The following is a 57,671-nucleotide window of genomic DNA, read 5'->3' as shown; positions in this document are numbered from 1 at the left end:
CTCTGTATATATAAAAAAAACCGGAGAGGTTTCCCCTCTCCGGTTTTTGACTGGGACATATCCGGGCGTCAGTTCCGGGAATCAGAACCTGACGCAGGAGCCTGCAGCGGCTGGTCAGCCGGCACATCCTTCAGAGGAATGCCTTCATACTTGCCGGTCAGCGTCTTGAGGAACGCCACGATATCCGTGACATCCTGATCAGCGATGTCATGATCCGGCGTCTCGTAACGCGCCATCTCACGTACGACCTGCTCCAGCGTGGTGGCCGAACCGTCATGCAGCCAAGGACCCGTCAGTTCGACATTACGCAGGTTTGGAACCTTGAAGCGCTCCAGGTCACTTTCCCTGTGCGTCACGGCCATACGGCCTTCATCAGCAGGCGTCAGCTTCGTATGACGGTTCTCGAAATACGGTCCTTCCAGACCAAGGATCTCGTAAGCATCGCCACCCACGGCAAGACCGCTATGGCAACCCGAGCAACCGATTTCCTTGAAGCGCTCATAACCACGCTTCTCCTGCGTCGTAATCGCCTTCGCATCGCCCTTCAGATACAGGTCAAAGCGGCTGTCCGGCGTAATCAGCGTCTTTTCATATTCCGCAATCGCCCCCGTGATCGTGTCCTTGTCGATCTGGTCGGAGCCGAAAGCCGCATTAAACTGCTCGGCATAACCCGGCGTGCTGCGAACATGCTCGGACACCGTGTTCCAGTCATGCGACCCCATTTCCAGCGGGTTCATGACTGGCCCGGCTGCCTGCTCCGCCAGATCCTTCGCACGGCCGTTCCAGAACTGCGCCATGCTGAACACGGCGTTATAGACGGTCGGCACATTGATCGGCCCCTTCTGGCCGCCAATACCCGTCGCGGTCGTCAGGTTATCCACGCCGCCCTTGTTCAGACCATGGCAGCTTGCGCAGTTGAGCGTGCCGTCACCCGACAGCCCCTTGTCGAAGAACAGCGCCCGCCCCAGCTCGGCCTTCTTCCAGTTCACATCCACGCTTTCAGGGATCGGCTGGATCGGCTCGCCACGGAACTGCGCCGCCACACCCGGCGTCGCATAGTAACGCTCACGCTGCTCACGCACCCATTTCAGGATGTCCGCACGCTGTTTTTCGTCCAGATGCGCATGCGGATGCATCAGCAGATAGGCCGCCGGCGGCATCCGGTTCTGGGTGATGACTTCCTCGATGCGCGAAAGCTGCTCGACCGAAGGCGGCTTGCCCTGCTGCAACGCGGCCAGCACCGGCGCATATTCGAAGTGACGCTGCCCCTGCACCAGATCGCGCTTCATGATCTGGTTGGCCAGCGGCAGCTTGAAATAGAACGGCAGTTCGACATTCCGCGTATGGCAGTAGTCGCAGCGCACTTCCCGAAGGGCCGCAAAAGCCGCCATGGCCGTCGGGTCCTGGCGGGTCGGGCTGCTGGCAGGCAACTGCGGTGCTCCAGCATGATCAAAATGCTCAAGATAAGTGACGGTCCCGCCCCAGGCGACAACGCCCAGCGCCACCAGACCGGCAATTCCCTTTGTAATCGTGCTGGAACGCACCACTTTTCTCCTCATACTCACGGTGTCGTGATAATGCGGAAAAGTGACATACAAAGTCAAAGTGATTGAACCTGTCAGAAAAACAGGTGTCGTCGATTAATCCTCGTCCTCATGATCGATCGCGGCCCGCACCCGTTTGCGCGCCACGTTCACATAGGACGTATCGGTATCGATCCCGATCCCCACACAGCCCATCCGCTCCGCCGCCACCAGCGTCGTGCCCGACCCCATGAACGGATCCAGTAGCACGCCCCCCGGCCGCAACCCGTGCAGCCGGATGCACGCCTCGGGAAGCGCCACCGGGAACGTCCCCGGATGGCTGAACTTCTCCTTGCGACTGCGCACGGTCTCGTAGGGAATGAACCAGGTATCGCCCCGACAGCGCCGGTCGGTGATGTGCTGCCGCCGCACGATATTGCTCTTGTCCGTAAACGGCACACCCGCATCCAGCCGCGACACCGGCACATTCCCCGTCTTGGTCAGATGGAACACATGCTCATGATTGCGATTGACGAAACGCGCCGAATTCAACGGCTTGAAATGCCCATAGGTGATCTCACCCACCGAAATCGACTTGATCCAGGTGATGTGGTTCTGCAACACGAACAGCCTGCGCAGCCGCGTCATCAGTTCAAACGGCATCCAGGGCTGCGAGGACGACCCGGCGATATTCAGAAAAAACGACCCGTCATCCTTCATCACCCGGCACAGACTGGCGCAGACATCCTCCAGCCAGTCCAGATACGCATCCTCCGGCAACCGGTCCTGATACGTCCGGTACGGCACCCCCAGATTATACGGCGGAGACGTCACCACAACGTCCACGCTCTGCGACGGCATCCGCCTGAGAACCGTCGTGCAGTCCCCCCGGATCAGCGTATGGACACCGAGCTTCTCTCGGCGACTGCGGATCATTGCGCCCCGGAACCCGTGGACGAATCCGCAGGAGGCCGCGGCAGGAACAGCACCATCCGACCATGCGCATGCAGGTTCCCCGCCACGGACTGCGCGGTCGCGCCCCATCCCGTGAACAGGTCGGCCCGACCGGCCCCCCTGATGTCCGTCCCGATATCCTGCGCAAACACCAGATGATCCCAGGTCACAGGCTGACCCACTCCATAAGGCAGCTTCGTCTCGATCCACAGCGGCATCGCAAACGGCACCACGGACCGATCAATCGCCACGGAGCGCCCGGCCGTCAACGGCATTCCGAATGCCCCTTTCGGACCCTGCGCCAGACTGCCGTCATCGCGACGGAAAAAGACGTAATTCGGATTACGCTCCATGACGGACATCATCCGGTCCGGATGCGCCTCAAGCCAGTTCCGGATGCTGTCCATGCTGACACCATCCGCGGGCAGTTCACCGTCCTGCACCAGCACACGTCCGAGCGGCACGTAAGCCTGCCCGTTGCGCCCGTCATAACTGACACGCACCTGTCCGCCATCCGGCAGAATCAGCCGCCCCGATCCCTGGATCTGAAGGAAAAACAGATCCACCGGACTTTTCAGCCAGGCAATCTCAAGCCCCTGCCCCGCCAGAGCACCACCATCAATCGCGGCACGGTCATAATACGGCGCGAACTGCCCGTTGACCCAGCGCCCGCTGACCATCTGGCCATTGGTCGCCTTCGCCCGCACCAGATCGCGCGGACGACCATAGACCGGTGTCTGATAAGGCCCGCCCCGCGTCAGGGACGCCGGAATCTGCGGCTCGAAATAGCCGGTATAGAACGCCTCCGTCCCCACCTCGTAAGGCTGGAACCACGTCTCCAGATAGGTTCGCGCATCCGAAGCCGTCGCCAGCGCCGCACAGGCATTGCTCCAGTCGGCAGCATGACGCCCATAGGTGATGGCCTCGCTCCCGCCAAGAAGCGTCTCGGGCGGCAGTTGCGACAGACGATGACACTCATCGCGCAGCAGCGGCATCAGGGACGTGAAATCCTCCTGCTCCCATCCGGCGAGCGAGTCATATCCGACAGGAGAGAGCGAAAGCGACGACGGCGCATTCTGCGGCGTGCATCCGCACAGCGCGCCAAGCGTCAGCAGGGTCAGCAGTTTCTTCATCGGAGAACGCGATCAGGCCGGACGCGATGCCGCCAGACGCCACCGCGCGTCGGACTGCCCCGCCACACGCTCGAACAGCCACAGATCGTGGAACTCGGTCACGGCCTCGGTTCCGACCACCGGCTCACCCTCACGATCCGTGAGGATATTCACCTGACGCGACACGATCTTCACTTCGATTCGGCCGACCCGTGTTCCGTCCTCCGCGGACACAAGCATCGCATCCAGAATGGACAGGCTCTCGATCCCGCGCAGATCGCTCCGCTGCGTCTCACCCGCCTGCACGCGCGCATCAATCGCCGCGGAAAAAGAATCCATGGAAGCCGGCGTCAGCAGCTTTTCCAGCGCCGTACGGTCGCCAACCGCAAAAGCCGGAACCACCTGACGGAACGTCCCTTCGGCCTCCTTCAGGAAACCATCGGGCGAAAACCCCGGGAAAACAGACCTGATCTCACCCAGAACCGTCCCGACCCGTGTGGCAGGCGCGGGAATTTCATACGCCACATCCGGCACCGCCTGATCGAACGCCCCGGAAGCAGCCCCGGGAGCAGCCCCCGGTTTCCCCGCACACTGCCCGGGCAGCGGCGGCGGAACGCTCGGACGTGCGGCATCCGGAGCAGCCCCCTTCTGCGCGCCCGGACCAAACCCGGCCCCCGGACGTTCCTGCCGTACCCCCTGCATCCCGACACGCCGGCCAAGAACACGGTACAGTCTCACCCCCAGCGCCACGGCGAGCACGAACAGGACCACGAGGTCCCAGGGAAAATAATGACCCGCGTGAGCCATGAGGCCGGCGGGGAGATGGATGTCGTCAGAAGACATGAAGGCCTGTGTTTCGCAGTGTTCGGTTAAAGATCCGTTGACCTACAGATAGGGTGCAATCCGTCCGATCTCAACCATCTGTCCGCCAGAACCGTGTCTTGGCGGACAGCGGACATCATGCTACCGCCGAGGGATCGCAATCGTTCCAATCGATGTCCGCCACGGGTCCAGCCCCTGCGGAACCGGAGACTGTATGTCAGAGAACACCACCGACAACGCTGCCCTGGGCCAGGAAAACGTGCCGGCCATGCCGCTGGCCATCAACCTGCAATACACGAAGGACCTGTCCTTCGAAGTACCGGCCGGCGCGTCCATTTTCGCAACACTGCGCTCTGCTCCGCAGATTTCCGTCAATATCGACGTCCAGGCCAACCGTCTGGAAGAAGACCAGGCCGTCTATGAAGTCGCCCTGGCCGTCCGCGCCGAGGCCGCCGAGCCGCCGGCACAGGAAGGTGGCCAGGCCGGTCGCACGGTGTTCATCGCCGAACTGACCTACGCCGCCGTCGTGACGCTGAACAACCCGCCACAGGAACTCGTCGAGCCGATCCTGCTGGTCGAGGTTCCGCGTCTGATCTTCCCGTATGTCCGCTCCATCGTCAGTGATGTCACGCGTGACGGCGGCTTCCCGCCCGTCGTACTCCAGCCGATCGACTTCGTTGCCCTGTGGCAGGCCAAGCGCGCCCAGCAGTTCCCGGAACCCGCCGGCGAAGCCTGATCTCAGGACACTGGCCCGAGCTGCTCCAGCGGATCGGGCCACATCACCGCGCGCCATTCCTTCGGGTCCAGGCGCGCGGCAATGGCCTCTGACAGACAGAGCGCCCGCACGGCAGACAGCGCCATGATTTCTTCGCCCGCCAGCGCTTCCCTGAACGCTTCCGCCGTTTTCCCCGAATACAGCATGACGGAATCGACGCGATTGTCCCGCAGGGCCTCCGCCGCCCAATCCGGCAGAGCCTCGCGCTTGCAGGCCGCATAAACCTCGACCCGCGGCACACCCAGATCCCGTGCCAGCTCCACGCCATAACCCGCACCACTGGCCAGCAGCACATCCGCGCCCATAATGCCGCGCGCCCGGCAGAACGCCGCCAGAGCCCGCGCATCCCCGCCCGCCGCCTCGACATTCACGAACCCGTCCCGACGCGCCCGCGCGGCCGTTCGCGCCCCAACCGCCACGACAGGCCGGTCCCGAGGCCAGTCCCGCAGCGCAGGCAGCGCATTGGCACTCGTCACCAGCGCGGCACGGAATTTACCCGGCGCAACAGGCGCGAATGTCGTGATGTCCAGCATCGGACACGCCACCGCCTCCCAGCCAAGTGCTCGAACCTCCGCCATCGTAGCGGACAGTCCGGGCTCCGGCCGGGTCACCAGAACCACACGACCCGGTTCAGGGCGACAAAGCGTCAGGGACGCCTCATTTCATCAAAGATATGGGCCGGTGTGTCACGGCGAAGCGCGTCCGCAAGCTCCGTGCCCATCCGGGCTGCCTCAAGCGGCGCACCTTCGATCTCACGACGGAGCAGGAACGTCCCGTCCTCGCTCGCAATCATGCCGCTCAGCTTCAGCGCGCCATTCTCGATCCGGGCATAGCCGCCAATCGGCGTGCGGCATGAGCCGTCCAGTTCGGCCAGAAGCGCACGCTCGGCCGTCGAAACCGCCCGCGCTTCCGGATCCTCGATCGCGGACAGCAGTTCGCGCAGTTCCAGATCACTCTCACGCACCGTCACGCCCACGATCCCCTGACCGGACGCGGGAAGCATCTGGTCAGGTTCGAGCACGACATCGACACGGTCTTCCATACCCAGACGGCGCAGACCCGCCAGCGCCAGCAACGTCGCCTCGCAGGCCCCGGCCCGCAGCTTGTCCAGTCGCGTCTGCACATTGCCACGCAGCAGGCAGAACCGCAGATCGGGCCGCACATGCAGCATCTGCGCCTGACGCCGCACGGACGCACACCCGATCAGCGCGCCTTCGGGCAGACAGTCATAGGGACGCTGCGGATCGACCGTCACAGTCCGGTCCCGCAGGATCAGCGCATCGCGCGCATCCTCGCGCTTGAGCGTACAGGCCAGCACCAGGCCCGGCGGCAGATTGGTTTCCAGATCCTTGAGGCTGTGCACCGCGAAATCGATCCGCCCGGCCACCAGCGCCTCATGGATTTCCTTGGCAAAGAGCCCCTTGCCGCCAATCTCCGCCAGACGCTGCGCCTGATTGCGATCGCCCTCGGTGCTGATCTGGTATTCCTGAAACGCGCCCATGTCGCGCAGCACCGGGCAGAACCGCGTCAGACGGGTCAGGAAGTTCCGTGTCTGGACCAGCGCCAGCGGGGACGCGCGTGACCCGACACGCAGAGGGAGCTTGCGGCCGGTAGGTGGCTCAGCGGCATGGGAGCGGCGGACGGCTTCCGCGGCGACTCTCTGGAGCGCCTCGGAAGGCAGGACGGGAGCATTCATGAACGGCAGCTTTAGCCCATTCACACGGGACTGTCATGATATGACAGACTCGGCCATAATAAGGGCATGTCAGCCCCCGCCACTTCTCCATCCGCACCCATGCGCCCCCTTCTGGCGATCGAAACCTCCTGCGACGACACGGCCTGCGCCATCCTCGCTTACGACGGCACGATCCTGGCCGAGGGCGTCCTGTCCCAGACCGACCACGCCATTCTCGGCGGCGTCGTTCCGGAAATCGCAGCCCGCGCCCATCTGGACGCCCTGCCTACACTGGTGGCGGAAGTGCTGAAAAAAGCCTCCCTGACACTGGCCGACATCGACACTTTCGCGGGCACGACCGGCCCCGGCCTGATCGGCGGCCTGATCGTCGGCAGTTCCTACGCCAAGGGACTGGCCATGGCGCTGCACCGCCCCTTCGTGGCCGTCAACCATATCGAGGCCCATATCCTCACCCCGCGCCTCCCTGAACTCGGTGCTGACCTGCATTTCCCCTATCTGACAATGCTGGTCTCGGGCGGCCATTGCCAGTGCGTCTCGGTCGAGGAAACCGGCCGTTATGTCCGCCTTGGCGGTACGATCGACGATGCCGCTGGCGAAGCCTTCGACAAGGTCGCCAAGATGCTCGGCCTCGGCTGGCCCGGCGGCCCGGCGCTGGAAAAACTTGCCACCGAAGGCCGTGACGATGCCTATCCGCTCCCCCGCCCCCTCAAAGGCCGCGAAGGCTGCGATTTCTCATTCTCGGGCCTGAAAACCGCCGTCAGCCGCCTGATCGACACGCAGGACCCGACCGGCAGCCGCGACGCCCTGCCACGACAGTTCGCCGCCGATGTCGCCGCCTCCTTCCAGCGTGCCGTTGCGGATGTGATGGCCGACCGCGCCGAACACGCCCTGGCCCTCAGCCCGAACGCCACGGCCCTGGTCGTCGCAGGCGGTGTGGCCGCCAACAAAACCCTGCGCCACGCCCTCGAACGGGTCGCAGCCAACCACAACATCCCCTTTTTCGCCCCGCCCCTGCGCCTGTGCACGGACAACGCGGTCATGGTCGCCTGGGCCGCGCTCGAACGCCTCCACGCCGGCGAAACCCCCAACGAAATCAATACCGCCGCCCGCCCACGCTGGCCCCTGTCTGAACGCACTCCCGCCACCCCGGAACACGTCTCTTGAACTACCGTCACATCTACCACGCCGGAAACTTCGCCGACTGCATGAAGCACGTTCTGCTTCTCGCACTCATCAAGGCGCTGAAGCGCAAACCCGCAGGCTTCGTCGTCCTCGATACCCATGCCGGATGCGGCCGCTACGATCTGACGTCCGAAGAAGCCGAAAAGACCGGCGAATGGCGCGCCGGCATCGGCCGCCTGCTCGACGGGCCAGCCGCCGCACCGCTTGCGGACTATCTCGACGCCGTCCGCCCCAACGTGCAGGGCCGGCACCGCTACCCCGGCTCTCCGGCCTTCGCCCGCGCCGAACTGCGCCCGCAGGACCAGCTCATCGCCTGTGAACTGCACCCCGAAGACGTCCGCCCCCTGCGCCGCCTCTTCCACGCCGACCCGCAGGCCGCAATCCATCATCGTGACGGCTACGAAGCCCTGCGCGCCCTGCTGCCACCCAAAGACTTCAAGCGCGGCCTCGTCCTCATCGACCCGCCGTTTGAAAAGCCGGACGATTTCGCCCGCTGCGCCGACGCCATCGCGCTGATCCGCACCCGCTTCCGCGCCGGGATCGTCGCCGTCTGGTACCCGATCAAGCACCGCACACCCGTCCGCGCCTTCTATACGGCGCTTCAGGACGCCGGCATCCGGGACATGCTCGCCTGCGAGTTCCTGCTCCGCCCGCCCGTCGATCCCTCCCGGCTGAATGGCTGCGGCCTGCTGGTCGTCAACGCGCCTTTTGGCTTTGAAGACGACGCCCGCAACATTCTGCAAGCCCTCGCCACCGGCCTGCGTTCTCCCGAGGCCGAAGACATCCAGATCAATATCGAACGACTGGCGGAGGAATAACCATGAGCGCATGTCCGCATATCGCCGTCATCGGCGCCGGAGCCTGGGGAACGGCGCTGGCCTGCGCTACAGCAGCGACAGGCGCGGACGTGACACTCTGGATGCGCAACCCGGTCCCACCCGGAACCCGCACCCTCCCGCGCCTGCCGGACATCACCCTGCCCGACAACGTCACCATCACCGGCGATTTCCCCCGCAGCGCAGACGTCGTCCTGCTCGTCACCCCGGTCCAGACCGCCCGCGACGTCTCCACGCGCCTCCAGACCGTCCTCGATCCCGCAGTTCCCGTCGTGACCTGCTGCAAGGGACTGGAACAGGCCACATCCCTCCTGCCGCTCGATGTTCTGGCCCAGACAATGCCCGGCCGCCCGACCGGCGTCCTTTCCGGCCCCAACTTCGCCATCGAAGTCGCAAAAGGCCTCCCCGCCGCCGCAACCCTCGCCTGCGCGGATCTCGCTCTCGCACAGAAACTCACGACACTCCTCAACACCTCCGCCTTCCGCCTCTACGCCAGCGATGACGCCTCAGGCGTCCAACTCGCAGGCGCCGCCAAGAACGTCATCGCCATCGGCGCAGGCATCACAATCGGGGCGGGCCTGGGCGAAAACGCCCGTGCCGCCCTCATCACCCGCGCCGTCGCCGAAATCGGCCGCCTCGCCGAAGCCACGGGCGGCCGCGCCAGCACGCTCGCAGGCCTAGCAGGCATGGGCGACCTCATCCTGACCTGCACCGGGCGCGGTTCACGCAATTACAGTGTCGGACTCGAACTCGGCGAGGGCCGCTCCCTTGAAGACATTCTGGCCTCCCGCACCACGGTTGCCGAAGGCGTCCTGACCGCCCCAGCCATGCGCGCCCTCGCCCGCAAACACCATGTCCGCGCGCCCATCATCGAAACCGTCACCCGTATCCTGGGCGAAGGCTTCACGATTGAGGAAGCCCGACACCTTCTGCTGGACCGCCCTCCCACGCAGGAGTAATCATGACAAAATGTGGATGAGAAACGAGAAGTTGCGCCGCATCATCGGATGCAGCCGCATCGCCCGGGCACTGACCTTCGGGTTGCAGAACGCCCTGCAGATGCGACTGCTCTCCGGCCACAAAGATCCGCGAACCCTCTCCAGCCTTCGACATGCCATCCGCGGCACACGATCGCTCCTCAGCGCGGACGAAGCCTTCATCCTCCACGAAATTGCCTCAGCCCAGACCACCCTGCCAGGCGATTTCGCCGAATTTGGTGTCTATGAAGGCGCCTCGGCAGCCCTGCTCTGCTCGGTAAAAAACGACCGCACCCTGCACCTGTTCGACACGTTCGAGGGCCTTCCCGAAAGTGTGCGCAGTGGCGAAAGCGGCGTCTTCCACAAGGGCCAGTTCATCGGCACCCTGCCGCACGTAAAACGCAAGCTGGCCGGCTGCCGGAACGTCCAGTTCCACCCCGGCCTGTTCCCCGGCAGCACATCCGGTCTCGAAGACCTGCGCTTCTCATTCGTCCATCTGGACGTAGACCTTCATGACGCCACTCTGGCCGGACTGGACTATTTCTATCCCCGTCTGGTCCCCGGCGGCATCATCCTGACCCACGACTTCTCGATCATTCCCGGCGTCGCCCAAGCGTTCCGCACCTTCTTCGCAGACCGCCCCGAACGCATCATCGAGTTCCCGACCACACAGGCCATGATCATCCGTCACCCGGCCTGAACAGCCGGGCCTGCCTCAGTGCAGAACCGCGCAGGCCACGCGATCCCCTGACCCACCAATCGGCTGGCTCTGATAATCATCCGGTTTGGCATGAATGACCACGGATGCCCCATCCGCATCCATCAGCGCCGGACGCTCCCCCTGCCCCTTCAGCGAAACCAGCGTGGAATAAAGCTCCACCGTCGCCGTCCCATCCGCTGCGACATACAGATTGGGCAGATCCCCGGCATCATTCGCATCCGCATTCAGCAGACCATGCACCACCGGCGTTGCCGCATGAACATGCGCGCCCGCACTGGTGAATTTCGGAGCCGCACAGCTCCCCTTTTCATGGAAATGAATCCCGTGCCAGCCCGGCGTCAGCCCCTGCACCTGAAGACGCAGCAGAACACCTTTGGGGGCCTCGGTGACATTCACAATTCCATGCGAAGAGCCATCCGTCCCCTTCAGCTCCCCCGTCACACTGTCGGCAGCACAGGCCAGGGAAGGAACGGCCATCGCAGAGACCAGCAGAAGGGTTAGAAATCCGGAACGACGCATAGAGAAACTCACAGTCCAGCAGGTAAGATGATAACTGTTCTCACCTTACGCCGGGCCTGACACATTTTCGGATCAGAGATTCGTGAGCCGCTCCAAAGTCACACGAACAGCCCCGCAATCACCGCACTCATTGCATTGGACAGCGTCCCCGCCGCCACAGCCCGCACTGCCAGCGATGCCACATCCGTCCGCCGACGCGGCTCCGCACTTCCGAACGCCCCGATCAGAATCCCGATCGTCGAGATATTCGCAAACCCGCACAGCGCAAAGGACAGGATCGTAATCGTCCGCTGCGACAACGCATGCGCATGGATCAGCGGCGACAGGTTCACATAAGCCACGAATTCGTTGAACGCGATCTTCTGCCCCAGCAGCCCGCCCGCCACGACACACTCGCTCCAGGGCACCCCGAGCAGCCAGGCGAACGGCGCAAACACCGTCCCCAGAATGCGCGCCAAAGACAGCCCAACCGCCCCCAGAATCCCGTTCGCCAGCGCAATCAGCCCCACGAACGCAATCAGAACAGACCCCACAGCCACCGCGATCTTCGCGCCATTCATCGCGCCATCCGCAATAGCCTCGAACATGCTGTGATGCCCGTGATCCGCCCCGGCAATCTGCGCATCGGACCTACGCGGCCCCGGAAACAGAATGCGCGAGAACAGCAGCCCCCCGGGAATCGCCATGAAGGACGCCGCCAGCAGGTTCTCCATCGGCACACCGAGTGACGCATATCCCGCCAGCACGGACCCTGCGATCGACGACGTCCCGCTGCACAGAACCGTCGCCAGCTCCCCTTCCGACATTTCCGCCAGACAGGTCTGAAGCGCGATCGGCATCTCGCTCTGCCCCAGAAAAATCGTCAGCACCGCCGAAAACGATTCGAGCCCCGTCGTCCCCAGCACCCGCGACAGCGCCCCGCCAATCAGCTTCGAGAGGAACTGCAACACGCCCCAGTGCTGCAACAGCCCCAGCAGCGCCGCGACATAAACGATCTCCGGCAGGACCTTGAGCGCGAAGACGAAACTGTCATTGCCAAACAGCCCGTTCATCTTCGGCCCGACCAGGCCACCGAAAAGGAACGCACTGCCTACATCCCCGTAAGACAGGACCTTCGTCACCGCATCCGACACCACATGCAGCCCATGCGCACCCGCCGGCACCCACAGCACGACCGCCGCAATCAGCATCTGCAACAGCAGCGCCCGTCCGACGAGCGACCAGTCGATGGCCCGGCGGTTGGTGGACAAAAGCGCACCCAGAATCAGAAGACCGGCCATGCCGACAAGGACGCGCAGGATCACGCAGGCAAACTCCTCACCCAAAAACAGAACGACGCACCCGGAACTGAACCCGAAACGACCTGAACCTGTCCGTCATGTCACGTCCTGTCCACCCCTCCTCTCTCGCCTGCACGTCCCCGAACCGCTAGGATGCCGCCGACTGATAGGGAGAAGCCCCATGACCTGTGCCTATGATTTCAGCCTTCCCGGCCTGTCCGGCGACACGATCGACCTCTCGGCCTATCGCGGACGACCGCTGCTGATCGTCAACACGGCATCCAAATGCGGCTTCACTCCCCAGTACGAAGACCTGCAACACCTCTGGTCCCGTTACGGCCGTGACTATCCCGAAGGCCTGATGATCATCGGCGTGCCGTCGAATGATTTCGGCCAGCAGGAACCCGGCTCCTCCGAAGACATCAGGAACTTCTGCCACCGCAATTACGGCGTGAGCTTCCCCATGACCGCGCGCCAGCACGTGCGCGGCCCCGAAACCACACCGCTGTTTCGCTGGCTGGACAAGCAGGGCGGCTTTCTCGCCCGCCCGCGCTGGAACTTCTACAAATACCTGACCGACCGCGACGGCAATCTGGCCAACTGGTTCACGCCCTTGGCCAAGCCCGCCTCAAACCGCGTCGAGGAAGCTGTCCGGAGGGTCCTGCTGGATCACTGATCCCCGAGCCGCCCCGCAAGCGCGGCTTCGATCAGCGCGATATTTCGCAGATCGGCCTTGAAGACCGTATCAAACAGATCCCCCGCCAGCGGTACGAGGCCCATCACGGCCTCGATCGCCACATTGCCGAGCATCCGCTGCACGGTCTGGCGGTCCACGCCCATCCGCCGTCCTTCCCAGACGATATAAAGCGACAGCGCCGTCCCGATCAGCGCACCGCCTCCGGGCAAAAGCCCCAGCAGCGTATCCAGCCCCGCCCGCAGCCGCAGCCCCGGAATCCGCGCGGCGGAGTTCAGAAGCCAGGCCAGACGCCGGATCCGATCCAGCCTCAGACGAAGCTCGGCGACACTTACCGGCGGGGAAATCACTGGAAAATCAGTCATGGCACCCCCTATCACGCAACAGCGACAGGGAAGTTCGTCTTTTTTCCTTGAACAACCGTATCGAAAGCCGCCACAGTTCAAGTCAGAAATGTGACAGGAGACATTTATGAAGGACTCACCGCTCCGCCCGATCCTGCCCCTTCTGGTCGTCGCCGCCCTCGGCGCACTGACCCCGGCCGTGGCCCATCACGTCACGACCTTCCTCGGCCTGTCCGGCATCTTCTGGGCCAGCGCCATGCTGATGCTTGAAGTAACCCTGCTCTGCATCGGCCTCGCCGCGATCCGCCCCACGATCCAGCAGCCCGCCAGAGCTGAAACGACCCTGCGCAACCGCGAAACGGTTCTGCGCTGAAGCCCACCCGCCACACTGCGCTTTTCCTGTAACGGAGGATATGTCGCGGCGTTGAATGATCGGCTAGGATCAGGAAATGCTTCGCAATTTCCTGACAGTCGGCAGCTGGACCATGCTTTCGCGTGTCCTCGGCCTCGTTCGTGACCAGCTTCTTGCCGCGTTTCTTGGTGCCGGCCCCGTTCAGGATGCCTACCTGATCGCGCTTCGCCTGCCTAACATGTTCCGGCGCCTCTTCGGCGAAGGCGCGTTCAACGCCGCCTTCGTGCCGATGTTCACCGAGCGCTACGAAACAAAGGGCCACCAGTCCGCCCTGCACTTCGCGGGACAGGCCCTGTCAGGACTGATGCTCTGGCTCGCCCTGCTGACCATCCTGGCTGAAATCTTCATGCCGCTGGTCGTGAGTTTCATCGGCTCGGGCCTCACCGGGACCCGCTTCGAAACCGCGGTGCACCTGTCACGAATCACGTTCCCCTACATGCTGCTGATCTGCGGCGCAGCACTCGTCTCCGGCGTGCTGAACGGCCTCGGCAAGTTCACCGCAGCCGCAGCCGCCTATGTCACCTTCAACATCATCGGCATCGCCGCCATCCTCCTCGGCGCACTGGTCTGGCACAACACCGCCGTCGTCAGTGCGTGGGGTGTGACGCTCTCCGGTGTCGTCCAGCTCGGCGCCCTGTACTGGGCCGCCCGACGCGCCGGCATGGCTCCTCACCTGACATGGCCCAGCCTGTCGCCCGACATGCGCGCCCTCCTGCGCCGCATGGGCCCCGGCCTCGTCGGCTCTGGCGTCACCCAGATCAACCTCACCGTCGATACCATCATCGCCACGCACCTGCCCGTCGGCACCCCTTCGATCCTGTATTTCGCCGACCGCATCAACCAGCTCCCCCTCGGCGTGCTGGGCTCGGCAGCGGGCACGGCCCTGCTGCCGCTTCTGACGCGCCACATCGCCAATAACGACCGCGCCGCCGTCCATTCGAGCCTCAACCGCGCCATCGACTACACGCTGCTCCTGACACTCCCCGCCATGATCGGCATGATCGTCCTGGCCTCCCCCATCATGGCCGCCCTGTTCGGCTACGGCCATTTCACCGTCAGCGACGCCATCCTCTCCGGACAGTGTCTTCAGGCCTACGCCCTCGGCCTGCCCGCCTTCGTCCTCATCAAGGTCCTCTCCCCGGCCTTTTTCGCGGAAGGCGACACCGTCACCCCCGTCCGCATCGGCTTCTTCACACTGGCACTGAACCTCGTCCTCAACCTTCTGCTCTACCGTCCGCTGGGCCATATCGGGCCGCCGCTGGCCAGCACGATCGCCGCCTTCGTCAACTGCACGCTGCTCGCCGTCATCCTGCACCGACGTGGCCTCTTCATCGCCGACCCGCTCCTGAAAGGACGCGCCCTGCGCATTACGGGCGCCGCCATCATGATGGCCCTGTGGGTCGCAGCGGCAGAAAAGCTCGCAGCCCCCGGCCTGCCCTCCTGGCATGGTATCTGGCGTCTGGGGATGCTCACGGCGCTGATCGTCTTCGGCATGCTCGTCTATGCCGTGACGCTCGACGCCCTCAAGGTTGTGCAACTGCGTGACCTGAACGTGGCTTTCCAGTCACGCCTGAACCGCCGACGCGCCCGCTGACCCTATCCCGCCGGTTCACACACCGGCGGAGAGACGTTATTTTCTCAACCCCTTCCCGAAGTGACAGCCCGGAGACCGGACCCATCGGCACCTTCATGCCCCTGCCTACCGCCGAAAACGCCAGCCCCGCGATGGCCCAGTGGTTCGACCTCAAACACCGCGAACCCGACGCTCTCCTGTTCTTCCGCATGGGCGATTTCTACGAGCTGTTCTTCTCCGATGCGCAGGCCGCCGCCATGGCGCTCGATATTGCGCTGACCGCCCGTGGCACCCATCAGGGCGAGCCGATCCCCATGTGTGGCGTCCCTGTCGCCGCTGCCCCGGCCTATCTGTCACGCCTGATCCGTCGCGGCTTCCGCGTCGCCGTCGCCGAACAGACACAGGCCCCGCCGAAAAAAGGCGAAAAGCCCCAGAAAGGCCCGCTCGCCCGTGCCATTGTCCGCGTCGTCACCCCCGGCACCCTGACCGAAGACGAACTGCTCGAAGCCGGACGCGCCAACCTGCTCCTCGCCATCGCCCGCAGCCCGGAAAAACGCGCGAAAACGATCGGCGCGGCCTGGATCGACATCTCCACCGGCGCTTTCGAAACCGCCTCAGTCCCCCACGACGCTTTGCCGGAACTGATGGCAAGGCTGGACCCCGCCGAGATCCTCTCCGAACCCGACCTGATCCCCCCCGATTACGCATCCCGACTGGCCCCCGTCGCCGTCCCGCCCACGCTCGACAGCGCCCGCACCCTCGTCGCCCGCGCCTATGGCGTCGCCCAGATCGACGCCCTCGGTGACTTCCCGCCCGAACAGGCCATCGCCTGCGCCCTGGCCCTGAACTACGTCCAGCGCAGTCAGGCCGGAGCGCTCCCACGCCTGTCACGCCCCATCCCGCAGGGCACGGACGGTGTGCTGGGCATCGACCCCGCCACCCGTGCCAGCCTCGACATCCTCCGCACCCGCGACGGGGAGACGAAACACAGCCTCCTCGGCGCCGTCACCCGCACCGCCACGGCCGCAGGCTCCCGCCTCCTCGCCCAGTGGCTCGCCTCTCCCCTGACCGATGCCACCGCGATCACGGACCGCCAGAACGGCTGGCTCTGGCTACAATCCATCCCCGGCCTCTCCGGCGCACTCGGCGACATCCTGCGCCGCACGCCAGACCCCGCCCGTGCCCTGGGCCGCATCTCCGCCGGACGTGGCCAGCCCCGCGACCTCGCTGCCATCCGCGACACGCTGATCGCCGCCAACGACATCACGGCCCTGTTCCAGCCCGCCTGCGACCAGAACACACCCACCCTGATCCGCACTCTCACCGCTGGCCTCTATGGCCGCGCAGACGCCCTGCTGGACCAGCTTCAGGCCGCCGTGGCCGAAACCCTGCCCGCCCGGATTGAGGATGGCGGCTTTATCGCCCCCGGCTACAACGCGGAACTGGACCGTTATCGTGGCCTGCGTGACGAAAGCCGGCGCATCATCGCCGCCATGCAAGGCGAACTGTCCGAAAAATTCGGCGTCTCGAACCTCAAAATCAAACACCACGCGCAGCTCGGCTACGTCATCGAAGTTCCGTCCGCCGCCGGTACGAAACTGCGCGACAACCCCGAACTGTCCTTCCGTCAGGGCACGGCCAGCCTTGCCCGCTTCTCCACGGAAGACCTCGCCGGTCTGGACCGCGCCATCCTCGAAGCCGCCGACAAGGCCGCCACGCTGGAACGCCGCATTTTCGCCGAACTCTGTGCCCGCATCCTGCAAACTTCGGCCCTCGATGAAATCGCGGAGTTTCTGGCCCTCGCCGACGTCCTGCGCTCCTGCGGCCTGCTCGCGGAAGGCGGTTCATGGTGCCGCCCCACCGTCACGGACGGCACCGAGTTCAATCTCGTCGCCTGCCGGCACCCTGTCGTCGAAGCCGCACTGGCCGAGTCGGGAAGTGCTGACGCCCGTTTCATCCCCAATGACTGCGCCCTGCCGCCCGAACACCGCGCCATGCTGCTGACGGGTCCGAACATGGCCGGCAAATCCACCTTCCTGCGCCAGACTGCTCTCGCCGTGATCCTCGCCCAGGCCGGCCTCCCCGTTCCGGCGAAAAAAGCCCAGATCGGCGTCGTGGACCGCCTGTTCTCCCGCGTTGGCGGCGCGGATGACCTCGCCCGGGGCCGCTCGACCTTCATGGTCGAAATGACCGAGACCGCCGCGATTCTCAATCAGGCCGGCCCCAAATCCCTCGTTGTCGTGGACGAGATCGGCCGTGGCACCGCAACCCTCGACGGACTGTCCATCGCATGGGCCACACTCGAAGCCCTGCACACCCAGCTCGGCTCGCGAACAATCTTTGCAACACATTTCCATGAACTCGGCGCCCTGACCGAATTTCTACCCCGCCTCGCCCCCTACACGATGGCCGTGAAAGAATGGCGCGGCGAGGTGATCTTCCAGCACGAGGTCCGCCCCGGTGCCGCCCGCAAGAGCTGGGGCCTGCATGTCGCAAAACTGGCCGGAATCCCTCAATCCGTCGTCAACCGCGCCAGCCGCCTCCTCACCCAGTTCGAGCGCGAACAGGCCGATTCCCGCTCGTCGCTGCCGCTTTTCGAAGCCGTGACGTCCCCAGAAACATCCCTTCAGACCGACACCATAACGCCCCCCGCACCCACCCCGCTGGAAGACGCGCTCCGGGCCCTGAACCCCGATGAAATTTCTCCCCGGGACGCGCTGGATGCGCTATACGAACTGAAACGCCTCGCCCGATGAAACGGCACTTGAAAGAAAGCTCTTTCTGGGGCGAAACTCCCTCCCTTTCCTTCGCTGACGATACGGATAAGCCCCTGTCTGACCGAACCGCCCCCCCCTCGTGCGACCCGGCATCCTCCCTGCAAACCGCTCTCGATGCGGCTGCGGAACAAGGGCAGACGACCCGCGAGAACGTCCTCTCGATCCTGCGGCGGCATCTCGGTAGCGGTAACGCCACTGTCCGTCACGAGTTCGAAAAGCGCAGAATGTCGGGAATCGACGCCGCCCGCGCCCTCGCCCACCAGGCCGACGACATAGTCTGCGCGCTGGCCGAACTCGCCGCACAGAAACACGATGCTCCCGGCGAGACCCTCTGTCTCTGCGCCACCGGCGGGTACGGTGCAGGACTTCTCGCTCCCTTCAGCGATATCGACATCCTCTTCCTGATCCCCGGTGACCCGACCCCGGCCATGACCGCCCGGATCGAGTTCATCCTTTACGCTTTGTGGGATCTCGGCCTGCGCGTCGGCCATGCCACACGCTCCATCGCCGAATGCGTCCGCGACGCCGACAGCGACCTCACCATCCGCACCGCCCTTCTCGATCTGCGCTTCCTGTACGGTGATCGCGGCCTCGCCCGCGATCTGCGCTGCGCCCTGGGCATCGATCTGCAAAACGATCGGCTCTGCGAGTTCGTCATGGGCAAGATCGCCGAACGCGAACAGCGTCACCGCCGATTTGGCGACAATCCTTACATGGTCGAACCTAATATCAAGGAAGGCCGCGGCGGCCTGCGCGACCTGCAAACCCTGAACTGGATGGGCCGTGCCGCCTTGGGTTGCGCCGTCTCCACCCCGGACCGCAATGGCCAGCCCGCCGAAGCCCCACAGACACCGTCCTTCGCCTCCTTCGGCCTGCTGACAGACCGCGAATCTCTGCGCGCCCGCCGCTCATGGGACTTCCTGTGGACGGTCCGCCTGCACCTGCACTACATCACCGGTCGCGCAGAGGAACGACTGACCTTCGACGTCCAACCCGTCATCGGCGGTCGCATGGGCTATGCCACGCACGGCCGCCAGCGCGGCGTCGAGCGATTCATGCGGCACTATTTCCTGACGGCCCGTGATGTCGTGCGCCTCACCAGCGTGCTGCAACCCGTTGTGCTGATGCATCTTCAGGACCAGACCACCGGCGAGCCGCCCAAAATCGTCCCCGGCCCCGAAGAGTTCCAGACCATTGCCGGCCGCATCTCCCCCATCGAGCCCGTGACCTTCGCGTCGCAGCCCCGCGAGATGTTCCGCCTGCTCGACTGCGGCCGCCGCCACGACCTGCCCCTGCATCCCATCGCGATGCAGCAGATTATCCGCAACGAACGCCACGCCGTTGCCCTGCGCGACGATCCCGAAACCGCGAAAATCTTTCTGGATCTGCTCTGCGAACCGAGTGCAGACGAAACCAAAGCTGTTCCGTTCTGGCTCCCGATCCTGAACGAAACCGGCCTTCTCGGCCGTCTCCTACCGGACTGGTCCCGCGTTGTCGGGCAGATGCAGTTCGACAGCTATCATATCTATACGGTTGATGAGCACATCGTCGAAGCCGTGCGCATGATGGGTCAGATCGAAGCCGGACGCATGGCGGACGAGATCCCCCTGGCCTACACACTGGCCAGCGACCTCCGCTCCCGCCGTGCGCTCTACGCCGCCGTTTTGCTGCACGATATCGGCAAGGGACGCGGCGGCGACCATTCCGAAATCGGCGCCGACCTCGCGCTCACGATCTGTCCGCAGCTTGGCCTTGATCCCGAAGAAACCGATACCGTCTCCTGGCTGGTCCTGCATCATCTCCTGCTCTCCCAGACCGCCTTCACCCGCGACATCGACGATCCCCGCACGATCCTCGACCTCGCCGACACCATCCAGTCCCCCGAACGTCTGCGCCTCCTCCTGCTCCTCACCATCGCCGACATACGTGCCGTCAGCCCGAAGGTCTGGAATGCCTGGAAAGCCACCCTCCTGCGCGAGCTTTTCTCCCGTGTCGCCGAGGTGCTGGAAGGCGGACTGGCCGCCACCGAACGCGACAGCCGCGTCAACCACGCCCGCGAACTCGCCCGGGACGGCCTCACCGGCACACTGCCCGAAAGCAGCATCGACCGCTTTCTGGACCTCGGCTACCCCAGCTACTGGCTCGGCTTCGATACCGACACCCAGATGCGCCACGCCCGCATGGTCCACGATTCGGATCGCTACCGCTCACCCGTCACGGTCGAAGCCTACCCGATCCCCGAACGCGGCGTCACCGAACTCACCGTTCTCTGCGCTGACCATCCGGGCCTGTTCTCCCAGATCGCAGGCGCCCTCGCCGTCGCAGGCGCCTCCATCGTGGACGCCCGAATCCACACACTCAGCGACGGCATGGCGCTCGACACCTTCTGGGTGCAGGACGGCGAAGGCTGCTCCTTCGAGGAACCGCACCAGCTCGGCCGCCTCAACCATCTCGTGGAACAGGCGCTTTCGGGCCGTCTCGACATCCGCAAGGGCATCGAGGACGCCAGCCATCACAGCACCTCGCGACGGATGCGCGCGATCCACGTCCCACCCCGCGTCGTCATCGACAACACGGCATCGGACCGTCACACCGTCATCGAAGTCAATGGCCGCGACCGCCCCGGCCTGCTGCACGACGTCACATCCGCCCTCAGCAGCGCGTCACTCCAGATTTCCTCGGCCCATATCACGACCTACGGCATGCGCGCCGTGGACGTGTTCTACGTGCGGGACCTGCTGGGCATGAAGATCACCGATCCGGTCCGCCTCGCCCGCCTGCGCGAAACCCTGCTCGCCTCCCTCACAAGCTCTCCGGTCGCAGCGCCCGCGAACTGAGCGCTCCCACAACGTCCCGCAGTACCGTCTTCCATCCTGCGGCAACCGTCGCGCCAGCGGGTGGCCGGAACTGCCGGACAGTTCCGTACCAGTCCACATCCTTCCACCGCCAGTCTCCACCCTCACGGTTGAGCAGCCATAACGGCCGCCCCAGCGCACCCGCCATATGCGCCACCAGCGTGTCCACGCTAATCACAAGCGCGCACCGCCCCATTTCCCGCGCCAGATCCACAGGCGTTTCAAGCGGAACCCGCTCCATCCAGTCCGGCGCCTCGCCGCGCTGAAGTGCCACAAAGTGCACGCCGTTCACCTGCCGCAACACATCCAGACACTCCACCGGAACCGACCGCCTGCGATCAAACCGATAGGACGGATTCCCCGACCAGCAGACCCCAATCCGCCCCGCCTCCGGCTTTTCCGAAACCGCCAGATACGGCTCCGTTGACGGCACATCATCCATCCCCAGCACAGCCGGCAGACTCAGCAGACTGACCTCAGCCGCCACCGGCCCGTCCGCTAGCAAGATCCTCCCCTGATCCAGCTCCGGCATCAAATCCGCCAGCGCCGCTGCCCGGAATCTCAGCCGCAACGGTCGCCGCTTGGCCGCTTCCGTCAGAAACCGCAGAAACTGCACCTCATCGCCCAGACCCTGCTCGCCCACAACGGCCACAGGCTCATCTCCCGCCGAACCATCCCATTCATCCCATTGCGGCGCATCCGATGCCAGACGCAGCAGCGACCGGCGACTCTCAAAATCCCGCCATCCTTCCGCAAACCGTCCCTGCCCCAGCAGAATGGTCGCCCGGTTGAAGCGCGCCCGCTCCGCCTCCTCTCCACGCTCGCGCAGCACGATTGCCCCGAAAAGCGCCTCGGCCTCTTCCAGACGCCCGATTTCCATCAGCACCGTCCCCAGACTGTTGGCAATCCGCCCATCCGAAGGCCGGAGTTGCAGGGCTTCCCGCAACGTCTCACAGGCCGCGTGAAGATCGCCCAGCGCCATCTCCACCAGCCCCAGACTGTTGAGCGTCTCCGCAGTTCGCACTCCCCGCTCACAGGCCTGCGACAGAACTGTCGCCGCTTCGTCGAACGCATTGCATGCAAATAACGCCGCCCCCAGATTGGCCAGCGCGCGCCCATCCTGCGGCCTGCGATTCACGACTTTCCGGAACTGTCCGATCGCCTGCTCAAACAACCCGTCCTCAAGAAACAGTCCTCCAAGCCGCGTTCTCACGAAACTGTCATCCGCTGAAAGAACCGCCGCTTTTTCCAGCGTCGCACGGGCCTCGTCCCGACGTCCCAGCCTTTCAAAAGCCTCGCCCAGAGCCGCATGCGCACGCGGATCGGAAGGCTGCAGAATCACCGCTACACTCAGGGCCGCGCGCCCCGCTTCAACATGTCCCTGAGCTATAAGCGCAAGCCCCAGCGTGATATGCATCCGGGCCTTCCGATCCGGAGAAACGCCATTTTTCTGCAACGCCCGCCCCACCAGCGCGATAGCTGTAGCATCCTGTCCGCGCGCACGCGCCAGACAGGCCATCCCATGCAGGGCATCGGGCTGCCCTGGCTGCCGGAACAGGATGTTACGAAAATCTTCTTCCGCCCCGGCGAGGTCTCCAGCACGGAAACGGGCAAAGGCGGCTTCGGTCGGATCGACAGAAAACAAAGGCATCATCAACTCTTCGTGCTCCGAAAATGCCACAAAATCCAGATAGACAGGCGTTAACGAAGTTTTCACAGTTATTTGGTCAAAACCGTTAATCTAGGTACCGTGTCAGAGGTTTTCAGACGATGCATCTTGAACAGAGAACAGGTCCGGTTCCCGGTCTGGTGTACGCGACGGTCCGACAGGGAATAACCACCCGGACATTTCCCATCGAAGTGCGGCGGACTGCCTCAGGCCATTACATCTCCCGCATGCCTGACAACCGATGGTCGATCGAGTGCCTGACCGTCGAAGCCGCACTCCTGATGCATGCCGCCGTCCTCTTCCCCGTCGAGCACGAACTCTCGCCCTGGCTGTCCAACCCCAAGCCCTCGCCCCACGTGGTCGACCGTATGTCCAAAACCGTGGAAACCCGCCTTGACCGCGCAAAAGACAAGACCAAAAAAGAATCCCACTCCTGATCTGATGGCCCGTTCAGACCACTTCTGACTTGCCAAACACGGCTGGCAGGGCGATGTCAGAGGCATGAAAACCCGTCTCCTGCACGTCGCCGCCGCTACCGGTCTTGTGGCTCTGGCCGTCATGGCCACCCCCGCCAGAGCGGATCATCCCTGGCAGGACGCCCCCGTTCAGGCGTCCATCACAGCAGACGCAACGCTCCCGGGCCTACAGCCCACAACACTGCTCACCGCCGAAAACGGGACCTATCTGGCCCTCGACGCCAACGGACATCCTGTCCGGATCGACGCCACCAATACGGTTTCTCCTCTTCCCGGCCCCAATCAGCCCACTGACCGTCTGGTCGCACTGACCCGGTCCGGCGCTGATCTCTGGGGTCTGACCGCTGACGCACAGCCCGTCCTCATCCGGATGTCGCAGGACGGATCGGCTCAGTCCCGCATCCCCCTGAGCGGTGCCACGGTGCAGGGCAGCAACCTGATCGCCCTTCAGGTCCACGATACACACGCCTATCTGGCCGATGAAGGCAAACCCGCACTCGTCGTGGCGAACATCCAGACCGGCAAGGCCAGCCGCTTCCTGCCCTACGACATGTCTCTCACCGGCCGCCACCCGCTCCTGCGCAACAACCAGCCCCGCATGGGGACGGATGGACACCCCCTGACCGGTGGCAATGTGCGCTTCCTCATGCTGGATGCGAAAGGCCAGTGGCTCTTCTACCAGCCCGCCTGCGGCCCCATGTCCCGCATCGCAACTGCCCTGCTGACCGACACGACCTTCACCGCCGTCGAACAGCTCGACGGCATCACCGAATGGCGGACAACCCCCAGCCTCGGGGGCGCGACCCTGACCCCGGATGACACCTTCTACCTGTCCGACATCACCGTCGGCAGCATCCTGAAATTCGGCAGCGACCGTATCCCGCTGCGGATCCTCCGTGACCAGCGCCTCTTCGATGCAGGCGCGCCCGCCGTCTCCGACATCCACCAGATGGCCGTTCTGGCCACGGAAGATGGCACAACCCACATTCTTCGCATCGCCTTGCCCTGACAGGACGTGATATAAATTCCCCCATGCGCTACCGATCGACCCGCGGCGAGCTGACCGCCGACGCCCCGAACTTCTCTGACATCCTTCTCGCCGGCCTTGCGGGAGACGGCGGTCTCTACATGCCGGAGAGCTGGCCGAAGATCAGTCCGCAGACCCTGCGCGAGTGGCGCACGCTCTCCTATCCGGACCTCGCCGCAGAAGTCATCGCCCTCTTCACCGAAGGCGCGATCGACGTCGACACCCTCCGCGACATGACCCGGGACGCCTATGCGGATTTCGATCACGCCGCCATCGTCCCGCTGGTCGAGGTCGAACAGGACCTGTACTCCCTCGAACTGTTTCACGGTCCGACGCTCGCCTTCAAGGACATGGCGATGCAGATGCTCGGCCGCCTGTTCGATCACGTCCTGACCCAGCGCAACCGCCACGTCACGATCGTCGGCGCAACCTCCGGCGACACGGGTTCGGCCGCCATCGAGGCCTGCCGTGGCCGCGAGCGCCTGTCCGTCGTCATCCTGCACCCCAGGGGCCGCACCTCGGACGTCCAGCGCCGCCAGATGACGACCGTTCAGGACGACAACATCCTCAACATCGCCGTCGAAGGCGATTTCGATACCTGTCAGGATCTGGTCAAGGCGATGTTCGCCGACCACGCCTTCCGTGACGAGGTCTCGCTTTCGGCCGTCAATTCAATCAACTGGGCCCGCATCGCAGCCCAGATTCCGTATTACGTCCGCGCGGCCCTCGCCCTCGGCGCGCCAGACCGCGAAGTTTCCTTCTCGGTCCCCACCGGCAATTTCGGCAACGTCCTCGCGGCCTGGGCCGCAAAGCAGATGGGCCTGCCCATCAAGAAGCTCTGCATCGGCTCCAACCGCAACGACATCCTCACCCGTTTCGTCATCGACAACGACATGAGCGTGCGAAGGGTCGAACCCAGCCTGTCGCCCTCGATGGACATTCAGGTCTCGTCCAACTTCGAGCGCCTGCTGTTCGAACTGCTGGACCGCAATTCCACCCGCTGCGCCGCCATCATGCGCGAGTTCCGCGAGACCGGCCGCATGGCCGTCCCGCACGATGCCTGGACCCGCATGAAAGAGGTGTTCGAGGGCATGACCCTCACCGACGAACAGACCAGCGAAGCCATGCGCCTGTTCTATAACGAGAGCCTCTATCTCGCGGACCCCCACAGCGCGATCGGCCTCGCCGTCGGCAAGCGTTTCCAGGAACCCGGCATTCCCATGGTCGCGGCCGCCACGGCCCACCCGGCCAAGTTCCCGGACGCCGTGATCGCCGCCACCGGCATCCACCCCAAACTCCCGCCGCACCTGTCCGACCTGTTCGAGCGCACCGAGCGCTACGAGTGCATGGACAGCCAGATTGCCGGCCTTCAGGACGCCGTCCGCGCCCATATCAAGCGCGGCTGATCGTCCAACACAGGCTCCCCAACCGGGGAGCCTGCCTTCCTTCGACAATACGGAACCTCATGCCCGATACGATTGAAGTCACCAGACTCGATAACGGCCTGACCATCATCACCGAACGGATGGACCGCGTCGAAACCGTCTCCTTCGGAGCCTATGTCTCCATCGGCACGCGCGACGAGACCGCCGACAACAACGGCGTCTCCCATTTCCTCGAACATATGGCCTTCAAGGGCACCGAGCGCCGCTCCGCCTCCCGCATCGCCGAGGAGATCGAGAATGTCGGCGGCTACATCAACGCCTACACCGCCCGCGAAACCACAGCCTATTACGTCAAACTGCTGAAGAACGACCTCGCCCTCGGCGTGGACATCATCGGCGACATCCTGACCCACAGCACATTTCTGGACGCCGAAATCGAGCGCGAACGCGGCGTGATCCTTCAGGAAATCGGTCAGGCCAACGACACGCCCGACGACATTATCTTCGACCAGTTCCAGGAACGCGCCTTCCCCGAACAGCCCATGGGCCGCCCCACACTGGGCTCGGAAGAACGCGTCTCGACCATGACACGCGACACGCTCATGTCCTACATGCGCGAGCATTACACGACCCACAACATCACCATCGCCGCCGCCGGAAACCTGCACCACCAGCAGGTCGTCGATCTGGTGAAAGAACACTTCCGCGACCTCCCCACCCATCAGACGCCCCGCCCCCGCGCCGCGTCCTATGAGGGCGGAGAACTCCGCACGACCCGCGAACTGGATCAGGCCCACCTTGTCATGGGCTTCCCCTCGGTCAGCTACATGCACCCCGATCATTACGCGGTCATGATCCTCTCGACGCTTCTCGGCGGCGGCATGTCCTCGCGCCTGTTCCAAGAAATCCGCGAGCGCCGCGGTCTGGTCTACAGCGTCTATTCCTTCGCCTCTCCCTTCAGCGACAGCGGTCTGTTCGGCCTCTATGCCGGCACGGGCGAGGAACAGACCGCCGAGCTCGTCCCCGTCATGATCGACGAACTCAAGCGCCTGCAGGACGGCCTGAGCGCGGAAGAGCTGTCCCGCGCCCGCGCCCAGCTCAAATCCTCGCTCCTGATGTCTCTGGAAAGCACCGGCAGCCGCTGCGAACAGCTCGCCCGCCAGATCCAGGTCCATAACCGCCCTGTCCCCACGGCCGAAACGGTCGGCAAGATCGACGCGGTGACGGAAGAGGACATCCTGCGCGTCGCCCGGACCATCTTCTCCGGTACGCCGACCTTCACCGCCATCGGCCCCATCGACAACATGCCCTCGCTCGAGGACATCACAGCAAGGCTCGCCGCATGACCACAACGCCCGTCGAAGCCCTCCTCGCCGCAGCCCGCCGTCATGGCGCGGACCATGCGGACGCCATTCTCGTTCGCGACGAGTCCGAGTCCGCGCTCGTCCGCAAGGGCGTCCCCGAAGGCATCGAGCGCTCCGAGAGCGTCGCCCTCGGCCTGCGCGTCTTCCGCGGCAAGCGGGCAGCCACGGTTTCGACAAGCGTTCTGAACGAGGTCGAATTCGACCGTCTGGCCGAGCAGGCCTGCGCCATGGCCCTCGTGGTCCCCGAAGACCAGTATGCCGGCCTCGCCGAAGCCGCCCTTCAGGGCCGTTTCGACGCCGCCGGACTGGACCTCGAATGCAGCTCCGCCCCGAGCATGGACGACCTCCTCGCCCGCGCCCGCGAAGCCGAAGACACCGCCCTGTCCTTTGAAGGCATCACCAACACCAACGGTGCCTCCGCCGGACACGGCCGCACTTCCGTGATGCTCGGCACCTCCGCCGGCTTCTTCGGCGCCTACAGCCGCACCGGACATTCCACCAGCGCCAGCGTCCTCGCCGGCGAAGGTGCCACGATGCAGCGCGACTACGCTTATCGCAGCGCCGTGCATCTCGAAGACCTCGAAAGCCCGACCGTCATCGGCCGTGAAGCCGCAGAGCGCGTCCTCGCCCGCGTCAATCCCGGCCGCCCCCGCACCGGCACCTACAGCGTCATCTACGACCCGCGCGTCTCCAGCACCCTGCTCGGCCATCTGGTCGGGGCCATCAATGGTGCCGCCATCGCGCGCGGAACGTCCTTCCTCAAGGACAGCCTCGGCAAACAGATCCTCTCCGCCGGCCTGACCGTCCATGACGATCCGCGCCGCATCCGGGGCGCAGCCTCCCGCCCCTTCGATGCCGAAGGCTGTGCCGCCCTGCCGATGGACCTGATCGCGGACGGCATCCTCCAGACCTGGCTCCTCGACTCCCGCAGCGGCCGCCAGCTCAACATGCCCACCAACGGCCGCGCGAGCCGCGGCGTCGCCTCACCGCCCTCCCCGAGTGTGACAAATCTTCATCTCGCACCCGGACCCCTTTCTTCCGAGGCCCTGCGTTCCGATATCAGTGAAGGGATCCTGATCACCGAACTCATGGGCTCGTCGGTCAACATGCTGACCGGCGATTACAGCCGTGGCGCTTCGGGCTTCATGATCCGCAACGGCGAAATTGCCGAACCCGTCGCCGAACTCACGGTCGCGGGCAACCTGAAAGACATGTTTGCCCGCATGATTCCGGGCAGTGATCTAATGTTCCGGCAGAGCGTTAATGCGCCGAGTATCCGGATCGACGGCATGAACATTGCAGGACTTTGATGCGTAAATTCCGACTTTCTACGACCGCCTTCGCCCTCCTCTGCGCTGTCAGCCTCGGCGCGCTGGGAACAGCGGATGCGCGCCCGGGCGGCGGCAGCTCCATCGGAAGCCGCGGCTCCCACACCTGGAGCGCCCCGCCGCGCACCTCCATCACGCCCGGCTGGGCCCGCCCGATGGACCAGTCCGCAACCCCGCGCCCGTCGCCCGGTTACGGCTCATCGGGCTATGCCTCTCCGGCCCGCCCGATGCCCGGCTTCGGCGCTCCGGCCTACAGACCGTCCTACCCGGTCCGCCATCCGTTCCTGAGCGGCTTTGCAGGCGGCTTCCTGGGCGCAGGCCTGTTCGGTCTGCTGAGCGGACACGGCTTCATGGGCGGCATGACCGGCGGCACGTCGTTCTTCGGCTTCCTGCTACAGGTCCTCATCATCGGCGGGCTGATCGCCTTCGTCCTGCGCATGTTCGGGAACCGTGGCCAGCGCAGCCCGATGGGTATGCCCTCTTCCGCAGGTGCAACCCCCTTCGGCAACGCAGGTGGCAGCACGCCCGTGACGCTGACCAGTGACGACTATCTGAGCTTCCAGCGCCTTCTGCTCGACATCCAGGCGGCCTGGAGCGCACAGAACATGCGCGCCCTCGCCAGCATGGCGACCCCGGAAATGACGGGCTATTTCAACGCCCAGCTTTCCGATCTCGCCAGCCGTGGCGCCCGAAACATCGTCTCCAACGTCCAGTTCCAGCGCGGCGACCTCTCCGAAGCCTGGCGCGAAGGCAACCTGACCTACGCCACGGTCGCCATGCGCTACTCCATGACGGACGTCACCACGGATTCCATGGGTAACGTCATCGACGGCAGTTCCACCGAGCCCGTCACCGTGACCGAACTCTGGACCTTCGTTCGCGCCGATGGCCGCGGCAACTGGATCCTCTCCGCCATCCAGCAGGCCGGCTGACAAACCCCAAAACGGAAAAAGGCCCGGGACAACCCCGGGCCTTTTTTTTATTGCCTGCAATACAAACGAAATCCCGGTCGTTACAGCCGCGTCAGCGTAATCACGTAAAAGATCACCGCCAGCAGCACCACACCGCTCACAATCCCCGTAATCCGGCTCAGCCGCCGCTTGCGGGCAAGATCAATATCAGTGGTCATGTTCATCCGATCAGAACCCGGTCAACCAGCAGCCCACAGAACAGCAGGAACAGATAGGCCAGCGAATAGCGGAACGCGAACCGCGCCGGCTTGTCCTTCGTCAGGCTCCCCCCTTCCGCATCCTGTTTGTCCATCAGCACCCGGAACGCACAGAGAATGAACCCCAGATCCAGCAGACTGGTCACAACCGTATAGGTCAGCCCGACTTCATGCACGAAGCTCGGCACCAGCGAAACGGCCGTAAGGATGAACGTGTAGATCAGGATCTGCCAGCGCGTATGGCGTGCACCCTTCACGACCGGCAGCATCGGTATGCCTGCCTTGCCGTAATCCTTGCACGCATAAAGCGACAGGGACCAGAAATGCGGCGGCGTCCACAGGAACACGATTGCAAACATCGCCACCGGCAGCACAGCCATGGAGTTCATGGTCGCAGCCCAGCCGATCATCGGCGGAAACGCGCCCGCAGCCCCACCAATCACAATGTTCTGCGGCGTGCTCCGCTTGAGCCACATCGTGTAGATGACGCTGTAGAAAAAGATCGAAAACGCCAGAATGCCAGCCGCCAGCGCATTCGTCGCCAGCCACAGCACAACCACCGACAGAACCGACAGCACAACGCCATAAACCAGCGCCGCCTGCTCCGGCATCCGCCCGTCCGGAATGGGCCGCACGACCGTCCGCTTCATGATCGCGTCAATGTCGCGGTCATACCACATGTTGATCGCACCAGCGGCGCCTGCCCCGATACAGATGCACAGAATGGTAATCAGCCCGATGGGAATGGACGGCCAGCGCGGCGCCACAGCCATGCCCGCAGCGCCCGTAAACACCACCAGCGAAATCACGCGCGGCTTGAGGAGCGCCAGCCATTCACGCAGGGACGGATCGCCATCCTTGCCCGGAACGGAAAAAACCCCCGAAGGGACTAAAGGTGTCGCCGTATCGCTCATGCCGAGACCCGGGCACGGCCGGTCTCCCTCAACAGGAACAGCCCGACCAGACCAAAGGCCAGCAGACTGATCCCCATAAGAACTTCACCATAGATCATGACGCCCGGCACGATCGAACAGAACGCCCCGACCAGCATCAGCCCGGCATGCAGCCGGCTCATCATCGCGGGGATCCGGCCGGGGAGAAGCATCTCGACCCAGGCATAGAACCCGCCGCAAAGCGCCATGATGCCACCGAACGCCACAGCCGTATGATCGCCCGAATGTCCCGGCAGCCAGTCAGACAGCCATCCCGCCGTGAAAAGCAGAATGCTGCCAATCGCCCAGAGCGCGGCACCATCCAGATCCCGCTTCTGCCGCCACACATCCCTGCACAGCGCACCAATCAGCACCACCGACGGCAGGATCTGCGTCACAAAAACAAGGCTGGCCGTCACGCCAGCGGGAAGCGAGCCATACAGCCCGTCCATCCAGAGAAGCGGACCACCGATGCCCATGACGCCAAAAACATAAGGCGCCACCGTCCAGGAAGCGCCTCCATTGAACGAACGCGACAGCAGCGCCGACGCCACCAGCCCCAGAGCAGGCGTCAGCATCAGAGCGGTTTCCGGCAAATGCAGCGTCTCGATCAGGGCCGTGGTCGTAATCCCGTCCATCATGCCGCGCGTCACAACCGCCGCCAGAACCGGTGCCACCAGAACAACGCTGCACGCGGTCGCCAGCAGCGACCAGGCCAGCGGCGACATATCACGGAAACGGCAGGTCCGTCCCTCAAGGCAGGTGGTGATCACGTCGATCGCCACAGCCAGGATTCCGACTGACCACAGCAGCAGAGCCACGAACGGCAGAACCGGAAGCAGCACCACACCGGAAGACAGGAACCCGAACCCCGCCATCGTCAGGCCCCGAAGCACCGTCCGATCCGTCCCCAGCGCGGACGGCAGAAGCCACTGGCCGAAACCACCGAGGGCTGCCGGACACATGACGAAGAACGTCATGAGAATACCGTGGCAGAACGCCTGACCACTCGTGGGATGTGTCTGAAGAATTGGCAGAGCCAGCGACCCGCCCAGCAGACCGGCAAAAAGTGCCAGCAGAATGAAAGACGTTCCGACTCGGCGGCTGGAACGGGCCGAGGGAGTATCCGGGGCAGTATCGACGGCCTGATAAGTCATGATCGCGTAGTCGGTCCCTGAACTAGGAATACCGCAGCGAGCGTCGGAATACTCGGCGCCGACACAAGTGCGGAACCAAACGCCGATCAGGCGACCAGGGCTGCTGCGTCGCTTTTACTCTCGCATTGCGGCAATGTCACGAGTGTAAACAGCCCCGCGGGCGGGACCGGCGTCAGCGTGGCACGGCACAGGTCTTCCGGCGGCAGCAGCGATTCAATCGCAAAATCCGGATGCCAGCCCAGCGAACGCGACGCGCGGGCCATGCCCCGCTCGACCGAAAGACGCAGACCACCCGTCGCCAGGAAGTGGTTGACGAACAGGATATGCCCGCCCGGCTTCACAACCCGCTTGAGTTCCGCCAGCAGGCGGTCCGGATGCGGCACGACGGAGGCGACGAACATTGCAACGGCAATATCAAAGCTGTCATCCTCGAACGTCGTGGCTTCCGCATCCATTTCCAGCAGGTCATCCACATTCGTCAGATGATCCTGCAGAACGCGGATGCGCGCACGCTCCAGCATATCTTCGGAAAGATCGATTCCCGTGATCCGCTTGTCTCGGGAATAGGACGGCAGCGCCAGCCCCGTTCCAACGCCGACTTCCAGAACCCTCTCGCCTGGCAGGGCATTGACCGCAGCCACTGCTCTCTTACGTCCGTACCCCGAAATACCGCCAAAAACAGTATCATAAACGCGGGCCCATCGGCGATAAGCCGTCTTGACGGCTTCCGCGTCCAGTGCCGAACGCGGGGAAAGGGTTGAGGACATGATGATATGCGACCTTCTTTGTCCGCCCGGCCCTCAACAGGCCGGAGCTGTCCGGAACATGTTCAATTGGCACCTTCTTGCCCTCCCGGATATGCATCTGGCAAGACACGCAGTGCGCAAGACGTTTCAAAGCGGTGCATCGAACGGCTCCGAGGAGAACAACCGTGCTGATCTATTCCCTCGTAGGGCTCACCTTCATCATCTGGGTCGGAATCTATTTCCTGTATTTCCGCCAGCAGGTTATCGCCTGGTTCAGCAACCGTTTCGGGAAAGACCGCCCCGCCCCCGTCGAGGACAATACGCCCGAAGCCCAGCTTCCGTTCAGCTATACGTCCCCGCCCAAGGACGATAAATCCTGACCGAACCCCTCAGGCCAGAACACGCCGTTCGATCGCATCCCAGATCAGCCCGGCGCTGTTGATCCCGTCAAAACGGTCCAGTTCCTGCAAACCCGTCGGCGACGTGACGTTGATTTCCGTCAGCCAGTTGCCGATCACATCGATCCCCGTGAAAATCAGCCCGTGATCGCGCAGATACGGCCCGATCGACTCACAGATTTCCCTATCCCGTGGCGTCAGTTCCACGCTCATGGCCCGACCGCCCACATGCATGTTCGACCGCGCTTCACCCGTCGCCGGAACGCGGTTGATGGCTCCGATCTCCTCGCCATCCACCAGGATGATGCGCTTGTCGCCCTGACGCACGGCCGGCTCGTAACGCTGGATCATGAGCGGTTCACGCGAGCGTGCGAAATGCATCTCCAGCAGCGCGCCAAGGTTCTCATCATCCGGCTTGATCCGGAAAATCCCCGATCCGCCATTGCCGTAAAGGGGCTTGACGATGATGTCCTGATACTTCTCCCGGAACGCTAGGATCTCGCGCGTGTCCCAGGTCACGAGCGTCGGCGGCATCAGATGCGGAAAATGCGTCACCAGCAGCTTCTCCGGCGCATTGCGCACGGCGACCGGGTCGTTCACCACCAGCGACCGCCCTGCACCCACACCATGTATATGCTCCAGCATGTGCGTCGCGGTGATATAGCCCATGTCGAACGGCGGATCCTGACGCATCAGGATCACATCCGTCTGCCCCAGATCCAGCACCTGCTCCTCGCCGAACGTCGCATGATTGCCGCGCTCGCGCCGCACCTCGACCCGCCGCGCCCGGGCCCGCACACGTCCGCCCTTATCCTCCCCCTCGACAAGGCTCAGTGTCGTCACCGGGTAGACCCACAGTTCATAGCCGCGCGCCTGTGCCTCAAGCATCATCGCAAAGGTGGAGTCACCATCAATATTGACGGTCTCCAGAGGATCCATCTGGACAGCAACGCGAAGAGAACGGGACATCGGAAAACTCCGGCAGGGAGAAAGAGGAGTGGTCCAGTCCTCTGTAACCGCATGACCCGGTTTTTCAAAATCCCTCTTCTACGAAGTTCCCGCCCCTGACCGCCCCAGGTCGCGCCCGGTTCCAACTCCTCATCCGGCTCAGTGATTCCGGAGCCCTGAAACGGGGCTCCAACCGCAGGGCCTTGCGGGAAACAGCCGAACGCCTGCCCTGGGCGCTCAGTTCGCCGCCACCGCCACAGGATAAACAATCTTCAGGATCTCGATCTCGACCGGACCGCGCGGCGTCTGCAACATCGCCACGTCCCCGACGCGCGTCCGCATCAGCGCCCGCGCCACCGGTGAGACCAGACTGACCTCCCCCCGCGCCAGATCGGACTCGTCCACGCCGAGGATCGTCACGGTATGCTCGACGTCATCCTCGTCCACATACGTCACGGTCGCTCCGAAAAACACACGGTCCCGCGTCGTCTGCCCGGCAGGATCGACGATCACCGCGTTTTCCAGACGCTTGCCCAGAAACCGCATCCGCCGGTCAATCTCCCGCAACCGGCGCTTGCCGTACTGATAGTCCGCGTTCTCCGAACGATCGCCATTTCCCGCCGCCCAGGACACGATCTCCACAATGCGCGGCCGTTCCTTCTGCGCCAGCTCCTTCAGCTCGGCGCGCATGACGGCAGCCCCCTTCGGCGACAGATAATGCGACAGCGGCGTTTTCTCAGCCATGTCAGCGCCCCCGGCCACGCTTCTTCTTCGCCGGATCGTAGCCGCCCCCGCCCGGCCCCAGCGGCACAGGCGTTTTCGGAGCCTTCCGCGCGCCCGGTCGCCCGGCCGTCGAGTTCGCAATCGGCGGCGGCTCAAGCCCCATATCGATCGCTTCCAGACGCTTGACCTCGTCACGCAGCCGCGCTGCCTGCTCGAAGTCCAGATTGGCCGCGGCCTCCCGCATCCGCTTTTCCAGATCCTGAATCGTGGCGGGCAGCGATTTGCCGACGAACTGTTCCGTATCGCCAGATCCATCCGGCGCCACGGTCACATAATCCTGCTCAAACACCGAAGACAGCGCATCGCCAATCTTCGAACGCACCGTCATCGGCGTAATCCCGTGCGCCTCGTTCCATTCCGTCTGCTTGGCCCGACGTCGCGCCGTCTCCTCGATCGCGTATTTCAGACTGTCCGTCATCTTGTCCGCATAGAGCAGCACGCGCCCGTCAACATTACGCGCCGCACGTCCGATCGTCTGGATCAGCGACGTCCTGGAACGCAGGAACCCTTCCTTGTCCGCATCGAGAATGGCCACGACCGAACATTCCGGAATATCCAGCCCCTCACGCAGCAGGTTGATCCCCACCAGCACATCAAACGCCCCAAGCCGCAGATCACGGATGATCTCGATCCGCTCCAGCGTATCCACATCCGAATGCAGGTATCGGACCTTGACGCCCGCCTCCCCGAGATAATCCGTCAGATCCTCGGCCATCCGCTTGGTCAGTGTCGTGACCAGAACACGGCCGCCCTTGCTGATCGCCTCGCGGCATTCATGCAGCAGATCATCAACCTGCCCCTCGACAGGCCGCACATCCGTCACCGGATCGATCAGCCCCGTCGGACGGATGATTTGCTCGGCAAACACACCGCCCGTCTGTTCCATTTCCCACGGCCCCGGCGTCGCGGAGACGAAGATCGACTGCGGCCGGAACGCATTCCACTCCCCGAAGGCCAGCGGACGGTTGTCGATGCAGGACGGCAGCCGGAACCCGTAATCCGACAGCACGCTTTTCCGCGCCCTGTCTCCGCGCTCCATCCCGCCAATCTGCGGCACCGTGACGTGACTTTCATCCACGATCAGCAGTGCATCTTCCGGCAGATATTCAAACAAAGTCGGCGGCGGATCACCCGGCCCACGCCCGGACAGATAGCGCGAGTAATTCTCGATCCCCTTGCACGCGCCCGTCGTCTCGATCATTTCCAGATCAAACGTGGTCCGCTGCGACAGACGTTCCGCCTCCAGCAGCTTGCCGTCTTCGGTAAACTGCGTCAGACGCTGCCGAAGCTCATTCTTAATACCGATCATCGCCTGATTGAGCGTCGGACGCGGCGTCACGTAATGCGAATTCGCATAGACGCTGATTTCCGCCAGATCCGCCGTTTTGTTCCCAGTCAGCGGATCGAACTCCACGATCTGATCGATCTCGTCGCCAAACAGCGACACCCGCCAGGCCCGGTCCTCGTTCTGCACCGGGAAAATATCGATCTGCTCGCCCCGAACCCGAAACGTCCCGCGCTCGAAACCCGCATCATTGCGCCGGTACTGCAACTCCACCAGCGCCTTGATCAGCCGGTCGCGGTCAATGGACCCGCCGACCTCAAGCCGCACCACCATTTTCGAATACGTCTCAACCGACCCGATACCGTAAATGCACGACACGGACGCCACGATGATGACGTCATTACGCTCCAGCAGCGCCTGCGTGGCGGCATGGCGCATCCGGTCGATCTGTTCGTTGATCTGGCTGTCCTTCTCGATATACGTGTCCGACCGCGGCACATACGCCTCCGGCTGGTAGTAATCGTAGTACGACACGAAATACTCGACCGCATTGTCCGGGAAGAACTGCTTCATCTCCCCGTAAAGCTGCGCCGCCAGCGTCTTGTTCGGCGCAAGAATGAGCGTCGGCTTCTGCGTCGCCTCGATGACTTTCGCCATGCTGAATGTCTTGCCCGAACCCGTGACGCCCAGCAGGACCTGGTCCCGCTCCCCGCCTTCGACGCCCTGCACAAGCTCCGCAATCGCCGTCGGCTGATCGCCCGCCGGCTCGTAATCCGATTTGACAATGAATTTGCGGGTCTTCGCCTTCGCGGGCTGCCGCTCCGGCAGGAACTGGGTCAACGGCATTGCGGTCGCATTACGGACGGACGAGGATTCTTTTATGGCCATCATGCCAAGATGGGAAAGCGCATCCCGGACAGCAAGAGCCCTCCCCTCCCTCTTCCCTAAAGACAGCATTCCACCTGCGTATCTTTATGACATTTTATTGCTGAAAGGGATGGAGAGACTCGCGACCTGGCGGTATCAACATTCCCGTATCTTTGAAGGAAGAACGGTCATGGACGTCCAGACGATCGAGCAGACCTACAACCAGCTCCAGCAGCAGGCCCAGCAGTCCGCACAGGCCCTTCAGGCTCTCGGCTCCAAGATGCAGGCCGCCGCCCAGACGGGCGACATGCAGGCCCGCGAATGGTCCCTCGACCTGCGCGAACTCGCCCTCGCCTTCCAGGCCGAACAGCAGCAGGTCACGAACCTCCTGCAACAACTCCACGCGGCCCTCGCCAACGCCCAGCAGGATTACGGCAGCCAGACCACCTATCAGGCCCCGACCCAGCAGGCCCCCGTCCAGCCGGTACCGGACAACAATTTCGTCTCGAACATCCTCAATTCCGGCTTCGCCCGTTCCGTTGAAGCCGGCGCCGGTTTCAGCATCGGCAATGACCTCATCAAGGAAATCTTCTGATTTTTCAGGATATTTTATCCTTTACGCTCTTCGGTACCCCCGCCTGGTAAAGCCTGCACCCCCTCTTCGGACCCGGCTTCCGGCCGGGCCAAGTCCTCTTCGCGTTCCGTCTCTCACATGACAAAAAGCCATGACGAACCGAACCGTCGCTTCGAAGAGGATTCAAGAAATCATATACAAAATACAACGATTTCGGAAAAAAGTTACTTCTGGCATCGCAGAATAAATTAAAATTATTTCAAGAAATCCGAATAAATAATCTCACAGCAAAAATCTCTCTCATCGAATACAGATTATATATTTTCATAAATACGGCATAATCATCCCTTTATTGCTTAAAGAACGATGCAATGAGGTGATGTAATAATGAAACAGAACGACAAAAATACACGCACCCTCCAACAAAATGTTGTTTTGTTTCATTTTTATGACGTAGCGTGAGCTACAGGATTTACATCGCCATGAATTAGGACCAGCCCGTGCAGTCAGACCTGGGACGATATCTGTTATCCGGCGTTGCGTTGATCGGCCTTCTGATCAGCTCTGCGCATGCCGAAACCACCGACCATAACGGCCACAAAACGCATCCGCATCGTTCGACTCACGCGAATCACACCCGCACCACCACTCCAACGCGCCGCGCGCCAGCCCCCCGCAAGCACACGGAAGTCAAATCCGGCTCCGAATCCATGACCGTCCATGTGCGCCGCAGAGGCTCCCACAGCGCGGTGGAAGTCGTATCGCGCGAGACGATGGATCACTTCGTCGCCGGCACGAGCCCGATGCAGATTCTCGCCCTGACGACACCGGGCGCGAACTTCGCATCCGATGATGCTTTCGGTCTCGATACGGTCGCCAACACCCTGTATGTCCGCGGCTTCAACCAGACCCAGCTCGGCGTCTCGCTCGACGGCATCCCGATGGGCGGCCAGGGTTTCCATAACTGGAACGGCCTTGGCGTCGACCAGATGGAAATCCAGGAAAACATCACCAGCCTGACCATGTCCCAGGGCGCGGGCGCACTGGATACCCCCTCGGCCCAGACGCTCGGTGGCGCCATCACCTTCACCTCCTCGGACCCGTCCGACAAGGCAGGTGGCCAGATCAGCCAGCTCTTCGGCAGCTATAACGGTTTCAGAACCTATGGCCGGGTAGACAGCGGCAAGCTGAACTCCAGTGGCACGAAGTTCTACGCTGCCTATGCCCGCACCGATCAGGATCTGTGGAAGGGCTATGGCGATCAGCAGGAACAGCAGGCCAATTTCAAACTGGTCCAGCCGGTCGGTGACCGCGGCAAAATTACGGCCGTCTTCGACTACTCGAACTTCGCACAGTACAACTATCTCGGCCTGACCAAGAACATGTGGCGCAAGATGGGACGCAACACGACCTATCTGAAACCCAATTACGAACTCGCCAAACAGTACGCCTATTACGCCCAGAACGGCGGCGTCCCCGCAGGGCTCGAAAGCGTGCTTTCCAATGACGAAATCGGCGATTATGCCTATGACGGCACCCAGACCCAGAGAAATTATCTTTCGGCCATCACGGGTGAATTCCGTCTTTTCCCGAACGTCACCTCGAAGACAATCGCCTACGCACACGTCTCGAATGGCGATTACAGCGCAACCAACCCGTTCCTGACCTCTCCGACCTCACAGGTCCCGATGGCGATGGAGACCGGCCATCCCGACGTCCGTCGTCTGGGTTTCGTCCAGAACTTCGATATCCACGCCGGCCATAACAACGACATCAAGACCGGCATCTGGTATGAGAACGACCGCTTCAACTACCCGATGATGATGTATGAGGATGGCGTCAACACGCCGCATTCCTCCATCGCCGACTTCAAGAACGGCACCACCTGGTGGTCTGATTCCTTCAACACCAACACGTTCCAGTTCTACCTGCAGGACACCTACCAGATCATTCCAGGAATGACCGTCGAAGCCGGTTTCCGGTCCCTGCTGCAGACAACCCATGGCGGCACCAGCGTCGACAACACCAGCTCGCTGTCCGAATGGGGCGTCTATTACAGCCACCCTGCCTCCGGGAACCTGACGGCTGCCAACGCCTTCCTCCCGCATTTCAACTTCGACTACCACTTCCTCAACCAGCACGAAGTCTATTTCGACATTGCTGAAAACATGCGCGCCTATGACTATTCGGCCCAGAGCTCCAGCGGCTCCCCGTGGTCAGGTCTCGGAAGTGCCTCTAACCCCGCACAGACCGTCTTTGACGAGAACAAGAAGTCCCTGCGCCCCGAGCGGACCTGGAACTACGTCGTCGGCTACCGCTTCAACTCCCACTTCTTCTCCGGAAGCGCGGATTTCTACCACACCGACTATTACAACCGCCTCGCAGCCATCACGAGCGGCTCAACGGGCAACACCTACAGCTCGTTCATGAATGTGGGTCGTGAGACCATGAACGGCGCAGACGTCGCCGGCACGCTCCGCCCCCTGCCCGGTCTGGCCATCACCAACAGCTTCAGCTGGAACGATGCCACCTATGAAGACTCGCACCTGCCCTATAACGGCGGTTATGTGAGCATCAAGGGCAAGCGTCAGGTCTACTACCCGAAGTTCATGTACAAGGCTGACGTGAGCTACACTTGGCACCACGCAACCTTCAACTTCAACACGACGTACACAAGCGCACGTCAGATGACCTACACCAATGATGAGCAGATCCCGGCCTACTGGACGTCCAATCTCAACGTTGCCTACGATTTCGGCACGTTAGGCTTTGCCAAGAATCTCAAAACCTCTTTCGGCATCTCCAACCTCTACAACCAGAACTATATTGGTGGCGTCTATGGCGCAGCCTCGGTGTCTGGTGACGACAATGCAAATCTGTTCGTCGCAGCTCCGCGCGAGTTCTTTGGAACGGTCGCAGCCCAGTTCTGATCCAATCTCCGCGATCCGGCATTCCTCAGGGGCGCCGGCTTCGGTCATACCCTTAATATAACGGCGAACAGATCATATATCCTTTATGATACTAAACTTTCCGTTTCGTTATTTAAGATCGGACTTTTCGGCCCCCTTCCTGATCTTTGAAAATAGTAACGATCAGATCATCGCCTACACCCTGCCCACCAAAGGAATAAAAGCGCAGAACAAAAAAAGAGGCGCTTTCCGCAAAGGAAGCGCCTCTTTTTTCATGACCTTAAACCTTCAAAGCGAAGACAGCGCCGGCGGCACCTTCGCCTTCGCCAGAGCCTCCTGCTGACGCTGCGCCAGCACGTCCACGTCGAAGCCCTCGATCAGTTCCTCGAACATCCTGTGCCAGTTCAGTCGCGCCTCCAGACGCAGGAACGCACTCCCCAGCCCGATCGCCGAACGGTCCATCAGCACGAACTCACGCGGCAGCTTCACACCGCCCGTCCGCTTCAGCCCGTCATAGACCTTCTCCAGAACCTGACGCGCTTCGGCCGGATCATTGCTCTCCTGCATGGAGCACACCCGATCCGTCATCAGCGGCCGGTAGAAGAACCGCGCCCATTCATTCAGGATGCTGGCCGTCTCGCGCGAAATCCCGACAAAGCCCCATTTGCTGTACGCATGGAACGCCAGTTCCTCGTTATTCTCCCGCAGCGCCGTGAACAGGTCGATAACCCCTTCCACAAAGCGTGGCGAAAAGATCCGAACAGCCCCGAAATCCAGCAGATTCAGGCCATAATCGTCCCGCACGGTGAAATTGCCCATATGCGGGTCACCGTGAATGACACCATAGCGATAGACCGGTGTATACCAGGCTTTGAACAGCGCCGTCGCCATCGCGTTCCGGTATTCCTGCGGCAGGTTCTCGCCCAGGACAGTCCGCATACTGCGCCCGCTTACCCAGTCCATGGTCAGCAACCGCCCGGTGGAAAGCGCCTCAACCGGCACTGGTACCGTTACCTCGGGCGTATTCGCGAGCATGTCCCGATACAGCCGCAGATGGCTCGCCTCACGCCGGTAATCCAGCTCCTCGCGCAGCCGGTCCGCCAGCTCGGTATAGACCTCGTCCTGACGGATCGCGGTCTCGAACTTCCGGTAAATGACCAGCGCCGCGCGGAACTGCCGCAGATCCGAATCCACGGCTGCCTGCATGTCCGGATACTGCAACTTGCATGCCACTTCGCGCCCATCGACCAAACGCGCCCGATGCACCTGCCCGAGCGACGCCGCCGCCACGGCCTCGTGGCTGAAAGATCGGAAATGCTTTTCCCATCCCGCCCCAAGCTCCGCCTGCATGCGACGGCGCACGAAGCTCCAGCCCATCGGCGGCGCGTTGGACTGCAAATGCGCCAGTTCGTCCGCATATTCTTCGGGCAATGCGCCGGGAATGGTCGAGAGAAGCTGGGCCGCCTTCATCAACGGCCCCTTGAGGTTTCCCAACGCGGATTTCAGGCCCTCTGCATGAACGCCTTTATCCGTCTTGAAGCCCAGACGGCTGCCCGCCATCCGCGCCGCAATGCCGCCGACCGCGCCGGAGGTCCGCGCCATGCGACGCAGCTCCCCCATGAGGCCGGTGTTGTCGAGATCCCTCGCCATGATGCTCCTCAGTCCTCCTGCTCGAGCTGATCAATCAGTCCCGAGATCACATCCAGTCCTTTACGCCAGAAACCCGGATCTGTCGCATCAAGTCCGAAGGGAGCGAGCAGTTCCTTGTGACGCAGCGTTCCGCCTGCTTCGAGCATGGTGCGGTATTTCGCAGCAAAACCCTCAGGCTTTTCCTGATAAACGCCATAAAGCGCATTCACCAGACAGTCTCCGAAAGCATACGCATAAACATAGAACGGCGAATGCACGAAATGCGGAATATACGACCAGTAGAGGTCATAATCCGGTGTGAAATGGAAGGCCGGCCCCAGACTCCGGACCTGAACCTCACGCCAGATTTCCCCCAGACGCTCCGGCGAAAGCTCACCCTTCGCCCGCTCGTCATGGACCTTCACTTCAAACTGGTAGAACGCGATCTGCCGGACCACCGTATTCAGCATGTCCTCGACCTTCGCCGCCAGCATGTGACGACGGCGCTTCGGATCGCTCTCCGCATCCAGCAGGGACTGGAACGTCAGCATCTCGCCAAATACCGAGGCCGTCTCCGCCAGCGTCAGCGGCGTATCGGCATTCAGATAGCCCTGCTTCTGCCCGGCCAGCGTCTGATGCACGCCATGCCCCAGTTCATGCGCCAGCGTCATCACATCCCGCGGCTGCCCGCGATAGTTCATCAGGATATACGGATGCACGGACGGCACGCAGGAATGGGAGAACGCCCCCGAAGACTTGCCCGCCACCGGAGCCGCATCAATCCAGGGATGCGTCAGGAACCGGTTCACGATCTCGCCCAGACCCGGATCAAACCCGGCATAGGCCGTGCGCACGATCTCCTTGCCCTGCTCCCAGTCGATCTTCCGCGCCTCAACACCCGGCAGCGGCGCATTGCGGTCCCAGTGCTCCAGCTTTTCCAGCCCGAGCCACTTCGCCTTGAGCGCATAATACCGGTGCGCCAGCCGCGGATAAGCCTCGTCCACCGCACCCACCAGCGCATCGACGACCTCGTCCTCGACCATGTTCGCCAGATTGCGCGCACTGGTGGGGCGCGGATAACCCCGCAGCCTGTCCCCGATCGCCTTGTCCTTGGCGAGCGTGTTGGTAATCATCGTCAGCAGACGCGAATTCTCACCCAGAACCGCACTGATCTGCTGCGCCGCGGCCTCGCGCTTCGCACGATCCGCATTCGTCAGCAGATTGAACGCCTCGCCCAGCGGCTTTTCCTCACCGTCGATCATGACACTCAGCGTCGCCATGGTCTCATCGAACAGCCGGTTCCAGGCATTTCGCCCCGTCACCGACTTGTCCATCAGCACCTGCTCGACCTCGTCGGAAAGCTGATACGGCCGGTACATCCGCAGATCCCGCAGATACGGATCCCATTTGCGCATTTCCTGCGCCTCGCAGATCCGCGCCAGAACCTCATCAGCTATCCGGTTCAGCTCCAGCGTGAAGAACATAAGATCGGAGGCCACCTCCGTCATCCGCTCCTGCACACCCTGCGCAAAGCGCCCCCAGACCGGATCGGTCGTATGCGCCGCAAAGCCAAGGCTGGAGAAAGACCCGATCTTCCCCAGGCCCTCCTCGATCGCTTCGTATTCCGCAAACGCTTTCGCAAGCTCCACGCCCGTCAGCGTCTCCAGACGCCCCTTATACGTTTCGCAGAAACTGTGCGCAGCTCCGGCCCAGCGATCGAAATCCGACGCCAGAACCGGATCTTCCGGTGAGGCATAGAGGTCAGAGAGATCCCAGCGGGGCGGCATCTGCTCCCCGGAGGACGAATGCGGCGTGCCGTCAGCGGCAGAAAAGAGCATGGTCATATCCTGACCTTAAAGCCACAATCCCCCCCGTCAAACGGGATGTTGATGACAAGACCGCAGTGTCAAAACCCCCATCGAATCATAATAATGCCCGCAACCCCGGATCTTCCGCCAGTTCATGCAAAAATACCTCATCCAGGCATTTGAACATCCGACAGAGTCTGAAAATCTTCGGGAGTGAAACACACGTCCCGATCTGATGCCCACGGTTGTCATTCCCGATGTCCTGACCTGCCATAACGGAAGCCTGTTGCGCATGGCGACGCCGGACCCTGTCCTTCCATCTGGCCGTACTCGGGTCCTACAGTGTGTCTCTGCTCCTCAGCAAAGCCATTTCATCACAGGTCAACGTCAGGTCAGGCTACAGGAGCGATCATCTTCGTCAGGCCGAAAGCTGGGACAGGTCTTCCTGAACATAGCCGATGATCCGCGCATAATCGCGCGGCACGACATGCCAGAACCGCTCCAGCGTCCGCTCCCAGCAATGCAGCAGATCCGCAGCATAGGTACTGCCCGTCTCGGCAACATGCCGCTCCACAAGTGCGCGAAGCTCCCGATCCCAGAGGCTGCCAGCCTGCACGCGGCTCCAGATCACCGTATCGGGGTTGATCTGCGCCTCGAACCGCCCCTTTACATCCAGCACATAAGCCATGCCCCCCGTGAAACCGGCGCCGAAATTGTCGCCCGTCTCCCCAAGGATCACGACCGTCCCGCCGGTCATGTATTCACAGCCATTCGAGCCACAGCCCTCGACCACCGCCGTCGCTCCCGAGTTTCGGACTGCGAAGCGCTCACCCGCCTGTCCGGCCGCAAACAGCGTCCCCGCCGTCGCTCCGTACAGTACCGTATTGCCGATGATCGCGCTCTGCTCCGACGCCCACTGCGCCGCCGGTGACTTGCGGACAACGATCGTCGCGCCCGAAAGCCCCTTGCCGACATAATCGTTGGCATCGCCCTCGACCTCGATCTTGAGCCCCTGCACACCGAACGCCCCCAGAGACTGCCCGGCAGATCCTCGCAGCGACAGAGTGAGCTGCCCCTCAGGAAGCTCCTTCATGCCGAACTTGCGGGTAATCAGGCCCGAAACCCGCGTACCGATCGCACGATGGGTGTTCTGCACGGTGTAGTGCAGATGCAGCTTTTCCCGACGTTCGAACAGCGCCGTCGCATCGGGAATGATCTGCCCGTCCAGCGTCTCAGGCACTTCGTTGCGCCCCTCACGGGTGCAGAACCGCGCATGTTCGCCCGGATCGGCCTGAACCAGCAGGGAGTTCAGATCCAGATCGTCCAGATAGTCCGCACCACGCGACACCTGACGCAGCATATCCGTCCGTCCGATCACCTCTTCAAGCGACCGCACACCGAGGTCCGCCAAGATATGCCGGATGTCTTCCGCAATCAGCGTGAACAGGTTGATGACCTTCTCCGGCGATCCCCCGAACTTCTCGCGCAGCTTCTCGTCCTGCACACACACGCCCACCGGGCAGGTGTTGGAATGGCACTGACGCACCATGATGCAGCCCATCGCCACGAGCGCTGCCGTACCAATACCGAACTCTTCCGCGCCCAGCATCGCCGCCATGACAACGTCGCGACCCGTCTTGATGCCGCCATCCGTCCGCAACACCAGACGATGACGCAGACGGTTCAGCATCAGCACCTGATGCGCTTCGGACAGCCCCATTTCCCACGGCAGACCCGCATAATGGATCGAAGACTGCGGGCTCGCCCCCGTCCCGCCCGAATGACCGGAAATCAGGATCGCATCCGCCTTGGCCTTCGCCACACCGGCCGCAATCGTGCCGATGCCGGTCCGTGCGACCAGCTTGACCGTGACGGTCGCCGTCGGATTGATCTGCTTGAGATCATAAATGAGCTGCGCCAGATCCTCGATCGAATAGATGTCATGATGCGGCGGGGGCGAAATCAGCGTCACCCCCGGCGTCGCATGACGCAGACGCCCGATCAGTTCCGTGACCTTGAAGCCCGGAAGCTGCCCGCCCTCGCCGGGCTTCGCACCCTGCGCCATCTTGATCTCGATCTCGCGGCAGTCGTTCAGATACTGCGCCGTCACACCAAAACGCCCGGACGCCACCTGCTTGATGGCCGAAGACGCATTGTCCCCGTTCGGACGCGGCTTGGAGCGCTCGGCATCCTCGCCACCCTCACCGGAATCGGACTTCGCACCGATCCGGTTCATGGCAATCGCCAGCGTCTCATGCGCCTCGGGACTCAGCGCCCCCAGCGAAATCCCCGGCGCCACCAGACGACGGCGGATCTGCGTGATGCTCTCCACTTCATCCACCGGAACCGGCGCATGGGTCGGCTTGAAATCCAGCAGATCACGCAGCGCCACAGGCGGCATCTGACGCACCGCATCCGCGTAACGCCGGTACAGCGTAAAGCTGTTCGCCGTCACCGCACTCTGGAGCATGTGGACAAGCTGCCCCGAGAACGCATGCGTCTCACCCTGACGCCGCAGCTTGTAACGCCCACCCACGGGCAACGCCTCAACCTTCCGGTCCCACGCCGCCGCATGTGCGCCAAGAACGTTCCGCGCAATACCCGGCAGACCAATCCCCGAAATCCGCGACGGCATGCCGGGGAAGAACTCAGCCACCAACGCGCGGGACAGCCCGATCGCCTCGAAATTATACCCGCCACGATAGGCGGAGATGATCGAAATGCCCGACTTGGACATGATCTTCAGCAGACCCTTGTCCACAGCCTTGCGATACCGCTCCATCGCCTCACGCAGCGACATCTTGCCAAACAGCCCGCGCCGCAGCCGATCCGCCACGCAATACTGTGCCAGCGCCGGGTTCACCGTCGTCGCACCCACGCCAATCGTCACCGCAATCGCATGAACATCGATCGCCCCGGACGTCCGCACGTTCAGCGACGTGAACGTCCGCAGCGAATTGCGTACCAGATGGATATGCACGGCCGCGGTCGCGAGGATCATCGGAATCGCAACCCGCGTCGCATCCGTATTGTCGTCCGTCAGGAACAGATGCGTACACCCGCCGCGAACATGATCCTCAGCCTGCGCCCGGATGGATGCAATCGCCGCCCGCAGACCTTCCTCGCCCTCTTCGGCCGGGAACGTGCAGTCGATCACGCCCGCATTCTCACCGCAGACCTTCCGCAGTTCGTCGAACTCACCAATCGTCAGGACCGGGCTCGGCAGCTGCAACAGATCGCACTGCTCCGGCGCCTGATCGAGAATATTCCCCAGATTGCCCAGCCGCGTAATCAGGCTCATCACCCGCGTCTCACGCAGAGAATCGATCGGCGGATTCGTGACCTGACTGAACCCCTGACGGAAATAATGCGCCAGCCCGCGATAAATCTTCGACAACACCTGAAGCGGCGTATCATCACCCATCGAGCCCAGAGCCTCGGCCGCGTTCTCCACCATCGGGTGCAGAATGGTCTCCAGCTCCTCATGCGTCAGACTGACCGCCACCTGATGCCGCCGCAGCACATCCGGATCGAGCGCCTCGGGCTCGACCACATCGCGCACGATTGGCTCGATATCGCGGATGCGCTTCACCCAGCTCTGGAAATCCTGACGCGACGCCAGCATTTCGAGCAACTCTTCAGACTGGTAAAGCCGTCCTTCCTTCAGATCGAGCGCCAGCGTCTGCCCCGGCCCAAGCCGCCCGCGGCTTTTGACGCGCGCATCCGGCACCCGGACCATTCCGGTCTCGGACCCCACGATGAGCAGACCATCCTGCGTGATGCTGTAACGCAGCGGACGCAGACCCGCACGGTCCAGCCCCGCCACAACCCAGCGTCCGTCCGTCGCACACAAAGCTGCCGGACCATCCCAGGGCTCGATCACCGCATTGCAGTACCGGAAAAGCGCCCGCGCCGCATCCGACATCGCCGAGTTCGCCCCCCCTGAGGCCGGTACCAGCATCGTCTTCGCCATCGGTGCATCACGCCCGGCGAAGGTCAGCAGTTCGAACACATTATCCAGCACCGCCGTATCCGAACCCGCAGCCTGCACCACAGGCTTTAGGTCCGCCATGTACGGGTCCAGATCCGGATGGGCGAGCCGCGTTTCATGCGAGCGCATCCAGTTCGTATTGCCCGAAATCGTATTGATCTCGCCGTTATGCGCCACCTTGCGGAACGGCTGGGCGAGTTTCCAGGTCGGGAACGTATTGGTCGAATAGCGCTGATGGTAGATCGCAAACCGCGACACGAACCGTTCATCCAGAAGATCCGGATAAAAATCTGTCAGGTTTTCAGCAAGGAACATGCCCTTGTAGATCACCGAGCGGCAGGACATCGAGCACACATACAGATCAACCTGCTGCGCCGTCGCCTGCTTCTCGATCCGCCGACGCAACACGTACAGGTCGCGCTCGAACTCGTCCTCGGACCGGCCAAGCCGGTTGCGGATCATGATCTGCTCGATTTCCGGGCGCGTCTGGTTGGCCTTCTCGCCAATGCACGCCGTATCGATCGGCACCTGACGCCAGCCATAGATCCCGTACCCGAAGTTCAGGATCTCCGTTTCGATGATCTGTCGGCCCCGCTCCTGCGACCCCAGATCGGTCTTGGGCAGGAACACCATGCCGACCGCAATGCGCCCATCGATCGTATCGTCGCTGGAGCTGTTATGGATCGCCTCGGCAAAGAAATCCTGCGGGATTTCAACATGGATGCCCGCGCCATCGCCGGTCTTGCCATCGGCATCGACCGCACCGCGATGCCAGATATTGCCCAGCGCCTCGATGCTCGCCAGAACCACACTGCGCGACGGCTTGCCATCGAGCGACGCCACCAGACCCACACCACAGGAATCGCGCTCCTGTGACGGGTCATACAACCCCTTCAGACGCTCGACGTTCTCGGCATACTCGCGGATGAAATCGTTATTCTGTGTCATTCCGCGGCCTCCAGAGCACCGGTCATTGTTTCAGTCAGATGATGATGGATCGCATCGGCCGCATCCCGGCCATCCTTGATCGCCCAGACGACCAGGCTCGCCCCGCGCACGATGTCGCCGCCGGCGAACACACCCGGCAGGCTCGTCTCAAAGCCCCCCGGCGGCACCGTCAGCGTGCCCCAGCGCGTCACGGCCAGCTCGGGGGCCGCGAACTGCCCCGGTAGATCCTCGGGATCGAAGCCCAGAGCCTTGATGACCAGATCGCCCTCGATCACGTCATGCTGCCCCGTGCCCTCGATGGACCGACGGCCCGACGCATCCGGAGACCCCAGACGCATCTTCAGCACGCGCACGCCCGACACACTGCCGTCTCCAAGGAACGCTTCCGGCGAACCCAGCCACTCGAACTGCGCCCCTTCTTCCTCGGCATTGTAAACTTCCTGCCGCGACCCCGGCATGTTCGCCCGGTCCCGACGGTAAACACAGGTCACACGCTCGGCACCCTGACGGATCGACGTACGCACGCAGTCCATGGCCGTGTCCCCACCGCCAATCACCACGACCCGACGCCCTTTCGCATGAAGCGCTGCATCCTCGCCCGGATCTTCGTCATAGCCACGACGGTTGGATGCCGTCAGGAAGTCGATCGCATCGACAACGCCTTCAAGCCCGGCCCCTGGCACCTTCACATCGCGCGAGCGGTACACGCCCGTTGCAAGAAACACCGCATCATGCCGCGCCCGCAGATCCTCAAGCGCCGTCTCACCTTCGCCCGAACCGACAGGCGTGGAGAGATGGAACACGATCCCCTGCTCTTCCAGCAGCGCATGACGCCGCGCCACCACATGCTTTTCCAGCTTGAAGCTCGGAATCCCGTAAGTCAGCAGACCGCCCACACGGTCCTGACGCTCATAGACATGAACCTCATAACCCTGCGCCCGCAGCCGCTCCGCACAAGCCAGCCCCGCAGGACCAGACCCCACGATCCCAACACTGCGCCCAAGTTCACGATCCGGGAGTGCCGGCTTCACCCAACCCTGCTCGAACGCATTTTCCGTAATGAACCGCTCGACAGCACCAATGGTGACGCTTTCAAAGCCCTTGTTGATAACGCAGTTGCCTTCGCACAGCCGATCCTGCGGACAGATCCGCCCGCAGATCTCCGGAAACGTATTCGTCGCGGACGACATCTCATACGCTTCCTCAAGCCGGTCTTCCGCCGTCAGCTTCAGCCAGTCGGGAATGTTGTTTCCCAGCGGACAATGCACGGAGCAGAACGGAATCCCGCACTGCGAGCAACGCGACGCCTGCTCTTCCGCACGGCTGCGCGCGAACCCACGGTAAATCTCCCCGAAATCCTGACGGCGTTCGTGCGCGTCGCGCTTCTCGGGAAGCACCTGGGGGTGGGTGACGAACTGCAACATGCGTTCGGCCATGCGTCGTGTCTCCTGCAAAACATGCCCGCCCGACCACAAACCCCGGACGCACATCAGACCTGTCCGAATGCAGCTATTCCGTCAGTTTCTTCAATAACAGTCAGTGACACTGACCTTTCATACGAAATGACCCATCTTCCTGTCGCATGGGCCATTTTTCACATATCCATTTAGGTCCGTACCGGTCCAATCACTTCCGGAAACGCCGCCAGCTCTCACAAACACTACCCTTCAGATAATCCGGCACAACACTCCGCATCGCCGTCGGCGTAATCCCGAGCGACTGAAGATTGTTCGCCCCCGGCTGCACCACATTATCCAGACCCATCATCACGACCTGATCGCGCGTCAGCAGATGTCCCGGCAAGGGCTCCAGGATTTCCGCCTCCAGCTTCGCCACACAGTCCGGTACCGGCAACAGAACACGACGCCGCCCCGAAGCCTCAAGCACGAAGGCCATCAGCTCTTTCATGGTCAGCACATCCGGCCCACCCGCCTCGACCGTCATGCCCGCACGCTCGGGCGTCACCAGCGCCATCGCCGCCCGCGCCACATCCCCCACATAGACCGGCTGGAACCGCGTCCCCGACGCAAACACCGGGAGCACCGGCGAGAGCTTGGCAATCAGCGCGAACATGTTGAAGAAACTGTCCTCGGGCCCGAAGATCACCGAAGGCCGCAACAGCGCCGCTTCGGCAAACACCTCCCGCACCACACACTCGGCCAGCCCCTTGCTTCGCCCGTAATTCCCCGGCGACTGTATCGAAGCCCCGATGGCGGACATGTGCAGATACTGCTCCACCCCCTCGTGCCGGGCCACCAGCGCCGCCAGCCGCGCCCCCTCCACATTGACCCGATGCATCGCCTTCACATCCGGCGACATGATCGAGACGAGATTGATCCCCGCATCCGCCCCGCTGAACAGACGCTCCAGCGCGGTCACATCATTCACGGACGCTTTGACGAATTCGACACGCCCGTCACCCGGAAAGCGTGCCAGCGCCTGATCGCCCTCGGGATTGCGACTGCCCACGCGCACCACATGCCCCGACGCCACCAGCCGCCCCACCAGTTCGCGGCCAACAAAACCCCCGCCACCCAGAACCGCCACAACCCGCCCCACGGATCGCGCGCCCCTGTCCGCCCCGCTCCCCTCATAAATCCAGTCATCCATGCCGCCACCGGTGCCCTCTACGGAAAAATTCTTACGCATTTTCGCTTTTCTTCCAGTTTGGCGGTTGACGCCCCACACATGCAGGGGTAAACGCCTCTTCACCGAGCCGGGATGCCTCAGGAAACTGAAAAAACCCGGTGCTTTCTGAGCCCAGATGGCGGAATTGGTAGACGCGCAGGTTTCAGGTACCTGTGTCCGAAAGGACGTGGAAGTTCGAGTCTTCTTCTGGGCACCACAGACGATCAGGCGACAGATCGCCTCGATCCTCTGGTGATCAAAAAAACTTGGTGACAATAGAATGAGCCAGCAGAACGCCATCCATCTTTATGACGGCGATCTGCCAGACGACTTCGATCTCGGCCCTCTTGTCGCCATCGATACCGAGACCATGGGTCTCAATCCCCATCGTGACCGCCTCTGCCTCGTCCAGCTCTCAGCCGGCGACGGTGAAGCCCATCTCGTGCAGATCAAACCGGTCTCCATGGGCGGCCGCGGCTACGACTGCCCGAATCTCAAGGCCCTCCTGACAGACGATTCCGTCACCAAGCTGATGCATTTCGCACGCTTTGACGTCGCAGTCCTGCAGAACGCCTTCAACATCACAATCCCGTCGGTCATCTGCACCAAGATCGCCGCCCGACTGGTCTACACCTTCACCGACCGCCACGGCCTGGCCTATCTGTGCCGCGACCTTCTGGGGGTCGAAATCTCCAAACACCAGCAGAGTTCGGACTGGGGCGCACAGACCCTCACCCCCGACCAGCTCCGCTATGCCGCTTCGGACGTGCTGTATCTTCACGCATTGTGGGATAAGCTCGAAGCCATGCTGATCCGTGAAAACCGCCGTGACCTCGCGCAGGCCTGCTACGATTTCCTTCCGGCCCGCTGCCGACTGGACCTCATGGGCTACGAAGAGCCCGACATTTTCTCGCACCGCGCCTGATTTCCGGCCTGGCCTGAACATGCACCGTCCGTCGCCCCGCCCCTTCCGTACTGCGCTCGATTCGGCGCTCCAGACCGTCTCCATCGAGCGCGAAGGTCTTCAGGCGCTCGAACACGCCCTCTCCGGCCCGCTCGGAGAAGCCTTCTGCGAGGCCGTGAACCGCATCGTCCAAAGCGAAGGCCGCCTGATCGTCACCGGGATCGGCAAATCCGGCCATATCGCCCGCAAGGTCCAGGCTACCCTCGCCTCAACCGGAACGCCCTCCCTTTTCCTGCATCCCGCGGAAGCCGCCCATGGCGATCTGGGCATGGTAGCCCCCGGCGACCTGATCCTCGCCTTCTCCAATTCCGGCGAAAGTACCGAACTCGCCGCGATTCTGGCCTATGCCGCCCGGCAGAACCACTGCGTGATCGCCATCACCTCGGTCGGCACCTCCGCCCTGGCCCGCGCTTCCGAGATCCCTCTGGTCCTCCCCAGCAGCACCGAGGCCTGCCCGATGGGCCTGGCACCGACGACCAGCACCCTGCTGCAACTCGCCCTTGGCGACGCGCTCGCCCTCGCGCTGCTCGAAAAACGCGGTTTCACGGCCCGCGATTTCGGCGCTTTCCATCCCGGCGGCCTCCTCGGCGCCCGCCTGCGCCCCATCAGCGACCTGATGCACACGGGGGACGCCCTGCCTCTCGGACAGGGCAGCCTCCCGCTGCGCTCCGTCATTCTCGAGATGACACGCAAGTCATTCGGGTGCATGGGTGTGACTGATGACAATGGTGTACTTCAGGGCCTCATCACGGACGCCGACCTGCGTCGCGCCCTCTCCGGTGACCTCGACACGACCACGGCGAAAGACGTCATGAACGCCGCCCCCGTCACCGCCACTCCCACCACGCTGGCGCAGGACGTGCTACAGCTCATGAACCAGCGCGAGCGCCCCATCACGAGCCTCTTCATCGTGGATGAAGACCGGCGCCCCACAGGCATCGTCCACGTCCACGACCTGCTGCGAAGCGGCCTGTCATGAACGGCCCCAACCCGGATGCTCCCGGCCCCAATGCTCCGGACTCCGAAAACGGCGAGCCCCGCATCCGCCGCGAGGATTTTGACCCGGACCGCACCGAGAGCCTCGCCCGGCTGGACGATCTGCGTCGCGCGGCCTTCCAGCGGATCCGTCAGGCCCCAGACGCCGAACAGCTCGCCCGCCGTCGCTCCCTTCTGGCATTCGCCAAATGGGCGCTGCCGGGTCTGGCCCTCGTCCTGCTCAGCTCCATCGCCGCCTGGCCCGAGATCTCCCATCTCGTAAACCAGAACCGTGCCGCCCTGAAGGAAATGGCCCGCCTGCGCGTGGAAAGCGGCAACATGGAACAGGCCACCTATCGCGGCCTCGACGCTCATAACCACCCTTACATGATTACCGCCCGCACCACCCGCCAGCAGGGCCCCGATCGCGTGGATCTGGTCGATCCCGTCGCCGATATCCAGCTCTCCGGCAACTCCTGGGCCCATATCCGCTCCGACCGCGGCGTCTACATGCAGCACGAGCAGACCCTCGATCTCGACGACCACGTCGTGCTCTACCGTGACGACGGCCTGCTCATGAACGGCCCCTCCGCCGATCTGGACCTCAAGGCCGACGTGATCGCATCCCGCGACTGGGTCCACGCGGAAGGCCCCTTCGGCCGGCAGGACGCCCAAGGCTATTTTCTGGACCAGCATGCAGGTATCATGCAGTTTACAGGACCGGGACTGACGGTCCGCAACGACGACAACGGCCCTCCGAGTGCGGCGGCCCGCCTGCGCCTGCAAGGACTGAAGACCGAAAAATGACTCCCCGCCCCGCAGCCTTCCTCCCCCTCCTCGTCGCTCTCCCCCTGGCCCTTCCCTCCGCGCCGGCGCATGCGGACGGACTGGACATGTCCCATGGTGAAGCGGTGCAGCTCTTCTGGAAAAAGGAAGAGATCTACGATCGCAATGCCCAGACCGTGACCCTTACGGGCGGAGCGCGGGCCGTGCGCGGAGATACGACGGTCGATGCGGACACGCTGATCGGGTATCTGCGCAAGAAGGCGCCCGCTCCCGGACAGCCCGCTCCCGCGCCGACACCGGCCGACGGCAAAAGCGCCAGCAGCAACGATCCGATGGGCGGTTCGCTTGAACTGTACCGGATCGAAGCGCGCGGCAACGTCCATATCTACAACCAGACCGATCAGGGCTGGGGCGATCATGCGCTGTACGACATGGATCAGGGCGTCATGGTCATGACCGGCAAGCATCTGAAACTGACCACACCGCAGGACGTTCTGACGGCCCGCGACGTCATGGAATATCACTCCAAGACGCGCATGTCGGTTGGCCGGGGCGATGCGACCGTCACGACCAATGACGGCAAGCAGGTCAAGGCGGACGTGCTCGTCTCGTTCAGCAAACCCAACGACGCGCCTGCTCCGGGACAGTCCGCAAAACCGGGGCAGGCGGCCGCAGATTCGTCCAATCCGATGGGCGGCGGTTCCTCGAAGCTCGACCGGGCCTATGGCTGGGGGCATGTCGTTCTGCGGACCCCGACCCAGACCGCCACGGGCGATCGTGGCGTCTATGTTTTCGATACCCAGATCGCCCGCCTGATCGGCCATGTGCATGTCACGCAGGGGCAGAACCAGAACAATGGCTCGCAGGCCATCGTGAACATGAAGACCGGCATCGCAACCATGCTGCCGGGCACGGATTCCCCCATTCAGGGGCTCGTCGTGCCGAACGAGGCAAACAGCAGCCAGGCACCCAAGTGACAGACAGCCATATCCCCTCTCAGACACCCGCAACCGGTCTGGTCGCAAGCGGCATCGGCAAGTCCTACAAGAAGCGCGCCGTCGTCAAGAACGTCTCGCTTCAGGTGCAGCGCGGCGAGGCGGTCGGCCTCCTCGGCCCGAACGGCGCGGGCAAGACGACCAGCTTCTACATGATCGTCGGTCTCGTTCAGCCCGACACGGGCACCATCACGCTGGACGGCGCCGACATCACCCAGCTTCCGATGTATCGCCGCGCCCGCCTCGGCGTCGGCTACCTGCCACAGGAAGCCAGTATTTTCCGTGGCCTGAATGTCGAGCAGAACATCATGGCCGCTCTTGAGGTCGTCGAACCCGATCCGGAAAAGCGCGACCTGATGCTCAACGGCCTTCTGGCCGAATTCGGCATCACCCATCTGCGCCGCTCGCCCTCGCTGGCGCTATCCGGCGGTGAACGTCGCCGTCTGGAAATCGCCCGCGCTCTCGCCAGCCAGCCGAACTACATCCTGCTGGACGAACCGCTGGCCGGCATCGACCCGATCGCCGTCGGCGAAATCCGCGATCTTGTCTCGCATCTGAAGGATCGTGGAATCGGCGTGCTGATTACGGACCATAACGTCCGCGAAACGCTCGAAGTCATCGACCGCGCCTATATCATGCATGGTGGTCAGGTGCTGATGGAAGGTACCCCCGAAGCCATCGTCGCGAACGAAGACGTCCGCCGGGTCTATCTCGGAGAGAATTTCTCGCTGTAACATGCCGGGATGCTTGTCCCGGGCCTGATCCAGCGTCAGTCGCAGTCTCTTGTCATGACGCCCCAACTGCGTCAGGCGATTGCGTTGCTGCAATATACGCAGACCGATCTCGCCCAGCATCTCAGGCAGGTCTGCGAAACCAACCCCCTCCTCATTCTGGAGCCCGGCGATACAGCCTCTGACGCTGCATCGTCCCCGGACGACTTCCACGACGACGACCCGGACCGCTTCACCACCGCGCCTGAACGCCCGGAAGCGGCGGCGCCACGTCCCTCCGCCCGGGACGAACTGCTTCTCCAGATCCGCCTTTCGTTTCCTCCGGATGAGCAGAACGCGGCGCTGCATCTTCTGGACAGTCTGGACGAAAGCGGCCGCCTGCCCGTTTCGGTAGCGGATCTTGCGGGCAGGCTTCACATGGAGGCTCGAAGGCTCGAAAAAATCCGCCAGATTCTCATGCATCTTGAGCCTGCGGGGCTGTTTGCACGCTCGCTTGAGGAATGTCTGGCCGCCCAGCTTCGGGTCCGTAATCGCCTTGATCCCGCGATGCGGACCCTGCTCGATAATCTGGATCTGCTCGCCCGCCGCGACTGGCGCAAACTCCGCGAGAAATGCGCCCTAGATCAGGACGATCTGCTGGACATGCTCGCCGAGATCCAGGCGCTGGATCCCCGCCCCGGCCTCAACCTGCCGCCCCCCGCGCCGCCCATTGAACCCGACCTGATCGTCCGACCCAACGGAGCGGGTTTCCGCCTGACCCTCAATACACGCCTGCTACCGAGACTCCGCCTCGACGGCACGCTGCGTGCGCGGATCGACAGCCACACTGAGACCGGAAAAGCCCTCCTCACCTACGCCGCCGAAGCCACAGCCCTGATCCGCGCGCTGCAAACCCGCAAACAGTCGCTTCTGACTGTTGGCCGTGCCATTGTTCAGCATCAGGCCGCTTTCCTGCGCGACGGCCCCACTGCCCTGCGCCCCCTGACCATGCGCGAAATTGCCGAACACACAGAACTGCACGAAAGCACGATCAGCCGTATCGTCAGCAGCAAATACATTGACACCCCACAGGGCACCATTCCGCTCAAACTGTTCTTCTCGACAGCTCTCACGTCCAAAGACGGCACCACCCAGAGCGCCCATGCCATCCAGCACCGTCTTCAGGCCCTGGTTGCGGCCGAAGGCGACAATGTCCTGTCCGACGACGCCCTGACAGCCCTTCTGCAAGAGGAAGGTTTTTCCATCCAGCGCCGCACCGTCACCAAATATCGCGAAGGTCTTGGCATTGCGAAATCCAGTCAACGCAAAAGACTTCGCCGCACCTCGTAAAACGGCTGACCGGGCTCGCTCCGTAAAAATACGGAAGGTCCTCTCCCTCTCAGGTACCAGAAGACCTCAATTTTCCCGAATTCACTTGAAAACCATATATGTCAAACCATGTTTAACCTATTGATGGCGTTCTCCAGCAGCGCTCAAAACAGCCGAAAGTTTTCCAATGTCCAGCGACCATCCTCCTCATGAATCTTCCAGCCTGCACCATCTCGCCGAAAAAGCGCATCGCCAGCCCAAACTGCTGACGAAAAGCGAAGTCGAGGAACTGGCCCATTTCGTCCTCAAGGGTGCTGAAGGCGCGACCGAGGAGCAGAAAGAAATCGCCAAACGCGCTCTGCACAATCCCGAAGGCATCGAAAGCGCCGACATCACCGCCCTCGCCACCCAGATCCTGACACGGAAGTAAGACCATGACCGGCCATTCCCACGAACTCCCTTCCCAGCAGAAACTCGAGCACCGCCTGAAGGAAGTCGAACGCGACCTCTCCCGCGCCGAGAAATCAGACCCCGAGCGCATTCATGCCCTCAAAGCTGAAATTAAAAAAATCCAGCATGAAATGTAGCATTTACCCCCTTAAAGAAACTCAGATATTTAATAAATATATTTACACTAAAATGGTATTTTAATTACAATTATTATAAAAAATAATATTTATTATTGTTTATTTTATCCTCACGAAGATATTTTCTTTCTGATGAACATTGCCTTCCCTATTAACTATTTTCTTTTAAAATTTTATCCTATCTTTTACAAAGAAGGCTTTGTCCAAATCGTTCAACAGGCATGAGAAATTAGAGATGTTAGAAAAATCCGAT

General features: G+C 62.7%; 48 protein-coding genes and 1 tRNA gene. 28 read left to right on the top strand and 21 right to left on the bottom strand.

What is annotated here, in order from left to right; all coding sequences use genetic code 11:
• Positions 1-68: 68 nt before the first annotated feature.
• The 4 genes from GFJ39_RS04470 to GFJ39_RS04455 all read right to left on the bottom strand — a co-directional run bounded on the left by GFJ39_RS04470 (position 69) and on the right by GFJ39_RS04455 (position 4,432).
• Positions 69-1,559: a cytochrome-c peroxidase gene (locus tag GFJ39_RS04470; RefSeq protein WP_153430212.1), complete on the bottom strand. Its 1,491-nt coding sequence runs from the start codon at positions 1,557-1,559 to the stop codon at positions 69-71.
• 81 nt (positions 1,560-1,640) lie between these two features.
• Positions 1,641-2,459, bottom strand: a complete 819-nt coding sequence (locus tag GFJ39_RS04465; RefSeq protein ID WP_153430211.1) for a DNA-methyltransferase — start codon at positions 2,457-2,459, stop codon at positions 1,641-1,643.
• Positions 2,456-3,610 (bottom strand): murein transglycosylase A, encoded by a 1,155-nt coding sequence (mltA, locus tag GFJ39_RS04460; RefSeq protein WP_153430209.1) that lies wholly within the window; start codon positions 3,608-3,610, stop codon positions 2,456-2,458. Before mltA ends, GFJ39_RS04465 begins: the two co-directional genes overlap by 4 nt.
• 12 nt (positions 3,611-3,622) lie before the next feature.
• Positions 3,623-4,432, bottom strand: a complete 810-nt coding sequence (locus tag GFJ39_RS04455; RefSeq protein ID WP_153430207.1) for a Tim44/TimA family putative adaptor protein — start codon at positions 4,430-4,432, stop codon at positions 3,623-3,625.
• Positions 4,433-4,625: 193 nt separating this feature from the next.
• On the opposite strand from GFJ39_RS04455, the gene secB reads away from it, so the two are divergent.
• Positions 4,626-5,147: a protein-export chaperone SecB gene (gene secB, locus GFJ39_RS04450; RefSeq protein ID WP_153430205.1), complete on the top strand. Its 522-nt coding sequence runs from the start codon at positions 4,626-4,628 to the stop codon at positions 5,145-5,147.
• A 2-nt stretch (positions 5,148-5,149) separates the two neighbouring features.
• On the opposite strand, the gene GFJ39_RS04445 is transcribed toward secB, so the two are convergent.
• Positions 5,150-5,764, bottom strand: a complete 615-nt coding sequence (locus tag GFJ39_RS04445; protein ID WP_153430203.1) for a uroporphyrinogen-III synthase — start codon at positions 5,762-5,764, stop codon at positions 5,150-5,152.
• 68 nt (positions 5,765-5,832) lie between these two features.
• Positions 5,833-6,882, bottom strand: a complete 1,050-nt coding sequence (gene hemC, locus GFJ39_RS04440) for a hydroxymethylbilane synthase (protein WP_153430201.1) — start codon at positions 6,880-6,882, stop codon at positions 5,833-5,835.
• Positions 6,883-6,948: 66 nt separating this feature from the next.
• Between hemC and tsaD the strand changes: the two genes are divergently transcribed.
• From tsaD to GFJ39_RS04420, 4 genes are read left to right on the top strand one after another with little or no spacing between them, the layout of a single operon-like run.
• Positions 6,949-8,046, top strand: a complete 1,098-nt coding sequence (gene tsaD, locus GFJ39_RS04435) for a tRNA (adenosine(37)-N6)-threonylcarbamoyltransferase complex transferase subunit TsaD (protein WP_153430199.1) — start codon at positions 6,949-6,951, stop codon at positions 8,044-8,046.
• A complete protein-coding gene (locus GFJ39_RS04430) occupies positions 8,043-8,882 on the top strand; it encodes a 23S rRNA (adenine(2030)-N(6))-methyltransferase RlmJ (protein WP_153430197.1) in 840 nt (279 codons plus the stop codon). Before tsaD ends, GFJ39_RS04430 begins: the two co-directional genes overlap by 4 nt.
• A 2-nt stretch (positions 8,883-8,884) precedes the next feature.
• Positions 8,885-9,859, top strand: coding sequence for an NAD(P)H-dependent glycerol-3-phosphate dehydrogenase (locus tag GFJ39_RS04425; protein WP_153430195.1), 975 nt, complete (start codon positions 8,885-8,887; stop codon positions 9,857-9,859).
• Between the two features lie 16 nt (positions 9,860-9,875).
• A complete protein-coding gene (locus GFJ39_RS04420; protein ID WP_194285286.1) occupies positions 9,876-10,577 on the top strand; it encodes a TylF/MycF/NovP-related O-methyltransferase in 702 nt (233 codons plus the stop codon).
• Between the two features lie 15 nt (positions 10,578-10,592).
• Here the strand turns inward: GFJ39_RS04420 and sodC are convergent, their stop codons facing one another.
• Both sodC and GFJ39_RS04410 read right to left on the bottom strand, forming a co-directional pair.
• On the bottom strand, positions 10,593-11,117 hold the full coding sequence (gene sodC / locus GFJ39_RS04415) for a superoxide dismutase[Cu-Zn] (protein WP_153430191.1): 525 nt from the start codon (positions 11,115-11,117) through the stop codon (positions 10,593-10,595).
• 98 nt (positions 11,118-11,215) lie between these two features.
• Positions 11,216-12,421, bottom strand: a complete 1,206-nt coding sequence (locus tag GFJ39_RS04410; protein ID WP_407645861.1) for a NupC/NupG family nucleoside CNT transporter — start codon at positions 12,419-12,421, stop codon at positions 11,216-11,218.
• 157 nt (positions 12,422-12,578) lie between these two features.
• Between GFJ39_RS04410 and GFJ39_RS04405 the strand changes: the two genes are divergently transcribed.
• A complete protein-coding gene (locus tag GFJ39_RS04405; RefSeq protein ID WP_153430187.1) occupies positions 12,579-13,073 on the top strand; it encodes a glutathione peroxidase in 495 nt (164 codons plus the stop codon).
• Here the strand turns inward: GFJ39_RS04405 and GFJ39_RS04400 are convergent.
• Entirely contained in the window at positions 13,067-13,456 is a 390-nt protein-coding gene (locus GFJ39_RS04400) for a DUF4112 domain-containing protein (RefSeq protein WP_153430185.1), read from the bottom strand. The genes GFJ39_RS04405 and GFJ39_RS04400 overlap by 7 nt on opposite strands.
• A gap of 106 nt (positions 13,457-13,562) precedes the next feature.
• On the opposite strand from GFJ39_RS04400, the gene GFJ39_RS04395 reads away from it, so the two are divergent.
• From GFJ39_RS04395 to GFJ39_RS04380, 4 genes are all read left to right on the top strand, one after another.
• Entirely contained in the window at positions 13,563-13,808 is a 246-nt protein-coding gene (locus GFJ39_RS04395; RefSeq protein ID WP_153430183.1) for a hypothetical protein, read from the top strand.
• A gap of 76 nt (positions 13,809-13,884) precedes the next feature.
• Complete coding sequence (gene murJ / locus GFJ39_RS04390) at positions 13,885-15,441, top strand: murein biosynthesis integral membrane protein MurJ (protein ID WP_153430182.1); 1,557 nt, start codon at positions 13,885-13,887, stop codon at positions 15,439-15,441.
• Between the two features lie 95 nt (positions 15,442-15,536).
• The gene (mutS, locus tag GFJ39_RS04385) at positions 15,537-18,176 is read left to right on the top strand and encodes a DNA mismatch repair protein MutS (protein ID WP_153430180.1); all 2,640 of its coding nucleotides are present in this window, start codon (positions 15,537-15,539) and stop codon (positions 18,174-18,176) included.
• 8 nt (positions 18,177-18,184) lie between these two features.
• Positions 18,185-21,034: a [protein-PII] uridylyltransferase gene (locus tag GFJ39_RS04380; RefSeq protein ID WP_153430178.1), complete on the top strand. Its 2,850-nt coding sequence runs from the start codon at positions 18,185-18,187 to the stop codon at positions 21,032-21,034.
• On the opposite strand, the gene GFJ39_RS04375 is transcribed toward GFJ39_RS04380, so the two are convergent.
• The gene (locus GFJ39_RS04375) at positions 21,000-22,706 is read right to left on the bottom strand and encodes a tetratricopeptide repeat protein (protein WP_153430175.1); all 1,707 of its coding nucleotides are present in this window, start codon (positions 22,704-22,706) and stop codon (positions 21,000-21,002) included. The genes GFJ39_RS04380 and GFJ39_RS04375 overlap by 35 nt on opposite strands.
• 242 nt (positions 22,707-22,948) lie before the next feature.
• Here GFJ39_RS04375 and GFJ39_RS14180 point away from each other — a divergent pair, with 242 nt between their 5' ends.
• The 6 genes from GFJ39_RS14180 (at position 22,949) to GFJ39_RS04345 (ending at position 29,233) form a co-directional block, all read left to right on the top strand.
• The gene (locus GFJ39_RS14180; protein WP_228391791.1) at positions 22,949-23,158 is read left to right on the top strand and encodes a hypothetical protein; all 210 of its coding nucleotides are present in this window, start codon (positions 22,949-22,951) and stop codon (positions 23,156-23,158) included.
• A gap of 64 nt (positions 23,159-23,222) precedes the next feature.
• Positions 23,223-24,206: a hypothetical protein gene (locus tag GFJ39_RS04365; protein WP_153430170.1), complete on the top strand. Its 984-nt coding sequence runs from the start codon at positions 23,223-23,225 to the stop codon at positions 24,204-24,206.
• Between the two features lie 23 nt (positions 24,207-24,229).
• Entirely contained in the window at positions 24,230-25,630 is a 1,401-nt protein-coding gene (gene thrC, locus GFJ39_RS04360; RefSeq protein WP_153430168.1) for a threonine synthase, read from the top strand.
• 59 nt (positions 25,631-25,689) lie between these two features.
• Entirely contained in the window at positions 25,690-26,955 is a 1,266-nt protein-coding gene (locus GFJ39_RS04355) for a M16 family metallopeptidase (protein ID WP_062446664.1), read from the top strand.
• A complete protein-coding gene (locus GFJ39_RS04350) occupies positions 26,952-28,283 on the top strand; it encodes a TldD/PmbA family protein (protein ID WP_153430166.1) in 1,332 nt (443 codons plus the stop codon). The genes GFJ39_RS04355 and GFJ39_RS04350 overlap by 4 nt, the downstream gene beginning before the upstream one ends.
• Positions 28,283-29,233 (top strand): Tim44 domain-containing protein, encoded by a 951-nt coding sequence (locus tag GFJ39_RS04345; protein WP_153430164.1) that lies wholly within the window; start codon positions 28,283-28,285, stop codon positions 29,231-29,233. Before GFJ39_RS04350 ends, GFJ39_RS04345 begins: the two co-directional genes overlap by 1 nt.
• Positions 29,234-29,432: 199 nt before the next feature.
• Here the strand turns inward: GFJ39_RS04345 and GFJ39_RS04340 are convergent, their stop codons facing one another.
• From GFJ39_RS04340 to GFJ39_RS04330, 3 genes are all read right to left on the bottom strand, one after another.
• Positions 29,433-30,383 (bottom strand): heme o synthase, encoded by a 951-nt coding sequence (locus tag GFJ39_RS04340; protein WP_153430162.1) that lies wholly within the window; start codon positions 30,381-30,383, stop codon positions 29,433-29,435.
• Entirely contained in the window at positions 30,380-31,558 is a 1,179-nt protein-coding gene (locus GFJ39_RS04335) for a cbb3-type cytochrome c oxidase subunit I (protein ID WP_153430160.1), read from the bottom strand. The genes GFJ39_RS04340 and GFJ39_RS04335 overlap by 4 nt, the downstream gene beginning before the upstream one ends.
• Before the next feature lie 86 nt (positions 31,559-31,644).
• Complete coding sequence (locus GFJ39_RS04330; protein WP_153430158.1) at positions 31,645-32,325, bottom strand: class I SAM-dependent methyltransferase; 681 nt, start codon at positions 32,323-32,325, stop codon at positions 31,645-31,647.
• 164 nt (positions 32,326-32,489) lie between these two features.
• Here GFJ39_RS04330 and GFJ39_RS04325 point away from each other — a divergent pair, with 164 nt between their 5' ends.
• Positions 32,490-32,684 (top strand): hypothetical protein, encoded by a 195-nt coding sequence (locus tag GFJ39_RS04325; protein WP_153430156.1) that lies wholly within the window; start codon positions 32,490-32,492, stop codon positions 32,682-32,684.
• A 9-nt stretch (positions 32,685-32,693) separates the two neighbouring features.
• Here the strand turns inward: GFJ39_RS04325 and gshB are convergent, their stop codons facing one another.
• The 3 genes from gshB to uvrB form a co-directional block, all read right to left on the bottom strand.
• Entirely contained in the window at positions 32,694-33,671 is a 978-nt protein-coding gene (gene gshB, locus GFJ39_RS04320; protein WP_153430154.1) for a glutathione synthase, read from the bottom strand.
• Positions 33,672-33,887: 216 nt separating this feature from the next.
• The gene (gene greB, locus GFJ39_RS04315; protein WP_153430152.1) at positions 33,888-34,394 is read right to left on the bottom strand and encodes a transcription elongation factor GreB; all 507 of its coding nucleotides are present in this window, start codon (positions 34,392-34,394) and stop codon (positions 33,888-33,890) included.
• Between the two features lies 1 nt (position 34,395).
• Positions 34,396-36,606, bottom strand: coding sequence for an excinuclease ABC subunit UvrB (gene uvrB, locus GFJ39_RS04310; protein WP_407645863.1), 2,211 nt, complete (start codon positions 36,604-36,606; stop codon positions 34,396-34,398).
• Positions 36,607-36,775: 169 nt separating this feature from the next.
• Between uvrB and GFJ39_RS04305 the strand changes: the two genes are divergently transcribed.
• A complete protein-coding gene (locus GFJ39_RS04305) occupies positions 36,776-37,180 on the top strand; it encodes a hypothetical protein (RefSeq protein ID WP_153430148.1) in 405 nt (134 codons plus the stop codon).
• A 689-nt stretch (positions 37,181-37,869) separates the two neighbouring features.
• The gene (locus GFJ39_RS04300) at positions 37,870-40,089 is read left to right on the top strand and encodes a TonB-dependent receptor family protein (protein ID WP_228391796.1); all 2,220 of its coding nucleotides are present in this window, start codon (positions 37,870-37,872) and stop codon (positions 40,087-40,089) included.
• 267 nt (positions 40,090-40,356) lie between these two features.
• On the opposite strand, the gene GFJ39_RS04295 is transcribed toward GFJ39_RS04300, so the two are convergent.
• From GFJ39_RS04295 to GFJ39_RS04275, 5 genes are all read right to left on the bottom strand, one after another.
• Complete coding sequence (locus tag GFJ39_RS04295; protein WP_153430146.1) at positions 40,357-41,718, bottom strand: ABC1 kinase family protein; 1,362 nt, start codon at positions 41,716-41,718, stop codon at positions 40,357-40,359.
• A gap of 8 nt (positions 41,719-41,726) precedes the next feature.
• Positions 41,727-43,535: a M3 family oligoendopeptidase gene (locus GFJ39_RS04290; RefSeq protein WP_153430143.1), complete on the bottom strand. Its 1,809-nt coding sequence runs from the start codon at positions 43,533-43,535 to the stop codon at positions 41,727-41,729.
• 388 nt (positions 43,536-43,923) lie between these two features.
• A complete protein-coding gene (gene gltB, locus GFJ39_RS04285; protein ID WP_153430141.1) occupies positions 43,924-48,444 on the bottom strand; it encodes a glutamate synthase large subunit in 4,521 nt (1,506 codons plus the stop codon).
• Entirely contained in the window at positions 48,441-49,880 is a 1,440-nt protein-coding gene (locus GFJ39_RS04280) for an NAD(P)-dependent oxidoreductase (RefSeq protein ID WP_153430139.1), read from the bottom strand. Before GFJ39_RS04280 ends, gltB begins: the two co-directional genes overlap by 4 nt.
• A 190-nt stretch (positions 49,881-50,070) precedes the next feature.
• The gene (locus tag GFJ39_RS04275; RefSeq protein ID WP_228391790.1) at positions 50,071-51,093 is read right to left on the bottom strand and encodes a complex I NDUFA9 subunit family protein; all 1,023 of its coding nucleotides are present in this window, start codon (positions 51,091-51,093) and stop codon (positions 50,071-50,073) included.
• Positions 51,094-51,202: 109 nt separating this feature from the next.
• Here GFJ39_RS04275 and GFJ39_RS04270 point away from each other — a divergent pair.
• The 9 genes from GFJ39_RS04270 (at position 51,203) to GFJ39_RS14030 (ending at position 57,418) form a co-directional block, all read left to right on the top strand.
• A tRNA-Leu gene (locus GFJ39_RS04270) sits at positions 51,203-51,289 on the top strand.
• Positions 51,290-51,352: 63 nt separating this feature from the next.
• Positions 51,353-51,997 carry a ribonuclease D gene (locus GFJ39_RS04265; RefSeq protein ID WP_011253367.1) on the top strand — a complete coding sequence of 215 codons (645 nt, stop codon included), beginning with the start codon at positions 51,353-51,355 and terminating at the stop codon, positions 51,995-51,997.
• A gap of 19 nt (positions 51,998-52,016) precedes the next feature.
• Positions 52,017-53,015, top strand: a complete 999-nt coding sequence (locus tag GFJ39_RS04260) for a KpsF/GutQ family sugar-phosphate isomerase (RefSeq protein WP_153430137.1) — start codon at positions 52,017-52,019, stop codon at positions 53,013-53,015.
• Positions 53,012-53,818, top strand: coding sequence for an LPS export ABC transporter periplasmic protein LptC (lptC, locus tag GFJ39_RS04255; protein ID WP_153430135.1), 807 nt, complete (start codon positions 53,012-53,014; stop codon positions 53,816-53,818). The genes GFJ39_RS04260 and lptC overlap by 4 nt, the downstream gene beginning before the upstream one ends.
• Positions 53,815-54,774, top strand: coding sequence for an LptA/OstA family protein (locus GFJ39_RS04250; RefSeq protein ID WP_153430133.1), 960 nt, complete (start codon positions 53,815-53,817; stop codon positions 54,772-54,774). Before lptC ends, GFJ39_RS04250 begins: the two co-directional genes overlap by 4 nt.
• On the top strand, positions 54,771-55,526 hold the full coding sequence (gene lptB, locus GFJ39_RS04245; protein ID WP_325062826.1) for an LPS export ABC transporter ATP-binding protein: 756 nt from the start codon (positions 54,771-54,773) through the stop codon (positions 55,524-55,526). The genes GFJ39_RS04250 and lptB overlap by 4 nt, the downstream gene beginning before the upstream one ends.
• Positions 55,527-55,535: 9 nt before the next feature.
• Positions 55,536-56,852, top strand: a complete 1,317-nt coding sequence (gene rpoN / locus GFJ39_RS04240) for an RNA polymerase factor sigma-54 (protein ID WP_153430131.1) — start codon at positions 55,536-55,538, stop codon at positions 56,850-56,852.
• 166 nt (positions 56,853-57,018) lie between these two features.
• On the top strand, positions 57,019-57,261 hold the full coding sequence (locus tag GFJ39_RS04235; protein WP_153430129.1) for a hypothetical protein: 243 nt from the start codon (positions 57,019-57,021) through the stop codon (positions 57,259-57,261).
• A 4-nt stretch (positions 57,262-57,265) separates the two neighbouring features.
• Complete coding sequence (locus GFJ39_RS14030; protein ID WP_194285284.1) at positions 57,266-57,418, top strand: hypothetical protein; 153 nt, start codon at positions 57,266-57,268, stop codon at positions 57,416-57,418.
• Positions 57,419-57,671: the final 253 nt, after the last annotated feature.

The organism is Gluconobacter aidae (assembly GCF_009547075.1).
In the GTDB taxonomy this organism is placed as follows: Bacteria; Pseudomonadota; Alphaproteobacteria; order Acetobacterales; family Acetobacteraceae; genus Gluconobacter; species Gluconobacter aidae.
Note: the sequence above shows the minus strand (reverse complement) of the source record. Positions and strands in the feature narration are given on the sequence as shown.

Coding starts and splice junctions, on each gene's coding strand:
- GFJ39_RS04470 (WP_153430212.1), bottom strand. CDS start 1,559: ATGAGGAGAAAAGTGGTGCGTTCCAGCACGATTACAAAGGGAATTGCC.
- GFJ39_RS04465 (WP_153430211.1), bottom strand. CDS start 2,459: ATGATCCGCAGTCGCCGAGAGAAGCTCGGTGTCCATACGCTGATCCGG.
- mltA (WP_153430209.1), bottom strand. CDS start 3,610: ATGAAGAAACTGCTGACCCTGCTGACGCTTGGCGCGCTGTGCGGATGC.
- GFJ39_RS04455 (WP_153430207.1), bottom strand. CDS start 4,432: ATGTCTTCTGACGACATCCATCTCCCCGCCGGCCTCATGGCTCACGCG.
- secB (WP_153430205.1), top strand. CDS start 4,626: ATGTCAGAGAACACCACCGACAACGCTGCCCTGGGCCAGGAAAACGTG.
- GFJ39_RS04445 (WP_153430203.1), bottom strand. CDS start 5,764: ATGGCGGAGGTTCGAGCACTTGGCTGGGAGGCGGTGGCGTGTCCGATG.
- hemC (WP_153430201.1), bottom strand. CDS start 6,882: ATGAATGCTCCCGTCCTGCCTTCCGAGGCGCTCCAGAGAGTCGCCGCG.
- tsaD (WP_153430199.1), top strand. CDS start 6,949: ATGTCAGCCCCCGCCACTTCTCCATCCGCACCCATGCGCCCCCTTCTG.
- GFJ39_RS04425 (WP_153430195.1), top strand. CDS start 8,885: ATGAGCGCATGTCCGCATATCGCCGTCATCGGCGCCGGAGCCTGGGGA.
- GFJ39_RS04420 (WP_194285286.1), top strand. CDS start 9,876: ATGAGAAACGAGAAGTTGCGCCGCATCATCGGATGCAGCCGCATCGCC.
- sodC (WP_153430191.1), bottom strand. CDS start 11,117: ATGCGTCGTTCCGGATTTCTAACCCTTCTGCTGGTCTCTGCGATGGCC.
- GFJ39_RS04405 (WP_153430187.1), top strand. CDS start 12,579: ATGACCTGTGCCTATGATTTCAGCCTTCCCGGCCTGTCCGGCGACACG.
- GFJ39_RS04400 (WP_153430185.1), bottom strand. CDS start 13,456: ATGACTGATTTTCCAGTGATTTCCCCGCCGGTAAGTGTCGCCGAGCTT.
- GFJ39_RS04395 (WP_153430183.1), top strand. CDS start 13,563: ATGAAGGACTCACCGCTCCGCCCGATCCTGCCCCTTCTGGTCGTCGCC.
- murJ (WP_153430182.1), top strand. CDS start 13,885: ATGCTTCGCAATTTCCTGACAGTCGGCAGCTGGACCATGCTTTCGCGT.
- mutS (WP_153430180.1), top strand. CDS start 15,537: ATGCCCCTGCCTACCGCCGAAAACGCCAGCCCCGCGATGGCCCAGTGG.
- GFJ39_RS04375 (WP_153430175.1), bottom strand. CDS start 22,706: ATGATGCCTTTGTTTTCTGTCGATCCGACCGAAGCCGCCTTTGCCCGT.
- GFJ39_RS14180 (WP_228391791.1), top strand. CDS start 22,949: ATGCCTGACAACCGATGGTCGATCGAGTGCCTGACCGTCGAAGCCGCA.
- GFJ39_RS04365 (WP_153430170.1), top strand. CDS start 23,223: ATGAAAACCCGTCTCCTGCACGTCGCCGCCGCTACCGGTCTTGTGGCT.
- thrC (WP_153430168.1), top strand. CDS start 24,230: ATGCGCTACCGATCGACCCGCGGCGAGCTGACCGCCGACGCCCCGAAC.
- GFJ39_RS04355 (WP_062446664.1), top strand. CDS start 25,690: ATGCCCGATACGATTGAAGTCACCAGACTCGATAACGGCCTGACCATC.
- GFJ39_RS04350 (WP_153430166.1), top strand. CDS start 26,952: ATGACCACAACGCCCGTCGAAGCCCTCCTCGCCGCAGCCCGCCGTCAT.
- GFJ39_RS04345 (WP_153430164.1), top strand. CDS start 28,283: ATGCGTAAATTCCGACTTTCTACGACCGCCTTCGCCCTCCTCTGCGCT.
- GFJ39_RS04340 (WP_153430162.1), bottom strand. CDS start 30,383: ATGAGCGATACGGCGACACCTTTAGTCCCTTCGGGGGTTTTTTCCGTT.
- GFJ39_RS04335 (WP_153430160.1), bottom strand. CDS start 31,558: ATGACTTATCAGGCCGTCGATACTGCCCCGGATACTCCCTCGGCCCGT.
- GFJ39_RS04330 (WP_153430158.1), bottom strand. CDS start 32,325: ATGTCCTCAACCCTTTCCCCGCGTTCGGCACTGGACGCGGAAGCCGTC.
- gshB (WP_153430154.1), bottom strand. CDS start 33,671: ATGTCCCGTTCTCTTCGCGTTGCTGTCCAGATGGATCCTCTGGAGACC.
- greB (WP_153430152.1), bottom strand. CDS start 34,394: ATGGCTGAGAAAACGCCGCTGTCGCATTATCTGTCGCCGAAGGGGGCT.
- uvrB (WP_407645863.1), bottom strand. CDS start 36,606: ATGGCCATAAAAGAATCCTCGTCCGTCCGTAATGCGACCGCAATGCCG.
- GFJ39_RS04305 (WP_153430148.1), top strand. CDS start 36,776: ATGGACGTCCAGACGATCGAGCAGACCTACAACCAGCTCCAGCAGCAG.
- GFJ39_RS04300 (WP_228391796.1), top strand. CDS start 37,870: ATGACCGTCCATGTGCGCCGCAGAGGCTCCCACAGCGCGGTGGAAGTC.
- GFJ39_RS04295 (WP_153430146.1), bottom strand. CDS start 41,718: ATGGCGAGGGATCTCGACAACACCGGCCTCATGGGGGAGCTGCGTCGC.
- GFJ39_RS04290 (WP_153430143.1), bottom strand. CDS start 43,535: ATGCTCTTTTCTGCCGCTGACGGCACGCCGCATTCGTCCTCCGGGGAG.
- gltB (WP_153430141.1), bottom strand. CDS start 48,444: ATGACACAGAATAACGATTTCATCCGCGAGTATGCCGAGAACGTCGAG.
- GFJ39_RS04280 (WP_153430139.1), bottom strand. CDS start 49,880: ATGGCCGAACGCATGTTGCAGTTCGTCACCCACCCCCAGGTGCTTCCC.
- GFJ39_RS04275 (WP_228391790.1), bottom strand. CDS start 51,093: ATGCGTAAGAATTTTTCCGTAGAGGGCACCGGTGGCGGCATGGATGAC.
- GFJ39_RS04265 (WP_011253367.1), top strand. CDS start 51,353: ATGAGCCAGCAGAACGCCATCCATCTTTATGACGGCGATCTGCCAGAC.
- GFJ39_RS04260 (WP_153430137.1), top strand. CDS start 52,017: ATGCACCGTCCGTCGCCCCGCCCCTTCCGTACTGCGCTCGATTCGGCG.
- lptC (WP_153430135.1), top strand. CDS start 53,012: ATGAACGGCCCCAACCCGGATGCTCCCGGCCCCAATGCTCCGGACTCC.
- GFJ39_RS04250 (WP_153430133.1), top strand. CDS start 53,815: ATGACTCCCCGCCCCGCAGCCTTCCTCCCCCTCCTCGTCGCTCTCCCC.
- rpoN (WP_153430131.1), top strand. CDS start 55,536: ATGCTTGTCCCGGGCCTGATCCAGCGTCAGTCGCAGTCTCTTGTCATG.
- GFJ39_RS04235 (WP_153430129.1), top strand. CDS start 57,019: ATGTCCAGCGACCATCCTCCTCATGAATCTTCCAGCCTGCACCATCTC.
- GFJ39_RS14030 (WP_194285284.1), top strand. CDS start 57,266: ATGACCGGCCATTCCCACGAACTCCCTTCCCAGCAGAAACTCGAGCAC.